This window comes from Pantoea jilinensis (assembly GCF_019104105.1).
Lineage (GTDB): Bacteria > Pseudomonadota > Gammaproteobacteria > Enterobacterales > Enterobacteriaceae > Pantoea > Pantoea eucalypti.
On sequence record NZ_CP077746.1, the window covers coordinates 115343 to 170533 of the forward strand.

Consider the following 55191-nt stretch of genomic DNA (forward strand, 5'->3'; position numbering starts at 1 on the left):
GAGTCTGGCGGGTCAGGGAATTCCCAGGCTGGAGCGGGTCATCTGGCGCGTGGCAGAGCGACATTATCCTCAGCCTCCCGAGGCGTCGCGTTATACGCCATTGAGTTGTTATACCTTCAGCGCTGAGTGCCAGAAGCAGTTACTGGCGAAATTACGCTGGCTCAGCCAGAAAACGGTGCTGAATATTCCTGGGGTTGAGCGCAGCACCTGGCTGCGCTTACTGGAAAGCGGCAGTATGACGCATCTGTTCGGCTGGCTGACGTTAACACCGGAACAGATTGCCGCCGCGACGGGTCTTTCTCCTGAACGTGCAGATCAGCTCTGGCACCGTTTTAATCTCACTCGTCAGCAACCGTTTCGTCGATGGGTGAAGGCCCTTGGCGTTTCATTGCCGCAAAAGGCCCTGAATGCGCTGCCCGATCAGCAGTGGGAGAGCGTAATGCGGCGGGATGTTATGGCCTGGCAAACTCTGCCGGGCGTTGGTGCGGGGCTGGCAACGCGCCTGGCTGAGCAGTTTCAGGATGCCCGTCTGCAGGCCCTCATCGCGTTCCTGCAACAGCAGGGGATTCCTGCGTCCTCAATGCTCGGGGTGGGGATAGTTGAAAATCGGCAAACCGAGACGGAAGCGCAGCGCCAGTAAACGGGCAAAAAAGCCAAACAGCAGAGTAATGATAATCACCGCTTCATGCGCCAGCGTGGTTTTCAGCAGCAGGATATACATCCAGCCCGAGGCGAAAGCGATACCGGCGTACAGCTCTTTCTGAAACACCAGCGGAATGCGATTACAGAACATGTCACGCAGTACGCCGCCAAAGACACCTGTAATCACTGCGCTTATCGCGGCAATAATCATGGCGTGTCCGGAATCAAGTGCAACCTGCGCGCCGATAATCGAAAAGACCACCAGACCTAATGCATCCAGCACCAGAAAAACTTTGCGCAGGTGGGTCATCAGGGGCGCCAGGAATGTGGTGACAACCGCCGCAGCCGCCACAATCATGATGTATTCGGGATTTTTCACCCAACCCAGCGGATAGTGACCCAACAGGATATCGCGCACCGAGCCACCACCGATTGCGGTCACTGACGCAATAATAATGACCCCGAACAGATCCATTTTGCGACGACCCGCCGCCAGCGCACCTGTCATGGCTTCAGCAGTAATACCAATAATGTAGAGAACGGTCAGTAACATAGCAGACTCCAGTAAGACGGCGGCAAGGCTACAGCATTGCTTAACAGGCGGCGACAGAGATTTCAGGCGGTCGGCGTCCGGGATTTGCGCAGTGTATACCAGTCCGGCCCGGCATCAGCATAGAAAGACTTTTCAGTGCAAAACCGGCGATGAATGCTGGTGAAGGTTAAGATGAGATAATGTGCAGAGGAGTTGCGCGGGCCTGGCTGGTGTTAACTGACTCAGAACCAGTAGGAGATTTACAACCCATAACGGCCAGAAATTTGCAGATCAGACATTGGTCTGTAAAGGAGATAGAAAGAACGGGATGCTGCATCTAAAGAAAAGAGTAAAAATATATCGACAGGATTAACAAAAAGAAAGGCGTGCTGGTTAACAGCACGCCAACGCATCGTTTCGGATGCTCAGAGCCCACCATACAGACTTATTTTATTATTTGTTTCTTGCACGAATTTTAGCAAAAGCATTCAGACTAAAGTGATATTCCGGCTGGAACCATGAGCGACCATAGTAGCAGTAAATCAGCATGCGAATGGAAGCCATCGCAAGGTAACCCCAGATCGCACATAATACAGAAGGTGTCAGCCAGACGGTAAATAAGGTGACTGCAAGTCCGGCTAATACTGAGGACGTTTCAGCAAAAGCAATGCGTGTATATTGCTTTTCACGCTGCAATACCGCGCGGTAATGCTGACCCTGAGGAATGATAATAAACACCACTGAAACCATCTGCAGCATGAGAGCCAGTTCGGGCTGATTAAACAGGCTGTTCAGCAGGTGACTGCCCGTAAATAACAGACCAAACACCGCGACACCCATCAACATATTACCCCAGTAAATGGTTGAGAGGTCATTGATTGAGAGCATACAGCGACGGATCAGTGTATTTGAGAAGCCGCGATCGGCCAGAGTATCAATAAACAGTAAGGCAATTATGGCAATCGCCAGCAGGTTAAGCTCATTCGCCTGCAGAATCTGCGCCAGCAACGAGAGTTGCAACACGCCAATGCCAATAATTTTGATTGAAGAGAGCAGAGACCATTTTGCGCTATTAAGACTGCTTTCACGTATTGCCATAATATACTCGTTAGAGTTCATCAACTCTGTGAGAATTAAATAATTGTGTAACGGCAAGAAGAGGTTGCTGTGACACCGTTAGTTAGTGCAATTTTTCCGGCCGAAGTCCTGAAATACCTCTCCAGGCTTGCCATGTTATTATTGATTTAATCAAATGATGCTCAGATAAAAAATAGATATCCCTGGTGAATTCCCTGTTTCGTGTCATGGCGGAATCCCCTGCAGCTAACAGAAATTCCGCCAGATCACGAATAAATCCTTTTGTATTTTTATATTCTCCTGCCAGCATCCTTGCGGCAATCTCAACGAATTCTTTTTCTGATAACAAAGGATAGGTTGAGCGGTCCATGACTTTTTCCTGCTTTATCATTATGGGTATTGCTGTGTGTGGAATGATTTATACATTGTTTTATTTAATTTAACACCATAAGAAAAGTCTGATTACACGACCGCAGAAATAAATGGTTTCACTTTATGCATGATAAATATTAAATCTTCAGGAGAGCAGTGATAAACAATTGTTGATGATTAATGTATGTCTCTAAGGCAGAAGGTCATCAGGGGAGACAGAGAAGCCTGAAATCCGGGAAGATCAGCTATGTGAAAGCGGGTTAAGCCAGGAATTTTCCTGGCGGAGATGCTTAAGCAGGGTTGGTGGTAAATGTGTATCGGGGATGAGTAATCAGATAAGCGCTTTATGCTTTAATGTCAGAAGTTTTTCTATTTTTTTTCGTTAGCGACCAGCGATAAGTACAGAGAAAAACGTACGCTAAGTCCTTGATTTACTGTGTCAGAAGCTGATTGAGTTTCTCCAGATCATTGCTAACCCATTCAATATCCTGCTTAAATCTCTCATCTGAAGTAAATGGCTGGCGATAAACCGTAACCATTACCTCGGCACCCTGTTCATTAGCGATCACGCGCATCGGCACATAGATCTCCTTTCCTGAGCCGTTATCAATCCAGTGATCCATTACGCCAAACGGATTGTGTGGTGAAAACCTGAGCTTCACATTGCCCAGGGGGCCTTTAGCACGCCAGCGATGTCCATCGGGTTCTAATGCACTGTGCGTTAACCCGGATGCCCATTTTGCGAAAAATTCCGGCTTCCAGATAGTTTCATAAAGATCTAACCAGTGACGTGGGATCGTCAGGCTCAGCGTGCGAGAGGAGAGCATGTAACCTCCAATGGATAAGCGAAAAAGGCATTAAAGCATGGGGCCAGACTTGTTAAAACGGTGTAACAGTAGAAGTGTGGTGTTGACAGGGTTTCGTACAAAAGGCAGACAACGGATGAGGCTGTCTGCCGCAGAATCAGATGAAGTTGCCACGCGCAGAAACGGCATGATCTTCGCTATGGCCACTGGCGTGGCGCAGAACAAAGCCATCCGACTGCGCCATCACTGCGCAACTGTGATTCGGGAAGATACGCAGCAGCGTGCCGACTTCAGGGCGGCGATCCTGAAACAGCAGAAAACCGTGCTCCTCGGATAACTTCGTCACTTCATAGGTATTGCCCGCTTCGTCTGCTGCAACACCAAAGCCGCTGGCATTGGTGCCGTGCGGCCCTTTATCCGAACTCAGCATTTTTGATCCGGCGTCAACAATGGCGAAATGATCGTTTACCGCCACAACGCGGGTAATGACGCTCATTGCCAGTTGATCGACGTGGCTTAACCCAAGGCGGCAGGCAGTAAGATCCAACAGTGCATAGTTACCGGGCCGGATTTCATTAATGCAGGGCGCAATCTCTGCTGCCAGCGCAGTTGGGGTTGACCCCACTGAGAGAGGGCAGTCGGTAAAACCCGCAGCCTGCAGTTTTGCCTGAACGCGCTGCATCAATGCCGTTTCCTGGCGGGCGACCTCCGCAATGGCTGCGGCATGACCCGCACCATAAGCGTGACCGGCATGTGACACTAATCCGGCAAAGCGTAATCCCTTGTCCTGTAATGCCTGGGCAATCAACACGGCGTCATCTGTATCGGGATTGACGCCAATGCGATGTAACCCAACATCCACTTTAATCGCCACCGCCAGCTCGCACCCTGGCTGATGCTGGCAGGCCTCAGCGATCGCCGCCACGCCCTGCAGGCTGTCCGCAATCAGGGTGAGTCTGACCTGATGAAGCACGGCGAGGCGCAGTAATTCAGCCACGCTTTGCGGATGTACAACCGGATAGGCTAACAACAGATCGCGTATACCACCCTGAATAAAACTGGTGCCTTCGCTGGGTTTTGAGACGGTGATCCCCTGCGCGCCAGACTCAATCTGTCGCCGGGCAATCCAGACGCTTTTATGCGTTTTGATATGCGGACGCAACGCGACGCCAGCCGCACGGGCTTTGCGCTGCATATGCTGCAGGTTGCATTCCAGGCGTGCTGCATCCACTTCAATGTAAGGTGTGAGGCGATCGTCAATCAGCGGACGCTGCCACTGCTGTGTGTCATTGATATCCATAAGGTGTCCGTTAATAACGAGATAAGAAGATTCATCATTCCCTAATAATCTCTCTGATACCAGCCTGCTTACCGCAGAACAGGCATGTTGAGCAGCAGAAACAAGAGCCATTGCTATAACGCGAGAGGCATGATGAGGAGAGGGGGATCGGGAAAGAGGAAAGGGAGGAACAAAAGGAGTGAACCCGGAGATTAAAACAAAAAAGCAGGCACGCGGCCTGCTTTATCAGTTTACTCAGATATAGAGTGACTGTTCACCCGGCGGACGGGTTTTGAATCGGCGATGTAGCCAGAGGTACTGTTCGGGTGCACGCAGGATCTGATTTTCGATCACTTTATTCATGTAAGCGGCAGCAGCAGCCTCATCGGTATGAGGATAATTTTCCAGCATCGGTTCGATGATTAAATGGTAGCCATCATTTCCTGGATTACGAATCAGCATAATCGGTACCATCGCTGGCTTCGCCAGACGCGACAGAACAAAAGTCCCGTTGGTAGTGGCAGCTTTTTCCACCGCAAACAGTGGCGCAAAGGTGCTGCCTTTAGGGCCGTAATCCTGGTCTGGTGCAAACCAGACCGATTCACCCTGTTTCAGAGCATGAACCATACCGCGCAGATCACGACGGTCAATCATCGCTTTATTAGAACGCATGCGGCCTTTGGTCTGCACATACTCCATCGCCTGATTATTGTGCGGGCGATACATCGCCATCATCGGCTGACAGAGTCCACTGATGCGTCCGCCCAGCTCCAGCGACATGAAATGTACGCCAATCAGCATCACACCGCGCTTTTCGTTCTGCGCAGCGTGAAGATTATCCATACCTGAAACGTTAAACAGGCGTTTTACTGCCCGGTCAGACCAGAACCAGGCAATACCGGTTTCAGCCAGGGCCATGCCTAGCGATGCGAAGTTACCAGCGATCATGTGTTCGATTTTTTCTTCACTGATACCCGGGAAGCAGAGTTCGATGTTACGACGGGTAATACGCTCGCGGCGCTGCAGGAAATGGCGAGAGATTTTGCCGGCACCGGCACCGAGACGCATGAGAACAGGATAAGGAAGCTGGACCAGCAGCCAGAGTACGCCAAGGCCAAACCAGGTAAACCAATAACGCGGATGCAGCAGCGAACTGCTAAATTTTCCGGTGTTTTTCATTAACAACCTTCATGGAAGTTGAGGGGGGTATCGCATAAAGAGCACTTCCATGAGTCTTAAAGCGGTACGGCTGTATTGAATTCGACCGATACTTTATCAAAAAGTGCCTTCAAAAAAAGGGAAACTCCGTGATTCACAGGATTGATCTGTTTCATGGAGACAGTGCGTCGGGAACGTAAAAAGAGTTAAATCCAGAAAAATTATTTTAAAATCAGCAATTTAAAAAGAAATCATCCTAAATGCAAAGCATGATTAAAGTGTGTTCCGGAAGTGTCTGGAAATGAACGTTTATCAATCTTTACGTGATAATGAAGCCGCAGGTGGGAGTCAAAAGCCACATAGGGAGGTGAAACCCGAAAGATAATGCCTGAAAAATGAACAAAGCGCCATTGCTGACGCTTTATAACTGACCTGCCGGGCGGGAAATTACTCGATATTCTGAATCTGCTCGCGCATCTGTTCAATCAGCACTTTCAGTTCGATCGCGGAAGTGGTGATCTCGGCGTTGATCGACTTTGATGCCAGCGTATTCGATTCCCGATTGAACTCCTGCATCATGAAATCGAGACGGCGGCCTACAGCCTCTTTCTTTTTCAGGATGTTGTAGGTCTCTTTAACGTGTGCATCCAGACGATCCAGCTCTTCGGATACATCAACACGCTGCGCCATCATCACCAGCTCCTGCTCAAGGCGATTGTTTTCCAGCTGGACTTCAGCATCTTCCAGTTTGGCGACCAGGCGTTCACGCTGCCATTTGATCACGTCAGGCATCTGCGCGCGCACTTTGCTGACTTCCTGCGAAACGCTTTCCAGACGCTGTTCAATCATCGCTTTCAGCGCGGTGCCTTCGCTTTCGCGCGCCGCAATGAAATCGTCCAGCGCGCCATCCAGTGCCTGTAACAATTGTGTGTTGATGGCATCCAGATCCTGCTCCTGCGCAGACATCACGCCCGGCCAGCGAAGAATATCCAGCGGATTAATCGCGCCTTCGTCGCTCTGCATTTTTACCCAGTTAGCAGCCTGCACCAGCTGTTTCGCCAGCGTTTCATTCAGCATCAGTTCGCCCTGAGCGCTGGGATCGGCATCATAACGCAGGTTGCACTCAATTTTACCGCGCGTCAGACGCTGGCGAATGCGCTCGCGGATAACCGGCTCCAGCCCACGAAACTGTTCAGGCAAACGGATGTAAGTTTCCAGATAACGCTGGTTAACAGAACGCAGCTCCCAGGCTGCGCTGCCCCATTCGCCTTTGGCTTCGCTGCGGGCATAAGCGGTCATACTGCGGATCATAAGCGGTACTCAATTTACGGAAAGATGGGTGAAGTATAGCGAGGCGAGCCACGCCATAACAGGCATAAGCGTCTTACAGGAAAATAACGAACTATTTCCGCTTTCAGCGGCAGCCACATATGATGACCACTGGTCACCTATGAGGATAACTGATTTATGTCCCGCGTTATTGCATTCCCTGTTGTAATGGCTCTGCTGCTGGTGGGTTGCCAGACGCGCCACGCGCCGCCGACTAAACCGCACCCCATCTGTGCGGGTGGCGACATGATGATGCAGACCACGTTGTGGTTCGGACTCAGCAAGCCAGATGGCGGCAGTGTGAGTTCACTCGACTGGATGAACTTCGTGGATAATGAAGTCACGCCACGTTTCAAAGCGGGATTGTCGGTCTATGACGCTAAAGGTCAATGGCTGGGCGAGAACGGTCAACTGGCAAGAGAGAACAGTAAAGCGTTGATGCTGATCCACGGTATCGATCCCGCGACCAATTATGATATTGAGGCGTTACGTACCCTCTATAAAAAACGGTTTGGTCAGGAGTCGGTTATGCGGGTAGATGCACCCGTCTGTGTCGGGTTCTAGGGCGAAAGCGGGCGGCGAAGCTGCCGCCCGCTAAATAGTCAGATAAACAGACCGGCAAAGGCCGCAGAGAGCAGGCTGACCAGTGTGGAGCCATAGACCAGCTTCCAGCCAAAGCGGGAAACCACATTTCCCTGTTTCTCGTTCAGGCCTTTTATTGCGCCCGCCACAATGCCGATCGAGGCAAAGTTAGCAAAAGAGACCAGGAACACCGACAGAATACCCAGCCCGCGCGCACTCATGCCCGCCGCGACTTTCTGCAGTTCAATCATCGCCACAAACTCATTCGCGACCAGCTTAGTCGCCATGATGCCTGCCGCCTGCAGGGCATCGGCTTTCGGAATCCCAATCAGCCAGGCCAGAGGATAGAACAGATAGCCGAGCAGCTGCTGGAAGCTGTAGCCAAACACCGCCGCAAACAGCGCGTTAACGGCAGCAATCAGAGCAATAAAGCCAATCAGCATCGCCAGAATAATCATCGCCACTTTGAAGCCTGCCAGGATGTACTCGCCCAGCATCTCGAAGAAGCTCTGCTCTTCATGCAGCTTTTCCAGCGCGATAGGCTGCTCATCCCGGCTTTCCATCGGGTTGATGATCGACAGGATAATAAAGGTGCTGAACATGTTAAGCAGCAGTGCAGCAACCACATACTTCGGTTCAATCATCGACATATAAGCACCGACAATCGACAGCGAAACGGTGGACATCGCGGTCGCTGCCATGGTGTAGAGCCGGCGCGGTGGGATATCACCCAGAATCCCTTTATAGGCGATAAAGTTTTCTGACTGACCGAGGATCAGTGTGCTGACGGCGTTGAATGACTCCAGCTTGCCCATGCCGTTAATCTTCGACAGCAGCGTTCCGAAAACACGAATCAGTAGCGGCAGGATGCGCCAGTGCTGCAATATGCCGATGAGTGCCGAAATAAAGACAATCGGACAGAGCACACCAAGGAAGATAAACGCCAGCCCCTGTTTGCTCATTCCGCCAAAAACGAACTCCGTGCCCTGCGCCGCAAACCCCAGCAACGTCTCAAAGAAACCGGCAAACGATCCGACCAGTGCCAGCCCTCCGGCGGAGTGAAGGAAGAACCAACCCAGCGCGGCTTCCACCACAATCAGTTGAATAATAAAGCGCAGACGAATCTGTTTACGGTCATGACTGACCAGCAGCGCAAGGGCGAAAATCACCACCAGCGCCAGCAGGAAATGAAGAATGGCGGCCATATGTCTTTTTTATCAGAGAGAAAGGAAAGCGCATTTAGCCACAGCTGGCCGGAAATTTCATCTGATGCCTGCTTCAGGCAGGCGCAAGAGACAGCGGGCAAGGAAGTCCGTATAATGCGCAGCCAATCATTAGCAAGCCGGAGAATACCCATGCGTCCAGCAGGCCGTAGCGCACAACAGGTGCGTCCAGTCACATTGACCCGCAATTACACCAAACACGCAGAGGGTTCCGTTCTGGTGGAATTCGGCGAAACGAAAGTGCTTTGCACTGCCTCCGTAGACGAAGGGGTTCCGCGTTTCCTTAAAGGCCAGGGCCAGGGTTGGGTCACAGCCGAATATGGCATGCTGCCGCGTTCGACCCACAGCCGTATGGCGCGTGAAGCCGCAAAAGGTAAACAGGGTGGCCGTACGCTGGAGATTCAGCGTCTGATTGCCCGTTCACTGCGCGCCGCGGTTGATCTTAAAGCGCTGGGTGAATTTACCATTACGCTCGATTGTGACGTAATCCAGGCCGATGGCGGCACCCGCACCGCATCAATCACTGGCGCCTGTGTGGCTCTGGCTGATGCGCTGAACAAGCTGGTAGCCAGCGGCAAACTGAAAGCAAACCCGATGAAGGGCATGGTCGCCGCGATTTCAGTGGGCATCGTCAAAGGCGAAGCCCTGTGCGATCTGGAGTATGTTGAAGACTCAGCCGCAGAAACTGACATGAATGTCGTGATGATGGAAGATGGCCGCATGATCGAGGTGCAGGGCACCGCCGAGGGCGAACCCTTCAGCCATGAAGAGCTGCTGACGCTACTGGCGCTGGCGCGCGGCGGAATTGAGGAACTGATTCAGGCGCAGAAAGCAGCGCTGGAAAATTGATGTAACAGGCGACCTCAGAGTCGCCTTTTCTTTATTTGAGGAGTGAGAGATGAAAGCCTGGCAGCGTCAGTTTATTGAATTCGCCCTGAACAAGCAGGTGCTGAAGTTCGGTGAGTTCACTTTGAAGTCCGGGCGTAAAAGCCCCTATTTCTTTAATGCCGGTCTGTTTAACAGCGGACGGGATTTAGCGCTGCTGGGACGCTTCTACGCGCAGGCGCTGGTGGATGGCGCTGTTGATTTCGATCTGCTGTTTGGTCCGGCCTATAAAGGCATTCCGATTGCTACCACCACGGCAGTGGCGCTGGCTGATCATCATGACCGCGATGTGCCTTACTGCTTTAACCGTAAAGAAGCCAAAGATCACGGTGAAGGTGGCCTGCTGGTAGGCAGTCCGCTGCAGGGCAAAGTGATGCTGGTGGACGACGTGATCACAGCGGGCACGGCGATTCGTGAGTCGATGGATATTATCGGCGCGCACAACGCCACCCTGGCAGGTGTGCTGGTTTCGCTAGATCGTCAGGAGCGTGGACGCGGAGAGATGTCGGCAATCCAGGAAGTGGAACGTGATTACGGCTGTAAAGTGACCGCGATTATTACCCTGGCAGACCTGATTTCCTGGCTGGAGGAGAAGCCTGAGATGGCCGATCACCTGGCTCAGGTCCGTGCTTATCAGAAAGCGTACGGGATTTAACAGAGGCGGGCGCAATGCCCGCCTTCTTTGACGCTTTACGTTAGCTGAGCAGCCATGAGTGGCCAGCGGGCCTCAAAGTCTGCGGTAGGACTGAAACGAAACTCAGAACGGACATACCGCGACAGCAAACCTTCACAGAAAGCCAGCAACTGACTTGCCAGCAATGCTTCATCAGCCTGAAAAGCCTCGCCCTCACGCATTTTCCGCTCACGCATGACCTGTCGCAGTTGCACTTCAATCCGCTCAAACAGTTGATTGATACGTCCCTGCAGTCGGTCCTGCTCAAACATCAGAGCATGGCCGGTCAGTATGCGCGTCAGTCCCGGATTACGCTCACCAAATCCCAGAATCAATTGCACGATCAGACGCAGACGCGTCATGGTCTCTTTTTCATCCTTGAGGATCAGATTGATGCGGGTAATCAGACTGTCTTCGATAAACTCAATCAGACTATCGAACATGCGTGTCTTGCTGGGGAAGTGACGATACAGCGCCGCTTCGGAAACACCCACTGTGGCTGCCAGTTTGGCTGTGGTGATACGCTGACTGCCATCGCCCGACTCCAGCATCTGCGCCAGCGCCTGCAAAATCTCTTCGCGACGATTCCGCTTCGCGACTTTTTTTTCTGCCATGACCTTAAAGACCCCTGAAATTCACCTAAATACAGGCAACACCTACGCATCTGCCACAGGAACGCGTCCTGCAGCGATGAGGAAAAATAACGGGCGTAAGTGAAAGTCGGTAATGCGGGTTACTGGCGACCGGAGTGGCCGAAGCCGCCTTCGCCGCGCTGGCTGGCGTCGAAATCTTCAACCAGATTAAATTCAGCCTGGACTACCGGTACAAACACCAGTTGTGCCATGCGATCGCCGGGCTGCAGCGAGAAACTTTCCTGACCACGATTCCACACCGATACCATCAGCTGTCCCTGATAGTCCGAATCAATCAGACCCACCAGGTTGCCCAGCACGATGCCATGCTTATGGCCAAGGCCCGAGCGCGGCAGGATTACAGCGGCCAGATCGGGATCAGCGATATGAATCGCCAGGCCGGTCGGAACCAGCGTCGTGGTGCCTGGTGCGATGTCGAGAACATCATCAATGCAGGCGCGTAAATCTAACCCAGCGGAACCTGAAGTGGCATAGGTCGGCAGTGGAAACGCTTTGCCGACGCGCGCATCCAGAATTTTAACGTCTATTTTTTTCATCATAACGGCTGACAATCTCGTCTATTAATTGTTGGCCAAGGAGAGACTTATCGCTGAGCGGTAAGCGTTTTTCTCCATCCTGCCAAAAAAGGTGAAGAGCATTGGTGTCGCTATTAAACCCCTGTCCGGCTTTAGCGACATCGTTAGCGCAGATCAGATCCAGATTCTTGCGCACCCGTTTTTGCCGGGCGTATTCTTCCACATTCTGTGTTTCAGCAGCAAATCCGACGACGAATGGCCGGTTTTCCTGAAGTGCGGCGACGCCGGCAACAATATCGGGATTCTTTACCAGGTTCAGCGTGACGTTATCATCGCCGCCCTGTTTCTTGATTTTATCGGCCGCAATATCGGCTGCCCGGTAGTCTGCCACGGCTGCGCTTGCAATGAAAATATGTTGTTTATCTATCTCACTCATCACAGCGGCCTGCATCTCCAGCGCGCTGGTAACATCAACGCGTCGCACACCCGCAGGTGCAGGCAGGCTGACCGGGCCGCTGACCAGCGTGACCTGAGCACCACGTCGGGCAGCCGCAGCGGCAATCGAAAAGCCCATTTTACCGGAGCTGTGATTCGTGATGTAGCGCACCGGATCCAGCGCCTCTCGGGTCGGGCCGGCGGTAATCATAATGTTGAGATGTTGCAGATCGTTGACGGGCGTGGCCCACTGAAGCGCATGGTCAACAATCGCCAGCGGGTCCAGCATCCGGCCCGGCCCGACGTCGCCACAGGCCTGGCTGCCGCTGTCCGGCCCCCAAATCAGCACCCCCCGCGCGTGGAGCGTCTGAAGGTTTTGCTGGGTCACCGCTGCGCGATACATCTGCTGATTCATGGCTGGCACGACCGCCACGGGTGAGGCCGTGGCCAACACGGCAGTGGTCACCAGATCGTTTGCCATGCCAGCAGTCACACGGGCAACCAGATCGGCAGTGGCCGGAGCCAGCACAATCAGGTCGGCCCATTTTGCCAGTTCAATATGACCCATCGCCGCTTCTGCAGCGGGATCAAGCAGATCGTCAAACACCGGATAGCCGGAGACGGCCTGCAGGCTGAGCGGAGTGATAAACGCTTTGGCACCTTCCGTCATCATCACGCGCACATCAGCGCCGCGATCGCGCAGGCGCCGCACCAGCTCAGGTGCTTTATACGCTGCGATACCGCCGCTCACGCCAAGAAGAATTTTTTTACCGGCTAATCCCATCATGATGTTGGCCTCACTAAGCTCTCTGCCGCTCGCGGCGGCGAATGCACGGACTTTATCACAAAAGCGTGGATGCGCCTTTTCACCGACTGCGTTTGCGAGCCGTCTCGTAGATTGCCGTTCCATTGATAGCCGCACTCTGCGGGATGAGCCATTCTGAGGCTCATCTCAGGGAGAGCGAAAATGAAAATCAAGGGACCACGGGAAAAACTCCAGAAACTGGGCGCAAACTCGCTCACCGATACCGAATTGCTGGCCATTTTTCTCCGCACCGGATCGCCAGGGCAGAACGTCCTTGAACTGGCCGGAGAGATGCTGGAGGGGTTTGGCTCGCTTTATCTGCTCATGACATCAGACAAAGCGGCATTCGGTGAAGTCAAAGGTATCGGCGATGCCAAGCTGGCGCAACTTCACGCGGTTGCCGAACTGGCGAAGCGATTTTTCGCCAGCAAACTGGTTCGCGAAAGCGCCATGGAGAACCCACAAATCACGCGCCAGTATCTGCAAAGTTTGCTGGCTCATCAGGAGCGTGAGATCTTTATGGCCCTGTTTCTGGATAACCAGCATCGGGTGCTACGGGCACAAAATATGTTCTCGGGTTCTATTAATAGTGTGGAAGTTCATCCTCGTGAGATCGTTCGGGAGGCGCTGAAACTCAACGCAGCTGCTCTGATACTGGCGCATAATCACCCGTCGGGCATGGCCGAACCGAGTCGCGCAGACCGCGAAGTGACCCACAAAGTCAGTGAGGCCTGCCAGCTATTCGATATACGCTTGCTCGATCATCTGGTGATTGGGCATGGCGAATATGTCTCCTTTGCCGAGCGGGGATGGCTCTGATAGCGGGAAATTTCGCGCCAGGTGGCGGCTTTTTGCCCGATCATTCGGGATCTTTATCTGTTCGGGACTTGAGCACTTGGGCTGAGCGGCGTATACTACGCCACCTTTGAGAATCTCGGGTTTGGCGGTTAGGCCAGCTTAGCGGGTTCCATGGAATTCGCCTGGCGGGCTGCAAGCCTGACGAGGCGGCCCAAACCTAATTTTTAAAGCTCGAGCTGATTTGATTTTTGGAGATATTGACATGTCACGAGTCTGCCAGGTAACTGGAAAGCGTCCGGTGACGGGTAACAACCGTTCCCACGCAATGAACGCGACGAAACGCCGTTTCCTTCCGAACCTGCACTCACACCGTTTTTGGGTTGAGAGCGAGAAGCGCTTCGTTACTCTGCGTGTATCTGTTAAAGGTATGCGTATTATTGATAAAAAGGGCATTGATACGGTGTTAGCCGATATGCGTGCCCGTGGTGAGAAGTACTAAGGTACTAAGGAACTGAATCATGGCTAAAGGTATTCGTGAGAAGATCAAGCTGGTTTCCTCTGCTGGTACAGGTCACTTCTATACCACCACGAAGAACAAACGTACTAAACCAGAGAAGCTGGAACTGAAAAAGTTCGATCCGGTTGTACGTCAGCATGTGCTCTACAAAGAAGCTAAAATTAAGTAATTTTAGTGTTCTGCTAAAAACCCGGCTCCGGCCGGGTTTTTTGTTTGTGTAAAACGCTGAGGAGAGGCTATGCCAGAGTTGCCAGAGGTTGAAACCAGCCGCCGCGGTATCGAACCGCATTTGGTCGGTGAAACCATCCTTCACGCCGTGGTGCGTAATTCACGTTTGCGCTGGCCCGTTTCGCAGGAGATCCTGGCGCTGAGCGATCAGCCGGTTCTCAGCGTGCAGCGCCGGGCGAAATATCTGCTGCTGGAGCTGCCGCATGGCTGGATTATTATCCACCTTGGCATGTCCGGCAGTCTGCGCGTGCTGTCAGAAGAGTTGCCAGCAGCGAAGCATGATCATGTTGATTTAGTGATGAGCAACGGCAAAGTGCTGCGCTACACCGACCCGCGCCGCTTTGGTGCCTGGCTCTGGAGCAGCGATCTGGCGGGCAGTAGTGTGCTGGCCCATCTCGGGCCGGAGCCACTCAGCGAGCAGTTTGATGGGGCTTACCTGTTTGATAAGTCACGCGGCAAGCGGACGCTCATTAAGCAGTGGCTGATGGATAACAAAGTGGTGGTGGGCGTGGGCAACATTTATGCCAGTGAGTCACTGTTTACCGCCGGGATCGTTCCCGATCGTGCTGCCGGAAGCCTGTCTCAGGCCGAATCAGAACTGCTGGTGAATACCATCAAAGCGGTGCTGCTTCGTTCGATTGAGCAGGGCGGAACCACGTTGCGTGACTTCTTACAGACAGACGGTAAGCCGGGCTACTTTGCACAGCAGTTGCAGGTCTATGGCCGGGCGGGTGAACCCTGTCGGGCATGCGGTACGCCGATTGTCAGCGGCAGGCATGGGCAACGCAGCACTTACTGGTGCCCGAACTGTCAGCATTAAGCCAGTTTAGCCAGCAATGCCTGATGCACTGGCGCGGGCAGGAAGGCGCTGACATCGCCTTTGTGACGCGCTACCTCTTTGACCAGTGAAGATGAGATAAACGAGAAGCCTTCAGACGGCATGAGGAAAACGCTCTCCAGTGTTGGCAGCAGGTGACGATTCATCTGCGCCAGCTGCATTTCATATTCAAAATCTGACACCGCTCGCAATCCACGAACCAGCACGTTCGCCTGCTGGTCACGGGCGAAATTCGCCATCAGGTCGCTGAACCCGACCACCTCAACGTTAGGCAGATGGGCCACCACTTCACCGGCCAGCGCCACGCGTTCATCCAGACTAAACATCGGTTTTTTGCTGGGGCTAGCGGCAACAGCCAGAATAACCTCGTCAAACATCTGTGCTGCCCGCGTCACGATGTCGACATGGCCAAGCGTCACAGGATCAAATGTACCGGGATAGATGGCTTTCGTGGTCATACTCGCCCTTTTGCCGAAGCGTGATTCAGCGCCCAGAGGGCTGAATATTTATTGAAGGTATATTGCGCGTTGACCACCGCCAGAATCCAGCCCTGCCTGCCGTCGAGAAAACCGGCACGCAGCAGCAGCGTTTTTACAAATGCGCCCAGCGTGTGGCTGAATACAGAAAAGAGGCCGCAGCGCTTACCGCGCTGATGGCGTTCTGTGGCCCAGGCTTCAGCATAGGCCAGTTGCTTGCGCTGAAAGGCGATTAAATCGCGGCAGGTCAGATGTTCCAGATCGCCAGGCAATGCCACTACCGGCGCGCCGTCACTCTGCAGGGATTCATGCACCAGATTGTCATTGTAGCGGAAGGTGCGGGGATAGAGGCGCATCACGCGATCGGGATACCAGCCACTGTGGCGCATAAAGCGACCGAGAAACAGGTTGCTGCGGCCCAGGCTATAAACCGTGCGGCTGGGTGGGGCAACCAGCACCTGCTCAATTGCAGCACGCAGTTCGGGTGAAACGCGCTCATCTGCATCGATCATCAAAATCATGTCGCCGGTAGCATAGCCCTGCGCGCGCTGGCGCTGGATACCATAACCCTGCCAGTCATCATTCTGATAGACCTGCGCAGCGGCCTGGGTGGCGATGTTGACGGTGTCATCCCTGCTGCCAGAGTCCAGCACGATAATTTCATCGGCCCAGCTGACCGAGGCCAGGCAATCAGGCAGCAGTTCCGCTTCATTTTTGGCGATCATCACTACGGAAAGACGTTGGCGTACTGACATTAGTGAGTCCGGGGTGGCAGATGCGGTTCGAGTAACTGTAGCAAACGCTGGAGCGCACCCTGATTCTGGTGCAACACGTCTACCGCATGGCGTCCGTAATAACGGCGGTAATCATCATCCTGCAAAAGATTAGTGACTTCTTTTTCCAGCGAAATCACGTCGGTGACCGTAATCAATCCCTGGCCTTCCTGCAGCTTGCTGCAGATATCTTTGAAGTTCCAGATATGGGGCCCCATCAGAACCGGAAGTGCATGGGCAGCAGGTTCGAGCGGATTGTGTCCGCCCCGTTCAACCAGGCTGCCACCGACCAGAGCCAGATCGGCAATGCCGTAGAGCAGCATCAGTTCGCCCATGGAGTCGCCGATGACCACCTGCGTTGAGCCGGAAGGGATCTCGCCGCTGCTGCGCAGGATAAAACTAAAGCCGCGTTCCTGCGTCAGTTCGCGGGCATCGTTGAAGCGCTCGGGATGGCGGGGAACCAGAATCAGCAGCAGATCCGGAAAGGTCTGCAGCAGGCGGCGATGAGCATCCAGCACAATGGCCTCTTCGCCTTCGTGTGTGCTGGTGGCTATCCACACCGGTCTGCGCGGCGCCCACTGACGACGAAGCGTCACCGCTCTGGCGGCCAGTTCTGGCGTGACGGAAATATCAAACTTCAGGCTGCCGGTAATGGCCAGTTGTGAACGTTTCAGGCCCAGGCTCAGGAAGCGGTCGCCATCTTCAGTGTTCTGCGCGGCGATTAGCGTAATGCTCTGCAACAGGCGTCGCATAAACTTACCCAGCTTGCGGTAGCCTTTGGCGGATCGGGCCGAGAGGCGGGCATTGGCGATCACCAGCGGAATATTACGCTGGTGCAGAATGCGGATAATGTTCGGCCATAGCTCGGTTTCCATGATGATCACCAGCCGTGGATTGACCGTATCAAGAAAACGATTAATTGAACCCGGCAGATCATAAGGCAGATAGACGTGATGTACATCTTTACCGAAAGCAGATTGCGCACGTTCAGAGCCGGTCGGCGTCATCGTGGTAACGGTAATCGGCAGAGTCGGGTAACGATGACGAAGTGCGCGCACCAGCGGGATCGCGGCAAGGGTTTCCCCCACAGAGACCGAGTGCAGCACAATGCCGTCAGGCTTCACTTTGCCGACACAATAGCCATAGCGTTCTGCCCAACGTTTGCGATAGGCAGGCGCTTTACGACCGCGCAGCCACAGGCGCAGCCAAATGAGTGGCTGAATTAAGTAGAGCAAGGCGGTGTAAATGGTCGTCATAGTTACCGTTACAGCAGGTTCGCGTCTAAAAACAGATTAAAATCAGATGACGGCATGTTATCAGAAACCCCGCATGCACTCATCCCACATTGTCAGTTGCTACCCAGTACCTGCTGATAAAGCGAAGTCAGTGACTGCGCCAGTCGTTGTGGGCCATAAGGTTCAATTTTACGCCGTGCTTCCTCACCCATTCGTGAATCCAGGGAAAGTGGCGGTATTGTATTAACAGCTTGATTTAACCCCTTGATATCCAATGCATCGCAGACGAAGCCTTCCTGACCAGCGGTAATAAATTCTGCGCCACCACAGCCGGTGCTGGTAATCACGGGCAAGCCGCAGGCCATCGCCTCGAGCACCACATTCGGGAACGGGTCGTAGAGGGTAGGCAGCAGAAGGCCATCCGCTGCGTGATAATAGGGTTGTACATCCTGCTGTACGCCGACAAAGCGCAGTCGGTCCAGACAGTTAAGCTGATTTGCCAGCTGCTGATAACGTTGCAGCTGCTTATCCTGACCCACCACAATCAGATAGCGATCGCTGGCGGCCAGTGCCTGTATGGCCGCTTTCAGCCCTTTACGCTCAAAGCCGGAGCCGACATAAATCAGTACGGTAGCGGCATCGGGCAGCCCCAGTTGCTGACGGGTCGCGCGACGAGCTGTTTCCGTGGCGGGCTGGAAACGGCTGGCGTCGATAGCGTTATGAATAACGTGGATTTTTCCGGCGTCGAGCGGGAAACAGCGCAGAATATCGCGCTTTACCATTTCTGAATTACAGATCACCGCTTTTAGCGTCGGAGAGGTAAACATTTCGGCTTCCGCCTGCAGCACATAGCGATGATAGGGACTAAGCGTTGCACTCAGCCGTTGCCATGATGTGACGATGCGGGCGCGCTGTTCCAGCCAGACGCGATGCACACCATCACCCGCGCGGAAAATGTCACAGCCTGCGATACGCTCATGGCTTTGCACAATATCGAACTTTTCCCGCTCCCAGCAGGCGCGGGCTGCACGGGCAAAACCGCGCTCACGGGATACCCGTCCCAGCTTTGAAGGATTACAGATATGTAGATGCCAGTCAGGATTGGGCGTGCCTTGCCAGCTGCGGGTAATGATATTGAGATCGAGCTGTTCGCTGCCCAGCGCTTCCAGCGCGCGTGAGATAAAGCGCTCAGCACCGCCATCCGGGCGATATTTCTGCCGGACAATCGCCAGCCGTAACTTACTCATTCAGGTAGCTCCTCGCTGCCGCGACCACATCCTTTACCGGAATGGCCGAGAGATAACGCTTGTCAGTTTTGGTGTCGATAGAATCGGGCGAGGGCAGCGGGCCATAATCGCCCGCCCAGATAACATGATTGTTGTCGCCCCATGGCCGCCAGTGCTGCAGCTTGGTCGGACCAAACAGCGCAATACAGGGGGTTTCAAGTGCAGCAGCCATGTGCATCGGTGCGGAGTCGACACCAATAAACAGCCGGGCGTGATCGATTAGCGCCGCCAGTTGCGGCAGCGTGAACTGACCCGCCAGCGAAACCACATCCTGCGATACACAGAGCGCCCTGATACGGTTAATCATCGCCAGCTCCTGCTTATCCGGCCCGGCGGTAAGCACCACTTTGCGGCCCGGCTGCGCCAGTTGATCAAGCGTGGCGGCAACGCTCTCCTCTTCCCAGCATTTAAAGCCCCAGCGTGAGGTCGGCTGCACCACAATATAGGGTGCGGTGACATGATGTTCCGCCAGTCTGGCCTGCACAATTTGCTGGTCAGCGTCGCTGTAGTGCATTGAGACGCGTGCGTTATCACTGCTAATGCCGAGAGGTGCCAGTGCAGACATATTCTGCTCAACGGTATGCAGTTTGCTGTGATTATGTGTCGGGACCAGCCGGTTATGACACCATCGCCACAGCACGTTATCACGTTTTTTATAGGCGAAACCGATGCGAACGGGTGCCGCAGAGAGCCGCGTCATCTGGGCTGCGCGCCACTGATCGGCCAGATTTATCACCAGATCATAATGGGCGGCACGCACGGCGCGAATTAATGCACGCTCATGGCCCAGCTTACGCCAGGTGCCCTCCTGCTTCCATTTGCGATCAATGACGTGCAAATGGCGGATAGCCGGATGCGCTTCCAGCATCGGACGCGTCTCTTTATAGAGCAACACGTCAATGCTGGCCTGCGGATAACGCTCATGAAGCGCATTGATGGCGGGCGTTGTGAGCAGCATGTCACCATGATGGCGCAGCTTAATCAGTAATATATTTTTTGGAGAGAAGTTTGCTGGAATCAGGCTGGCCATAAACAAGAGTTCTCAGAATTCAGTGAGCCGATTGTAGGGCAAACCCTTTTTAGGATAAAGCCAGCCTCAAAGGTTATTTATTACGCCAGCGATAGAGTCGTGCCAGCCATAACAGCAACTGATACCACTGCTTAATGCCTCTGGCATTACGTAACATGCGCAGGTGTGTCCGGGTTGTGAACAGGTCGGCAATGATCGCCTGGCGTGCGCGGGGGTCAGGCTCGCGTCTCACACTGTGACAAACGCTGAGCGCTTCATGGGTCACCTGATAGTGAAATGACGGGTAGATCTTCACGCGGTCACGATAACGATGGTTAAGCTCTTCCAGCAGTCGCGCAATCTTCAGGTAGTGACGCTGATATTCAACGTTGCGCTCGCCAGTGCGTTTGCGATTGCTGATGGAGGCGTCATGCATATAGTAGCGATAGAGTACGGCTTCGGTATACCGCACGCGTTTTGCCAGCAACATAAACTCGGTGGTCCAGGGAATATCCTGATGGTGCAAACCCGGTTCGAACTGCAACTGATGCTGCTCAATCAGTTCCCGGCGATAGATTCCCAGCCAGACCACATGCATATACCGATGGGTTTTCAGCGCGGTATTGAGCCAGTCGGCCCCACTCAGCACCGGTGTGCTGCGCAAACGATCCAGCGGAATCAGCGGTTTTACTCGCTGGCTATGTTTGAAAAACCACTCGGCGTTGCACTGTGCCGCATCCAGATTGTCCGCTTCCGCCAGCGTCACCAGCGTCTGATACATATCGGGCTGCATGGTGTCATCCGCATCAGGAAAGGTGACATATTTCCCGCGGGCTATCGCCAGCCCGGCGTTGCGGGCACGCGATACACCGCCATTTTCCTGATGAATCACACGAATATGAGCATGCTGCTGTGCATACTGGTCGGCACGCTCGCCAGAGCCGTCGGTGGAACCGTCATCGACAATTATGATTTCCAGCGCAGTCAGCGTCTGCGCCAGTAGCGCCTGCATGAACTCATCAAACATGCTGCCCGCGTTATACATCGGGGTAATGATACTCAGCAGAGGAGACGTACTCATGACAATATCTGCACCGGCGTTGTATTCACTGCGAAAGGGCGTTGCCTCGTCATAAATCATTTCCAAATCAGCAGAATGAAATCAGGGAATGCATGATTATAAAACGGTGTGGCTTCCCTGCTTTACGAAAAACCACGCCCGACAACAATAATGCGCTATATGCGCTTTTTTTACGCAATGAGACCTTAAAGGTAAACAGATTATTATGCCGGTGTTCATTTGGCTTTTTATAAATGGTCGTGGCAAACAGCAGGTGGGATAAATGACGGGAAAGTCAGGCGCTGAAATAACAGCGCCCGAATCAATCTGATAAACCTGAGTGCGCTACTGTTCGCTCTGCTTAAAGAACTTGAGACTGACATACTTCATCATCCAGCTGATGCTTTCAGCATACTGTTTCTGATGCCACTTAATGCGGGCGAATCGCTTCATCTCTTTGTAATGTTTTGGCGTATCAAGCGGTTGTACAGCCCAGGGTGAGCGCTGGTAATAGCCGTGGTAGCGCCGGGCAAGGTCGCTGCCTGCCCAGGCATGCCAGGGTTTGCATTTACCGGTGTAGTGAATCATTACCGTGTCAGTGGGCACAGTAGAGTGGTCCCAGACTTTATTGGCGATGATGTCGTAAATCTGATTATAGCGGTCCGGCAGGATCAGAATTTCATCCTGAAGCACGATATTCAGTGCATCCTGATCGGGAAAACCAAACTCTGCGCCCCGTTTTACCAGCACGTCGGTAATACGCGCGGTGGTCTGCCTTTCGAGCCAGCGGGGAATATTGATCAGCATGAAGCCGGAGTTGAAATAGTGATGATGCTTCAGCCCGAGCTTTGCGCACTGATTCTGTCGCGCTCGCGGCGTGTCGTTACAGGCCGCCAGCGTGTAGTCCGTGAGATCCAGGGTGAACAGGGGAGAGTAATCGCCCACCACCAGGGTATCTGCATCAATATAGATCACCCGATCGCTGTAGCTCGCCACTGTTTCAGGGATCAGGAAGCGGTAGTGAATACTTTTGGGATAACGTCCGACGGAAGGCAGCTGCTCAACCCAGGCACTGCTAAAAATATGCAGTGTGATCGCCAGACGGTGGCCCGCGGCCAGCGAGCGCAGTTTTTTCACATCCTCATCGCGAAGCGAGTCTGAGAAAACATGGGCATGGAAAGCCGTATCGGGATGATGGCTGAGAAGTGAAAACAACGTAATGCCCAGGCCGCGCGCGTAGGCATGGTTAATGCCAAACGCAACGTGAACCGGATTATCATCCGTGTCAGCAAGCGTGTTAACCAGCAGCTGACTTTGCTGAACGGCCTCAGTAAGAGGGGTAATTGCCATTACGCTTCACTATTCCAGATTATGAGTAATAAACGTTTGTATTCTAGTCAGTTTATCATCATCCAGCCCGAATAATTTTTCAGCCGGCTGATCAAACTTAAAACGTGTGGAAAAAACGAACGTTGATGCAGCAATATTATCCGGTCCGATGAACAACACGTTATTGACCGGACGCTGTTCCCTGACTTCACACGGTCCGTAAAGCATGATCACCGGGATCTGCTGCGCATCCGCAATATAGGCATTGCCAGAGTCAGAGCAGATGTAGAAATCCATTTGAGAAATGGCCCAGGGAACCTCTTCCAGCTTTAGCTCACCAATCAGACTGACAATATTCTCTTTTGGGCCGGTCAGGCTCAGTAACTCATCCAGCCATGGCTGCTCGGCTGGCGGGCCAAACACATAAAAGGTGCAGGGCAGGTCAGACAGCGACGTCATCAGCTGCTGCCAGATGCTGGCAGGAATCGTCTTGGCCTTGTTACCGGCAGAAATACTGATGCCTATTTTAATGCCACTGCGTGGATTCAGCAGCGCAGCGGGCGGCGCAGGCGGCTGCCAGAGTGGCGAGGTCGCATGTTTGGGAAAATCGGTATAGCGATAGTCGCGGTTAATCAGCTTCAGGTAACTATCGAGCGTTAAATCTGTCTTCGCGTGGTCGACAATGCCGCTGGCGCTGCGATAGAAGGTTTTATGGTAGGACTTACGCACATAGGTGCGCAGAAACTGCTTGTTCGGTGCGTTGCATAACGCGGCAAAGAACAGGTTTACGCTATTTGGCTGCACCAGATAAACGCTGTCATAGCGGTTCATCAGGGTGAACGCGAGCTTCAGTTTGGCAAAAAAGCTGCGTTTTGCGTCTTCAATCAGAAAATAGCGGCTGACTGTGTCATCGTGACGCGCCAGCGGCTCCACCGCTTTGCTGATCAACAGCTCAGACTGACCCAGCGCGCGCAGCATCGGGGTGATATTGATAAAATCACCGATCTTCGCCGTCTGGATGATTAAGCTGCGACCCGTTGGCCGGTAGAACAGCCGCATAATCGCCCGAAAAGGCAGCAGCAGCAGGTAGATCAACACATAGTTCATGGCGTGTTTTCCGTAATAACGGCCTGCAGTTTTTCTGCCACCGAGTCAGCGGTCAGCTCCGCCAGACGATGATTCGGGGCGCTCAGAGCCTGTTGGTTCTGCCCGTAACCGCCAATCAGGCCGGGATCGGTCGGGCCATACAGCGTCAGATTGGGACGATCCAGTGCCGCCGTCAGATGGCTCAATCCGGTATCTACCGAGACCACCGCCCGCGCGCCTGCCAGATGCTGGGCTATCGCGTCCAGCGTCAGCTTAGGCAGCACATCGACATGTCCGAATCCTTCTGCAAGCCGCAGTGCACGTTGATGCTCATGCTCAGCACCCCAGGGCAGTTTCACCCGCAGACCGCTCGGCTGCATCAGTTCAATCAGCTGTCGCCAGTGTGATTCCGGCCAGTGCTTGTTGTCACGGGTTGTAGCATGCAGAAAGACCAGGTAATGCTGTGCGTCAGCGGGCAGATGATGCAGGAAGTGCCCGGCAATTGCGTAGTCACCCTGGTGTTGCGGCTTTTCATAGCCCAGGCTTTTGGCGAAGAGTTCGCGCGTTCGCTCAACCGCGTGCTGCCGTTTACTCACCTCATGGCGGACGTCATACCACCAGCTGGCAAACGGCTCACGCGCGCTGCGGCTGTCCTGTCCATGCTTCACCCCTTTCGATAAACGGGTGACCAGTGCGGCACTCTTGATCAGCCCCTGCGCATCAATCACGACATCATACTCACGTGACTGTAACTCGCGCTTAAACTGCACGCGCTCTTCACGCTGCTGACTGCCAAACCAGTGTTTGCGCCAGCGGCGAATCGCGACCGGTAACACCTTATCGACGGCGGGATGCCAGCCAGGGATCTGCGCAAAATTCTCTTCCACCACCCAGTCGAAACGGATGCCGGGAATAGCATGCATTGCATCGGTCAGAGCAGGGAGCGAATGCAGAACATCGCCCATGGAAGAGGTTTTAACAATCAGGACGTGCATGGCACCTCCTGTGGCACGAGCAGTTCGCTCAGCGTCTGATGTACGCGCTCAGGCTGGATATCGATCAGGCTCTGGTGATAACCCTGTTCGGCATCGCCTTTGCGCACTTTGTGATAGCCAGTAATCAGGCGAATAATGCGCGCCTGACGTGCCAGCGGCGGCGTGAAGTCAGGGCTGCTGGGGCCATAGAGCGCGACGAGTGGACGATCCAGCGCCGCGGCAATATGCATCAGTCCGGAGTCGTTGCTGACCACAGCACGGCATTGCGCCAGCAGAATGACCGCCTGTTCCAGCTGGGTTTCGCCTGCCAGATTACGGCAATGGCCGCGCGCCGCTTCAGGCAGCGCAGCGATAATCTCTTCACCTGTCGGGCGATCTTTAGCAGAGCCGAACAGCACGATCTGGAAGCCGTCAGCAATCAACTGGCTCGCCAGCGTGGCGTAATGATAGTGTGGCCAGCGTTTGGCCGGACCAAATTCAGCGCCCGGACAAAAACCGATAATCGGACGGGACGCCGCAAGCTGAAACTGTGCAGCCGTTTCAATCTTTTCCTGCTCTTCAACCTGCAATTTCGGCCATAACAGCGGCTGTGGCAGTTGCGCCGCCGAGGCAACAGGCGTGTCGTAGCCCAGCGCAACGTAGCGCTCAACCATCAGCGGAAAGGCGGCTTTATCCAGCACCCGCAAATCGTTCAGCAGGCCATAACGCATTTCACCGCGCCAGCCGACGCGGCGTTTTATTCCGGCGAAGAAGGGGACCAGCGCCGACTTAAAGGAGTTAGGCAGCACATAAGCACGGTCGTAGTGACTGGCGCGCAGCACTTTTCCCAGACGGCGACGCTCACCAATTTCCAGTGCGCCATGCCCTAGCGGCATCGCCAGCGCCTGATTCACCTCCGGCATGCGTGAAAGCAACGGACGGCACCACGCAGGTGCCATCACGTCGATCACTGCATCCGGATGTTCGGCCTTGAGTGTGCGATAGAGACTTTGCGACATCATCATATCGCCGACCCATGACGGGCCGATTACCAGAATTTTCATCGCCGGAGCAGCTTCCTTTATGCGTTGCGGTTCAGCCAGACCATATAGTCAGCAACGCCCTGGGCCACTGTTTTAAATGGCTTGTCGTAACCCGCGGCGCGTAGCTTAGTGAGATCGGCCTGGGTATAAGCCTGATAACGTCCTTTGAGTTTTTCCGGGAACGGAATGTACTCAATCTGGCCTTTCTGATGGAATTTCAGGACCGCATCAGCCACTTCCTGGAAGGATTCGGCGCGGCCTGTGCCACAGTTGTAAATTCCGGAGACGCCATTTTCCCAGCACCACAGGTTCACTTCCGCCACATCATCAACGTGAATGAAGTCACGTTTAAAGCCGTCACTGCCTTCAAACAGTTTTGGATTTTCATCGTTGCTGATCTGCGTGTTCAGATGGAAAGCCACACTTGCCATGCTGCCTTTATGGCCTTCACGCGGTCCGTAGACGTTGAAATAGCGGAAGCCGCACACCGGCGAATTCGCTTCCGGCAGCATCTGGCGGACATAGTGGTCGAACAGCATTTTGGAGTAGCCATAGACATTCAGTGGCTGCTCATACTGGCGCTCTTCAATGAAATTCTCGTTGCGTCCGCCGTAGGTCGCTGCAGAAGAGGCGTAGAGGAACGGGATCTCGTGCTCAAGACAGAAGTGAAGCAACTCTTTAGAGTACTGATAGTTGTTTTCCATCATGTACTTGCCATCCCACTCAGTGGTGGAGGAGCAGGCACCCTGATGGAATACCGCTTCGATCGGGCCTAAATCATCGCCCGCCATTACGCTCATCAGGAACTCTTCTTTGTCCATGTAATCGACGATATCCAGGTCGACTAAATTGGCAAACTTGGTGCCATCCTTCAGATTATCCACCACCAGAATGTCGGTGTGACCGCGATCGTTCAGCGCTTTGACGATGTTGCTGCCAATCATTCCTGCGCCGCCAGTTACGATAATCATGTTGTTACCTTCAACGTTGTGGGGTGAAACAGGAGGTTTCACACACGAATACCTCACATCATAACATTTCATCAGGGTGCAGACAGCCAGATGACTCTGTAACGCTTTGTGTGTACATCCGCGCGGCGTGAACTATGCTGCAAAAATGACATTCTGTTGGGCGATTTATCGTGAAGAAGCGGCCTGTTCAGTAAGATATGCCAGATTTTTGCCATCTGAGGAGAGCAATGATGCCTGCGCAATTTTATCAACAACTTCGTCAGCAACTTGATGATGCACGTCAGGAAGGACTGTTTAAACAGGAGCGGATCATCACCTCTGCCCAGCAGACGGAGATCGCAGTGGGCAGCGATCCGGCAGTGATTAACTTCTGCGCCAATAACTATTTAGGTCTGGCGAACCATCCGGCGCTGATTCAGGCGGCGAAAGCGGGGATGGATTCGCATGGTTTTGGCATGGCGTCGGTGCGCTTTATCTGCGGCACCCAGGATAGTCATAAGCAGCTGGAAAAGCGGCTGGCAGATTTTCTGGGCATGGAGGATGCCATTCTTTACTCCTCCTGTTTCGATGCCAACGGTGGCCTGTTTGAAACCCTGCTTGATGCCCAGGATGCAATAATTTCTGACGCGTTGAATCACGCCTCCATTATTGATGGCGTCCGGCTGTGCAAAGCGCAGCGATATCGCTATGCCAATAATGACATGGTGCAGTTGCGCGCCTGTCTGCAGGAAGCGCGCGATAAAGGTGCCCGTCATATTTTGATCGCAACTGATGGCGTCTTCTCTATGGATGGGGTGATTGCGAATTTGCCCGCCATCTGCGATCTGGCAGATGAGTTCTCCGCGCTGGTGATGGTGGATGACTCCCATGCGGTGGGCTTTGTCGGGAATGCCGGACGCGGAACCCATGAATATTGCGACGTCATGGGTCGGGTCGACATCATTACCGGCACGCTGGGTAAAGCGCTGGGCGGCGCGTCCGGAGGCTACACTGCAGCAAAAGCTGAAGTAGTGGAGTGGCTGCGTCAGCGCTCCCGTCCTTATCTGTTCTCCAACTCACTTGCCCCGGCTATTGTAGCTGCCTCGCTGCGGGTGCTGGATCTGCTCAGCGAAGGCGATGGGCTGCGTCAGCGTCTGTGGGATAACGCCCGTTACTTCCGGGAGCAGATGACGGCCGCGGGCTTTACGCTGGCCGGTGCCGACCACGCCATTATTCCGGTGATGCTGGGAGAAGCCAGCGTCGCCCAGCAGTTTGCCCATCTGCTGCAGCAGGAAGGTATCTACGTGACCGGTTTCTTCTATCCTGTGGTACCAAAAGGTCAGGCACGCATTCGCACCCAAATCTCTGCGGCGCACACCCAGCAACAACTGGAGCGTGCGGTGGCGGCCTTTACCCGCATCGGCAAACAACTGGGCGTCATCGCCTGAGGAGTCCGTCATGAAAGCACTCGCCAAACTGAAGAAGGAAGAGGGCATCTGGATGGTGACCGATGCGCCGGTTCCTGAGCCCGGTCATAATGATCTGCTGATTAAAATTCGTAAAACCGCCATCTGCGGCACCGATGTCCATATCTATAACTGGGATGACTGGTCACGCAAAACCATCCCGGTACCGATGATTGTCGGTCATGAATATGTGGGTGAGGTGGTTGCGACAGGACAGGAAGTGAAAGGCTTTACGATTGGCGATCGGGTCTCAGGTGAGGGGCATATCACCTGTGGGCACTGCCGCAACTGCCGCGCTGGACGCACGCATCTATGCCGGAATACGATGGGCGTGGGCGTTAACCGCCAGGGGTGCTTCGCGGAATATCTGGTCATTCCGGCCTTCAATGCGTTCAAAATACCCGACAATATTTCTGATGAGCTGGCGGCAATCTTCGACCCCTTCGGCAACGCCGTACATACCGCACTGTCGTTTGATCTGGTCGGCGAGGATGTGCTGATCTCCGGCGCAGGCCCAATTGGCATTATGGCTGCAGCGGTCTGTCGCCATGTCGGCGCACGTAACGTTGTGATCACGGACATCAATGAGTACCGCCTGGAGCTGGCGCGGAAAATGGGTGTCACGCGTGCGGTCAATGTGGCGAATGAGAACTTGCGGGATGTGATGCATTCGCTGGGTATGACGGAAGGGTTTGATGTCGGGCTCGAAATGTCCGGTGCACCGCCTGCGTTTCGTAGCCTGCTGGAGGTGATGAACCACGGCGGGCGGATTGCACTGCTGGGCATTCCGCCGGGGGAGATGGCGATCGACTGGAATCAGGTGATCTTCAAAGGGCTTTTTATCAAGGGAATTTATGGCCGCGAAATGTTTGAAACCTGGTACAAGATGGCAGCACTGATCCAGTCCGGCCTCGATTTAACGCCTGTAATCACCCATCGTTTTGGCATTGACGATTTCCAGCAGGGCTTTGATGAGATGCGTTCAGGACGTTCGGGAAAGGTGATACTGAACTGGAATTAAAACAACGGCCGCCGGGGCGGCCGCCTGATTAGCCTTGCTTTTTCTCTTCATCGGTCAGGTAGCGGACTTTACGCGTATAGTCCTGGCCTTTAAAGTTCAGCGGCTGTTGCGGATCGGTCAGATATTTTTGCCATTCCGACAACGGGAATCCGCCGTGAGCGCCAACCACTTCAGGTGGGATCACCGCCGACTGTCCGCCAATTTTCTTCGAGACTGGCCAGTTAGCCCATTCCCCCAGATTGACGGTTTTAATATCCAGCATGTCCAGTAACACCGCCAGCGGGAGCTGATCGGTAGGCGGCTGGCTGTCGTTCATTAAATTCCAGGTATCATTAAACAGCGTCAGCCACAGCGGTGAAATACGCTGCCAGACTTCTCGCGTAGCAGCCAGGTAAGCGCCGTTAACGTGGTCTGTCAGATAGGGCCTGATACTGTGCGGATAATAGGCGGGAATCGCTTCATCCGGCGCTCCCTCCAGCTTGGCAATCATTTTCCCCTGACGAAAACTGGAGTAAAGATGGCCTGGACCCATCATGATTTCAGGCATCTTAAGCAGATTGAGGTCGGAATCGATCATCAGAATGCCGTCGCCTTTTGCCTGCAGGGGCGCCTGCAATTTGATTAAACGGCTGCGATAGATCTGTTTGTAACGGTAGCTCTCTTCCCGGTGTGGGACATCCAGCGTTGCCACGCGGGTTTTTACGGGCAGGCTGCCAAAGGCGTGAGTGGGCTGATCGCTGACTATCACAATCTCTTCTGCTTCTGTCGCAAAGCGCGCCGCAAAATCAGCACTGAGCAGGGCTTCTTCAATATAGTCCGCGCCAGTGCAGGGAATCACGACAGACGTGACCGGCACAGTGCCCTGAACCGCTCTATTCGAATAAGGCAGGTTATGGCGCGCTCTGATATGACGGTAACGGGGATTCAAAAAATTAAGCATGAGGTTTCTTTTTGGCGACGCTTTGCAAAATATTCTCGACGCCGCTGATATAGGTTTCAATAGCGTACTGTTCACGTACGCGTTTCGCTGCCGCATTGGTCAGGCGCTGACGTAACTCCGCATCCTGCCACAGCGCAGTCAGATGCTGTGTCAGTTGCACCACGTTGCCATAATCAAACAGCAACCCGGTTTCATCATGACTGATCAATTCGGCAGTGCCGACTACGCGGGAGCCCACGACGGTGGTATTTACCAGCATCGCCTCCAGCACAACCCGTGGCAAGCCTTCACTGCGTGAGGCAAGAATAAAGGTATCAAAGGCTGTAAGGTAATCCATCGCATTGTTCTGGAAGCCCGTAAAGACCACGTGATGCTGGATGTTCTCTGCGGTAGCCAGTTGCAACAGATGCTGAAGCTCCGGGCCCGCTCCGACAATCATCATTCGCCAGTCTGCATCGGGGTTGGCGCGTTTAAAACGGCCCAGAGCCTGCAGAATGTGGTGATTAGATTTACGTAATATCAGGGAGCCGATCGTGCCAAACACAAAGGTCGACGGAGAGAGTTTAAAACGCTGGCGTACGTCAAGACGGCTGGGCAGAGGCTGGTGGATATCGATAGCATTACTGACGGTAAAACAGCGCTCCGCTTCCACGCCATGGCGGCGTAAGGTGTCACTAACACCCTGTGACACGGCAATGACCGCCTGACAATCCTGATTAACCATGTTAACCAGCCGCGGTTCCAGAACCGGATCGATACGGCAGTGCTGAACCACCGCGACCGGCAGGCTGCGCGCCGCCAGATAACCTTCCACATTGGTGCTGGGCTGGTTATTCATGTAGAGCGTGTCAAATTTCCCCAGTTGCAGCAATGAATTGATTTTGATGGCATTAGGCATAATGCGCCAGTGTGTATCAACTTTATCAATGGTGCGTTTCCTGAGTTTTTTATTGAAAAACAGCAGCGCCCGTGCGGCTTCTTTTATAAATTTGGCCCAGCGTGGTTGCCTGATTTGCGGAATAAAAAAGACCGGAATAGCCAGCGCATTCAGCGTGGCTTCGATGGTTTCGTCGTTGCCACGGCTGTAGTTGTGATAGAAGCAGCAGGTAATATCGAACTTTTGACGATCGATACGTTTCAACAGCTCCAGCATGCTGTTGGTGCCGCCGCCCCACTCTCTGCCGTTGTCCAGCAGCAGGATTTTTTGTTTATTAATCGTCATCCCTACACTGTTCCCGCAAAGCCCGTTATTGCCCGACCCAGGATTATAGTAATTTCTGTGCATAAATGAACGCTAAGCTCAGCACTTAGCATTCATGGCAAATTCAGAACAGATTTTTCAGCGTCTTAAACAGCGGACTGTTATTCACACTTTCGGCAATGACCGTCAAGGCTCTGGTCGCCGGAACCGGCGTCAGCGGCTGCTTCGGTTTACATATGTCGGCAGGCCGGAAGCGTGGCGTCACCGGTTTTGTCGGTGCCACAGGCGTCCGTGCGTTGTTGTGAAGAGATTCGTTCAATAGCTCGCTGGGGCCAACCAGCGTAATGTCGGCTGGCAGCGTGGGTAACATCTGCTGCAGCACCCGTACGGTGTTAGGGTGAGGATGCCCAATGGCAATGGCGTACCCATCGCGCTGCGCCAGCTTTACCGCCCGACTGAACTGCTGGCGGATGGCGTTGATATCCTGGCTGTCATCAAGGAAGACCCGGCGTTTTAACACTTTGACCTGGGTACCCTGAGCGGCAGGAATAGCCTGACTATTGGCGATGGTCATGCTATCAAGAAAGTAGAGATTATAGTGGTTCAGCGCCTGCATCACCTTCTGCATACCGGGCAGGCTTGAGGTCATCCTGCTGCCCATATGATTGTTCAGACCCACGGCATAAGGCACGTTGTTAACCGCATTGCGCATGATGCGGGCGACCTCTTCGCTGCTCATCTCCGGCGTTAAGGTATCTTTTTCCAGCGGCTGTTTGCTCAGCGGCGCCATGGGCAGATGGATCAACACTTCGTGACCCCCCTGATGCGCTTTAATTGCCATTTCACGGGCATGGGGTGCGTTGGGTAATACCGCTACTGAAATAGCCTGGGGCATCTGCAGGACCTTGTTCTCTTCTGCAGGGCGATAGCCAACATCATCAATGACAATGGACAGTTTGCCCGCCTGCGCAGCGGAGCAGAACAGCAGGGCGCTCATCAGAACGGGGAGTTTTCGACGTTGCAGCAAAACTTATTTTCCTAACCACGGGAGTGGATTGACGGCCTGTCCCTGACGTCGGATTTCAAAATAGAGCGATGGGGTACCGCGGCCACCACTGGTGCCCACCAGTGCAATAGGCTGTCCTGCCTTCACCTGCGTACCCACGCTCACCAGCGCACTTTGGTTGTAGCCATACAGACTCATATCACCTTTACCGTGTTCCAGCACCACCACCAGACCGTAGCCCTGTAACCAGTCGGCCATCAGCACACGGCCATCGGCGATAGCTTTCACCTCGGTACCTTCCCGCGCATCAATTACCAGGCCTTTCCAGCGAAGTTCACCCTGTAGTTGTTCACCAAAGCGATGTTCAATGCGTCCGCGAACCGGCCACAACGCCTGACCGCCCGCACGACCGAGCCCACCAGTACGCGCCACCAGTTCGCGTTCGCTCTGGGTCGGCTGATAGCTGGAGCCTTTGGCTTTCGCCTGCGCCTGACGCTGACGCACTTTTTCAGCCTCACGCGCTTCGCGGGCTGCACGCTCGCGCGCCTCACGTTCCGCCCGGGCGATTTTATCCTGCAGACGGCTTTCATTCTGGCGCATCTCGACCAGATCGGCCTGATCTTTTTCCAGCGCGCTTTCCAGCGACGTCAGGGTTTTTTTACGTGCTTCGCTCGCCTGTTGCAGCTTCTGCTGCTGGCCCTGCTGCTGTGCCAGTAAGTCTTTCTGCTGCTGTTGCTTTTGCTCAAGTGTGACGCGTTGCTGATTTAAGTCCTGACGCGTCTTTTGCAGCGATTCAATGCTTTTCTGGCGGGCAGCATTCATATAACCAAAATAGGCCAGAATACGCTCACTGCGCTGGCTCTCTTCACCGCCCATCAAAAGCTGTACTCCGTTGTGCTTACCCTGACGAAACGCCGCATCAAGCTGCTCGGATAACAGGCTTTCCTGTTGGGTTTGCTGTTTTTCAAGACGGGCGATGGAGGTGGTGAGCTGTTTGATCTCACTATTCAGGGCGCTGAGGCTATTGCGGGTGTCACGCAGCTGACGGCTTGCCTGCGCGATGATTTTTTCCTGGCTTTGCAGCTGATCCAGTAATTTGCTGCGTTGCACCTTCTGCGCTTTGACGCTTTTCTCTTTCTCAGCAATGTTTTGCTGGATGGACTGCAGCTGAGATTTGCTGTCTTCTGCACTTTGGGCTGCGGCAGGCAATAACAGTGCCCCCGCACAAAGCAGGCTAAGGGAGAGGCTGGACAGGTGTATGAACAACGGCAGGTTATCGCCGTTGCGACGGGTCCTTGTGTGCGAAACGGTTGTTTTTCCCTTCATAGGCCAATGATTATTCCACGATGAACCGCCGCTTACCAGTGCTCCCCACTGGCATTTGCTTTTCCAGTTATGTCTACTTTCGCAATGACATACATTAAGCCTTACGCCATTTTTGCTATTCAGCCACTTTTTTTGGAAAATGGCGCACAAATCGATACTCTGGCCGCATAGCATCTGTACATGCGAAGTGGCGCAGGTATACTCAGAACCCTTGTTTTAGCTTATTAGCCCGGTCTGGAGTCGTTACCCCTCATGCAAGAAATTATGCAGTTTGCAAGCAATCACCCCATCCTGAGTCTGGCATGGGTCGTTTTACTCGTTCTGGTGATTGTGACTACCGTTAAAGGAATGTTCTCTAAGGTAAAAACGATCAGCCGCGGTGAAGCAACCCGCCTGATTAACAAAGAGGACGCGGTAGTGGTAGACGTGCGTTCGCGCGACGATTTCCGCAGAGGGCATATTTCAGGCGCTGTAAATGTGGCAGCCGCTGAGATTAAAAAAGGCAACATCGACGAACTGGCAAAGCACAAAGCGCAGCCCATAATTGTGGTATGTGCAACCGGACAAAGCGCGGGTGATTCTGCTGCGCACCTGAGCGCTGCAGGCTTTGAGCAGGTTTCAGTGCTGAAAGACGGTATCAGTGGCTGGAGTGGTGAAAATCTGCCATTAGTCCGCGGTAAATAATCATACAGAGGTGTTGATCATGGCAAATGTTGAAATGTATACCAAGGCCACTTGTCCTTACTGCCATCGGGCGAAGGCGCTGTTAACGCAAAAAGGCGTATCGTTTCAGGAGATCCCTATTGATGGGGACATGGCGAAACGCGAAGAGATGATCAAGCGTAGCGGCCGTACCACCGTGCCTCAGATTTTTATTGATGCGCAGCACATTGGCGGCTGCGATGACTTATTCGCACTCGATAATCGCGAAGGTTTAGATCCCTTACTGCAGGCGTAATTTTACGCCGGACAATCTCATACATAGGATTTGGTCACATGTCAGAACATAACTCGAACGAAATGCAATTCCAGATTCAGCGCGTCTTCACCAAAGACATCTCTTTTGAAGCGCCTAATGCCCCGCAGGTTTTCCAGAAAGAGTGGGAACCGGACGTTAAACTGGATCTGGACACTGCATCTTCTCAGCTGGCTGACGAAGTTTACGAAGTGGTACTTCGTGTGACTGTAACCGCGACTGTGGGCGAAGAGACGGCTTTCCTGTGTGAAGTTCAGCAGGCCGGTATCTTCACCATCAGCGGTATCGAAGGAACGCAGATGGCACATTGCCTGGGTGCATACTGCCCGAACATTCTGTTCCCGTACGCTCGCGAATGCATTACCAGCCTGGTATCCCGTGGTACCTTCCCGCAGCTGAACCTGGCACCGGTTAACTTTGATGCGCTGTTCATGAACTATCTGCAGCAGCAGCAAGGTGAAGAAGGTGCTGAACCACATCAGGATGCCTGATGGAAACTCACGCTTCGATTAGCGTCATCGGTGCCGGTTCTTACGGCACCGCTTTGGCGATTACGCTGGCCCGTAACGGCCATCCGGTGCTGTTGTGGGGACATAACCCGACGCATCTGGCTCAACTTCAGAATGACCGCTGTAACACCGCTTTCCTGCCTGATGTCCCGTTTCCCGACAATCTTTCCCTTGAATCTGATCTGACCAAAGCTATTGCTGCCAGCCGCGACTTATTGATCGTGGTGCCGAGTCATGTCTTTGGCGATGTGCTGCAGCAGATCAAGCCTCATCTGCGACCAGACTCACGCATTGTCTGGGCGACTAAAGGGCTGGAAAAAGAGACGGGTCGTCTGCTGCAGGATGTGGCGCGTGAAATTGTCGGCGATACTATTCCGCTGGCCGTCATCTCCGGACCCACTTTTGCGAAAGAACTGGCAGCCGGATTACCGACCGCCATCGCGCTGGCCGCAACGGATGCGCAGTTTGCAGACGACCTGCAGCAGAAACTGCACTGCGGTAAGAGCTTCCGTGTTTATAACAACCCTGACTTTATTGGCGTACAGCTCGGCGGCGCAGTAAAAAACGTGATTGCTATCGGAGCCGGAATCTCCGACGGAATAGGTTTTGGCGCGAATGCGCGTACCGCACTGATCACCCGCGGTCTGACTGAAATGAGCCGGTTAGGTGCAGCGCTGGGTGCCGATCCCACGACGTTTATGGGCATGGCCGGTCTGGGCGATCTGGTACTGACCTGTACTGATAATCAGTCGCGTAACCGCCGTTTTGGCATGATGCTGGGCCAGGGCGAGGATGTAGATAGCGCACAACGCATTATCGGACAAGTTGTAGAAGGCTATAGAAACACCAAAGAAGTCAAGGCATTGGCTGCGCGGCTGGGTGTGGAAATGCCGATTACCGAGCAGATTTATCAGGTGCTGTATTGCGAAAAACCGGCGAGAGATGCAGCATTGAGCTTGCTGGGACGCACAAGGAAGGACGAAAACAGCACTGGCTAACGCAGGACGCGTAGCATCATTACCTGCAGCGCCCATTCAGGCGCTTTTTTTATCGGGAGAAAGCAGCAATGTCGTCTGATGAGTTAGAACTGGTCTGGAACAATATCAAAGCAGAAGCGCGTGCCCTGGCTGATTGTGAGCCGATGCTTGCCAGCTTCTTCCACGCGACATTGCTAAAACATGAAAATCTCGGTAGCGCACTGAGTTATATGCTGGCCAACAAGCTGGCTAACCCGATTATGCCCGCCATCGCCATTCGTGAAATCGTTGAAGAAGCCTATCGTGAAGATCCGTCGATGATTATGTCAGCGGCTTACGATATTCAGGCTGTGCGTCAGCGCGACCCGGCAGTGGATAAATACTCTACGCCGCTGCTCTACCTTAAAGGTTTTCACGCCTTACAGGCCTACCGCATTGGCCACTGGCTGTGGAATGAAGGCCGACGCGCACTGGCGGTTTACCTGCAGAACGAAATCTCTGTCTCCTTTGCCGTCGATATTCACCCCGCCGCCCATATTGGCCACGGCATTATGCTCGACCATGCCACAGGCATAGTGATTGGTGAAACCGCCGTGGTGGAAAATGATGTTTCGATTCTGCAATCGGTGACGCTGGGCGGTACCGGCAAAACCAGTGGAGACCGTCATCCGAAAATCCGTGAAGGGGTGATGATTGGTGCCGGCGCGAAAGTCCTTGGCAATATTGAAGTCGGCAAGGGAGCAAAAATCGGTGCCGGTTCCGTGGTGTTACAGCCCGTGCCGCCGCACACCACTGCCGCAGGCGTTCCCGCGCGTATCGTCGGTAAGCCAGGCAGTGAGAAGCCGTCGATGGATATGGATCAGCACTTCAATGGCAGCCTGGCCGGTTTTCAGTTTGGCGACGGCATCTAGTCTTTGATCAGCGCGCCCGCGTAATCAAGCTGGCGCCACGCTTCATAAACCACAACCGATACAGCATTCGACAAATTCATACTCCGGCTTTCTGCTCTCATCGGGATGCGGATTTTTTGCTGCGCCGGTAACGCGGCCAGGATCTCAGCAGGTAGTCCACGGCTCTCCGGCCCAAACAGCAGATAATCGCCCGCCTGATAGGCGACGGCGCTGTGTGCAGGCGTCCCTTTGGTCGTCAGTGCAAACAGACGCTCAGGCGACTCAGTGGCGATAAACGCCTGATAGTCAGCATGGAATTTGATGGCGGTGAATTCGTGATAATCCAGCCCGGCGCGACGTAAGCGCTTGTCATCCCAGGCAAAGCCGAGCGGCTGAATCAAATGAAGCTGAAAGCCCGTATTGGCGCAAAGGCGGATGATATTGCCGGTATTCGGCGGAATTTCTGGTTCAAACAAGACAATGTTAAGCATAAGGCCCCCGATGACAGGGGCCGAAGCATAACAAATTATTGACGGCCGGAGGAGTAGAGCGGCAACCAGAGGGTCAGACGCAAACCGCCTAATGGACTGTCATCGGCTTTAACCCAGCCGCGATGTTGCTGCACGGCCGTTTCGACAATTGCCAGGCCAAGACCGGTGCCGCCTGATTCGCGATCGCGCGCTTCATCGGTTCGATAGAAAGGACGGAAAATCTGTTCACGATCTTCCGGACTCACGCCAGGACCATCATCATCGACGTGGACCGTGATACCGGAAATATCAACGGAGAAGCTGACGCTGATGTGCGTGTGTGAATAGCGCAGCGCATTGCGCACAATATTTTCCAGCGCACTCTCCAGCGCATGAGGGTTCCCATAAAGCGGCCACGGGCCTGGCGGATAGGGGATATCCATCTTCTTGCCCATCTGCTCAGCTTCGAAACGGGCATCTTCCAGCACCCCATTCCACAATTGATTTGCCTTCATTGCTTCGCTGACCAGCGCATTTTTATGCTGGGTGCGGGAGAGCACCAACAGATCGTTAATCATGCCATCGAGACGCTGTGCTTCCATCTCAATGCGGCCCAGCTCTTTACCTTCACCCTGACGCCGACGCAGCAGGGCGGTAGCCAGTTGCAGGCGGGTCAGTGGGGTGCGAAGTTCATGACTGATATCCGATAACAGACGTTGCTGACCGGTCATCATCCGTTCCAGCGCACTGACCATCTGGTTAAAGCTGGAACCCGCAGCCAGAAACTCCTGCGGACCCGACTCCAGTTCCGGATGCTGACGTAGATTCCCGCTTGCGACTTCGTCAGCAGCATATTTCAGCTTACGTGCCGGACGTGCCAGGCTCCAGGCCAGCCACAGCAGCAGCGGTGAGCTGATGAGCATGGTGACGATAAGCAGCAGCAACGGACGGTCAAACAGCAGATTGACGAAGTCGAGCTGAGAGCTATTGGCGGGACGGATCATGTAAAGCTGGTAGTTATCTTCGCCATCGCGAACGGCAAAAGGCCCTACCAGCTCAACGCGACCATATTTCTTCTTCTGAGGATGATCGGCATTGTCAGACTGGCCGATAAAATTGCGGATAACCTGCATTTCATTATGTTGCGCGCCAATCACCCGACCTTCACTGGTTACTAACAGCAGCCGCTGACCCGGCGGTGCCCATTTTTCCACGGCACGAAACAGACGACGCCACCACATCAGATCGTTAGGGGGATCCTGTGACAGCTCTGCTTCAACGTGTTGCTCAATCATGATGCCCTGCCGCTGTTCACTTTCCAGCAGCGAGGTCATCTGTCGTGAATCGAGCTTGGGAACCATCAACACCAGCATCAACACCAGCGCCAGCGTCAACCAGAAGATGGCGAAGATACGGGTGGTCAGACTTCCAATCATGATGCGGAAACCATCAGGTAGCCACGGCCACGTAAGGTTTTAAACCAGGGATGACCATCACGGCGCTCAGGCAGCTTGCGACGCAGATTCGAGATATGCATATCAATGGCACGGTCAAAAGGTGTCAGGCGTTTGCCCAGCACTTCCTGGCTCAGATGTTCACGCGACACGACCTGGCCCAGGTGCTGCGCCAGCAGATAGAGCAGGGTGAATTCTGTGCCGGTCAAATCCAGCGTAACGTCATCAAAACTGGCCTCCTGACGGCCGGGATTGAGTCTCAGACAGTCCACTTCCAGTGTGGGCGAGCTGTTGTCGTGTTGCTGCTGTTCACTCCAGTTAGAACGCCGCAAAATAGCGCGGATACGCGCCACCAGCTCGCGATCGTTAAACGGCTTAGGCAGATAGTCATCTGCGCCCAGTTCGAGGCCCAGAACACGATCCAGCTCGCTGCCGCGCGCCGTTAGCATGATGACGGGGGTTTGATGTTGCTGACGCAGTTCTTTCAGAGTGTCGATACCGTTTTTCTTCGGCATCATGACATCCAGTAAAAGCAAATCAATCGAGTTATCGATCAGGTTCAGCGCTTGTTCACCATCACTGGCGACGACCACTTCAAACCCTTCCATTTCTAACAGTTCTTTCAAAAGCGAAGTTAATTCGCGGTCGTCATCTACCAACAGGATTTTATTCATTTTTGTAGCCCTCCGCAGGCAAAATACCGTGTTCCTGGCGCACCTATCCATCGCTTTACGTAGTTTTACACCCCCTGACGGATGTTTGCAGCTGTCGCCGTACACTGGCTCTCGTTGAATCGCAAAACGGAACGAACTGGAGTATACGATGCGCAAATTAACCGCCGTCGTCCTTGCCTCAGCGATGGCTCTGAGTGTCGCCAGCGCAGATGCTAAAGATGCGACGACGATTGACGAGATGCATCATGGCGGATTGCCGACAGGCAGTATGACGCAAAATCCGCAAAGCCACATGTTCGACGGCATCGAGCTGACTGAAGAACAGCGTCAGCAGATGCGAGACCTTATGCAACAGGCAAGACATGATCGCCCGGTCGTTCATATTGACGATATCGCTGCATTACACGAATTAGTGACTGCAGACCAGTTTAACGAAGCGGCCATTCGCCAAAAAGCGGAAGTCATCGCCAGAGTTCAGGTTGAACAACAGGTCGAGATGGCGCGCGTACAGAATCAAATGTTTCAACTGCTAACGCCGGCCCAGCAGTCCGCGTTACAGAAAAATTACCAGCGGCGACTTAACGAGCTGCGACAGTTTTCGAATTTGCAGTCAGCTTCATCGCTGCAGGCAGTGAGTAGTACCAGCAGTAACCAGTAATATAGTATCCCTGTTTTCCTTGCCATAGACACATCCCTGTCTTCCCCCACCATGATGGTGGGGGTTTTTTTTATCTTTTTTTCACTTTTTTTATTTTGACAGGAATCATCACCGCACAACAAAACCCCCGTTTTATTAGCGCTTGTCGGGAATTTGTTGGGAAGAATCGCTGATTTCTTAATATCTGGAACACGCTGTAAATTTAAGCGAGCCGGTGAGCATTTTTTCATCATGAAAATATCATAACTTACTGAAACTAAATGAATTGCAGACAAGTCATTAACATTTTAATCATATTTTTCAGTGAGATACATTCCCCGCGTTACGCTTGCTGGTTCAGTCACACCTTCTACACTAAATCCTGTCACTGCAGGGAAGTTAAGTGTCTTTGCGAAGTCTCAGGGAGCAACAACCACATTATGTAGTCCTGATAAATCTATTAACGGAGTAAGTTATGGCAGAGCATCGTGGTGGTTCAGGTAATTTCGCAGATAATCCGCAAAAAGCGTCTGAAGCTGGCAAAAAAGGCGGACAGAACAGCGGCGGCGGAAATTTCAAAAACGATCGTGAAAAAGCATCTGAAGCCGGGAAAAAAGGCGGCAAAAAGTAGTCGCCGACACGTTCCTGGAATTAGCCCGCGGCTGAAAGTAGCCAGGCAATGATGTGTATAACACTTCGCCCCGTCCTTCCCAGGCCGGGGCTTGTTTTTTGTACCTGCTTATTCCTGTCGCGATTTCAAAACAGCCTTCTTCATCGAATGACCTCCTAAGCACAGCCCGCCTCCCGGTGTTAAACTTCAGCCATTCATCTATTTAAGTGTGCATCTTCACTGATGCTGCATAGGGAATCTGGCATGCAACACTCTTATGGCCGACTGGTAAAGCGTGCTGCGCTCGCGGCCACCATTCTTGCGTCTGTGCTGTTACTCGTGAAAATTTTTGCCTGGTGGTACACCGGTTCAGTGAGTTTGCTGGCTTCACTGGTGGACTCGCTGGTGGATATCGCTGCATCGCTAACCAACCTGCTGGTGGTGCGCTATGCGCTGCAGCCTGCTGATGAAAATCACACGTTCGGGCACGGCAAAGCGGAGTCGCTGGCGGCGCTGGCACAAAGTATGTTTATCTCCGGCTCGGCACTGTTTCTGTTTCTGACCGGCCTGCAGCATCTTGCCTCCCCCAGCGAGATGCGGGCGCCGGGTGTTGGTATTGTAGTAACCATTGTGGCACTGAGCTCAACGCTGGTACTGGTTGCCTTTCAGCGCTGGGTAGTGCGTAAAACCCGCAGTCAGGCCATTCGGGCTGACATGCTGCACTATCAATCCGACGTCATCATGAATGGCGCCATACTGATTGCGCTGGTGCTGAGCAGCTATGGCGTTGTACGGGCGGATGCCCTGTTTGCGCTGGGGATTGGTGTTTTCATTCTTTATAGCGCATTGCGGATGGGCTACGAAGCCGTACAGTCATTGCTGGATCGCGCATTGCCGGAAAATGAACGGCAGCAAATCCTGACGCTTGCGACAAACTGGCCGCAGGTGCAGGGCGTACATGATCTGCGAACCCGGCAGTCCGGCCCGACCAAATTTATTCAGCTTCATCTGGAACTGGAAGATCAGCTGCCACTGGTTCAGGCGCATCGGGTTGCCGACCAGGTTGAGAAAGCATTACGCAAAGAATTTCCCGGGTCTGACGTAATTATCCATCAGGATCCCTGTTCTGTGGTACCGTCTGAGACCAGGGACTCTTTAGGTTTTTAACGTAAATGAATCAAATCGATACGGAAGGGATGACGTAGCGCTAACTTTGCTGCAAAAAATAGTGAAAAGTTGTCTGACCTGAATCAATTCAGCAGCAAGCCTTTGATATACTATCTGCCATCACATGTCGCGCTAATCGTGAAATGATCTTCTGCAGCGATCGACAGGCAGGATTAACCCTTAGTTTTGAACAATCCAGAGGTTGTCATGATCAAAAAAATTGGTGTATTAACCAGCGGCGGTGACGCCCCAGGCATGAACGCAGCTATTCGTGGAGTGGTACGTTCCGCGCTGAGTGAAGGACTGGAAGTTTTTGGGATCTATGATGGCTATCTGGGATTGTACGAAGATCGCATGATCAATCTTGATCGCTACAGCGTCTCCGACATGATTAACCGCGGCGGCACTTTCCTGGGCTCAGCGCGTTTCCCCGAGTTCCGTAATGAAGATGTGCGCCAGGTTGCCATTGAGAACATGAAAAAGCGCGGCATTGATGCACTGGTGGTGATTGGTGGTGACGGATCTTACATGGGTGCTAAGCGCCTGACTGAAATGGGCTTCCCCTGCATTGGTTTGCCAGGCACCATCGATAACGATGTGGCCGGAACGGATTACACCATCGGTTATTTCACTGCACTGGAAACCGTGGTTGAAGCGATTGACCGTCTTCGCGACACCTCTTCCTCGCATCAGCGTATCTCGATTGTTGAAGTGATGGGCCGCTACTGTGGCGATCTGACCCTGGCGGCGGCGATTGCTGGTGGCTGCGAGTTCATCGTCCTGCCAGAATTCCCGTACACCCGCGAAGAGCTGGTAGCGGAAATCAAAGCAGGCATCGCCAAAGGTAAAAAGCACGCTATCGTGGCGATTACTGAGCACATCTGCGATATCGACGACCTGGCGCGTTTCATTGAAACAGAAACCAAACGTGAAACCCGTTCGACCGTTCTGGGCCATATTCAGCGTGGCGGTGCACCTTGTGCGTATGACCGTATCCTGGCGTCACGCATGGGCGCTTACTCCATTGAACTGCTGATGCAGGGTTACGGTGGCCGTTGCGTGGGTATTCAGAATGAGAAGATGGTGCATCACGACATCGTCGACGCGATTGAAAACATGAAACGTCCGTTCAAGCGCGACTGGCTCGACACGGCGAAAAAACTCTACTGATTCTTCTGCGGGGGTGTGCTGCACAGCATGCCCCGGCATATCCCCGCTATATTCCCCCCGGTTATAACAGCTTATTTTTAATTCTTTTAGCTCTGTAATGGTTTATGTCACGCTTAGCCCATAACGACATTGGGAGAGTGCGTAATGAACAAGTGGAGTATCGGCGTTACCCTGTTGCTGGCCTCAACCAGCGTTCTGGCGAAAGACATTCAGCTGTTAAACGTTTCCTACGATCCAACCCGTGAGCTGTACGAACAGTACAACAAAGCGTTCAGTGCGCACTACAAACAGGAAACCGGCGATAATGTCGTGGTCCGTCAGTCGCACGGTGGCTCCGGCAAGCAGGCAACTTCAGTGATTAACGGCATCCGTGCGGATGTGGTTACGCTGGCGTTGCAATCGGATGTCGATGCTATTGCAGAACGCGGTCGTATTGATAAGAACTGGATTCAGCGTCTGCCAGACAACTCCGCGCCTTACACCTCCACCATTGTCTTCCTGGTCCGCAAAGATAATCCCAAGGGCATTCACGACTGGAGCGACCTGACTAAACCCGGTGTGTCTGTGATTACCCCTAACCCGAAAACCTCTGGCGGCGCACGCTGGAACTATCTGGCGGCCTGGGGCTGGGCGCTGGATCATAACAACGGCGATCAGGCCAAAGCGCTGGCGTACGTCAGAGCGCTGTTTAAAAACGTTGAGGTGCAGGATTCCGGTGCACGAGGCGCAACTAACACCTTCGTTGAACGCGGGATTGGTGATGTGCTGATTGCCTGGGAAAACGAAGCTTATCTGGCGGTTAACAAATTGGGTAAAGACAAGTTCGAGATTGTCACCCCGAGCGAATCGATTCTGGCTGAACCCACCGTGTCCGTGGTCGATAAAGTGGTAGATGAAAAGGGAACGCGCAAAGTCGCAGACGCCTATCTGAAATACCTCTACTCGCCAGAAGGTCAGACTATCGCTGCGCAGAACTACTATCGTCCGCGTGATGCTGAAATCGCGAAGAAATTTGCCAGCCAGTTTGCGCCGGTGAAGCTGTTTACCATCAAGGACAAATTTGGTGGCTGGGCACAGGCTCAGAAAGCGCACTTCGCCGATGGCGGCAGCTATGACCAGGTCATGAAACCGTAATACGTTGCGGTCAGCGCTCCCTGCGCTGACCGCTCACCCGCAACAATCCCACCTTTCTTTTTTCTCTGCCCGGCTGCTGACTGATCTGCCCGAATTCCCCGTGACATTTTTTTCCCGCCAGGCGAGGATGCAGGCTGCTAAACCATTCAGGAAGCGTTGTTATGCCGACACATCGTCGTGCAACCAGTCTGGTTGCGGTTCTGCTGGTGCTGGTCATTGCGGGGATACTGGTTGCCGCAATGCATTTCAAAAAGAACAGTGATGCGCTGTGGCAGATTGTCAGCGAGAAATGTGTGCCTCATCAGCAGAGCAGCGGAGACCCGGCGCCCTGTCAGCGTGTCGATCAGCAGCATCGCTATGCCATGCTGAAAGATATGCATGGTCCATTGCAGTATCTGCTGATCCCGCTCGACAAAATCACCGGCATCGAAAGCCCACGGTTACTGCAACCCGCTACGCCCAACTACTTTGCCCTTGCCTGGCATGAACGCTCTCTGCTTGCAGAGCGACGCGGCTCTCCCATTGATGATCGGGTTCTTTCACTGGCGATCAATTCACAGTATGGCCGTACGCAGAATCAACTCCATATTCATCTCTCCTGTCTGCGACCCGATGTGCGTCAGCAGCTGGATCGGCTGACGCCGCAGCTTAGCGGTCAGTGGCAGGACATTACGCTGCGTAAGCACCGCTACTGGCTGCGAGCTCTGACGGCAGATGAACTGACTCAGCAGAGTGTCTTTATCCGGCTGGTCGATGAGCGGCCAGAGGCGCGCACAGAGATGGGGAAATATGGTCTGGCACTGGCGGAATTAAGCGATGGGCGACTGGTGCTGATGGCGATAGAGCGGAACTGGCTGCTGCTGAACAGGGGTTCGGCGGAGGAAGTGCAGGATCACACCTGTGAGCTGATTGCGCCCATAAAAAAGGCGGCTTAAGCGCCGCCCTTGACCGGAATGCTAATGCTTAGGCGCTTTTTGCCGCCGCCGCTGCTTTAACGATTACCGCGAAAGCATCTGCTTTCAGTGACGCACCGCCAACCAGCGCGCCATCGATATCAGGCTGGGTGAACAGCTCAGCAGCATTCTTGTCGTTCACTGAGCCGCCATACTGAATGATGACCTGTTCTGCGATAGCCGCATCTTTCTTCGCAATATGATCACGAATGAATTTGTGCACGGCCTGTGCCTGAGCAGGGGTCGCAGATTTGCCGGTACCGATGGCCCAGACGGGCTCATACGCGATAACCGCATCTTTAAACGCTTCGGCGCCCTGCGTTTCCAGAACGGCATCCAGCTGACGAGCGCAGACTTCTTCAGTTTTACCCGCTTCGTTTTCCGCTTCGGTTTCACCAATGCACAGCACAGGAACCAGGCCCACTGACTTCAGCACCGCATATTTCTTCGCGATGAACTCGTCGCTCTCTTTGTGATAAGTGCGGCGTTCTGAGTGACCGATGATGATATATTTCGCGCCGATATCTTTCAGCATCTCTGCGGAAACTTCACCGGTAAACGCGCCAGACAGGTTAACGTCCACGTTCTGCGCACCCAGTGCGATGTGGCTACCGGAGATGGCATGTTTTGCCTGCTCGAGATAGAGCGCTGGCGGTGCAATGGCCACGCCACAACCGTCAACGCCAGAGAGTTCCTTGCGCAGACCCGCGATCAGTTCAGCAGTGAGTTGCTTGCTGCCATTCAACTTCCAGTTACCCATAACCAGTGGATGTCGCATTCTATCCTCCGCATAACGCGATACATGAAAAATCGCTGCCAGCTGGCAGCGTTGTCTGCGAAACAGTATAGAGATCAAATGTAGCGATGGCTTTGCTTTTCGTCATTTTCAGCGACATCTTCAGGGGGGAGCGAGCGCAAGTTTTACCGGCTCGACAGCGAAGGTTAGCCCCTTGTCGCCGTTATCAGCGACCACAAAGCGAAGCGCGCCATCGACCTGCGCAAAGTAAGGCAAATCCTTGCCCTCCTTCAGTAAGCTCTCCAGCTTTTTGCGTCCCTCGTCTGCACCTAATCCCGGTACAAAGAAGCGCAGCATAGCGGTCATGTAGGCCATGGCTTTTTGCTCAGAGGCGTTCTGATCCGGGCCAGGCAGTGGCAGCCAGGTGATCTGCAGCGTCTTGATTTTGCCGGTACCGGGCTCCAGCGCGGTAGACGCATAGAGCGTCTCGTTAATTTTGCTGGCAGCACGCGTCAGGTTACTTTTGTCGCCCCGATTATCAATGGCGCGATATTCCGGCAGCATCAGCGTCGCATTAGCCAGATTATACTTTTCGCGAAACTGGCCGATAGTCATATCAAAGGTGGGAGCACCCGCCAGCAGGTAGGGCGCGGTGGGTAATGCATCGGGCCGTTCCTGCGGTGGCGGATCGGCGGCAAAGACCGGAACCGTCAGCGCAAACGATAACAGCAGTGCGCCAGGCAAATTCTTCATTTTGTCGATCCTAACCCGTAAACTCAGGCGCAAATTAAAACGGTTTTTATCCGCGAGGTCAAAAGCGCGGCGGTTCTTTTCTCTCTGGATGATAATGCATGACGTTACAACAATGGTGTTTTTCCTGGCGTGGCAGGCTGGGACGACGTGATTTCTGGATCTGGCAGGCAGTCTGGTTGCTGACAACGACACTGTTATTTACCCTGGCAGCAAACGACTGGGTTGATACCCAGATGGCGGCTTTCGGCGTGGTCTGCCTGCTGTGGCCCGCCAGCGCGGTCATTGTAAAACGTCTGCACGATCGTAATCGTCCCGGCTACTGGGGATTTCTGGTGATAGTGGCCTGGCTGCTGGTGGCGGGAAACTGGAGCATGCTGGGCGGCATTCTGCCCTGGCTGCTGGGTCGCGCCATTCCCTTTGTGTTATTCGCTGGCCTGCTGCTCGAACTCGGCGTTTTTCGCGGCACCCCCGGCGCTAACCGGTTTGGTACCGCGACGCAGCCGGTGCGATACCGGCAACTCGCTCACCAGTAATGTTCGCTGGTGATATGGCCCGGCTTGCGCTTCAGGTGCTTACGCATCTCGCGCGTCTCTTTCAGTAACTGCTGGGTGTCGCGCACCATCTGAGGGTTGCCGCACAGCATCACATGGCTGCTGTCGGCATCCAGTGTTAATCCGGTGGCACGCTCCAGCTCGCCATTTTCGATCAGCGCCGGAACCCGGCCCGTCAGCGAACCGGGGATCGTTTCGCGGCTCACCACCGTCTGGATGTGCAGCTTGCCCTGATAACGCTGTTGCAGCTGCTGCATCAGTGGCAGAAAGCTCAGGTCGTCCGCATAGCGTGCGGCATGGACCAGCACGATGTTTTCAAAGCGATCCAGTCCTTCGCCCTGCTGAAGCATAGAAAGGTAAGGGCCAATAGCGGTGCCGGTTGCCAGCATCCATAATGTTCTGCACGCCGGAACTTCATCAAGGACAAAGAATCCTGCGGCTTCTTTCGTGACCATCACCTGATCGCCAGGCTGAAGGGCCTGCAGATGCGGACTCAGCTTGCCATCGGGCACGGTAACCAGGTAAAACTCCAGCAGGTCATCCTTTGGCGCATTGACGAAAGAGTAAGCGCGCTGCACCCGCTCGCCGTCAATTTCCAGAGCCAGTTTGGCAAATTGCCCCGCGATAAAGGGATCGATGGGCGCTGTTACCCGCAGACTGAACAGCGCATCCGTCCAGTTTTTCACTTCCTTTACTTCAGCATTGACCCACTCAGCCATAATCACTCCCTGGTTGTTGATTATTCCGGCAGGTTTCTATTTTCGCGGCTGCCCGATGAGATTGCCAGCTTGTGGCCGGGCAAAGGCTCTAATCGACAAACTGTTGCTTTGTCTTTACAGGCTGGTGCATAAACTTGACAGGCGCAAGCCGGGACCTTTCGGCCTGCCTCTCGCTTTGTCATCTAATCCTGATATTTTGCCCGCCATAACAAGATGACTGGCGGGTGAACCGCTGTTTTAACCTCCTTTCACAGAAAGAAATTTTGCATAATCATGATTAGTAAACTGGAAAATCGCCCGCTGCTGGTGATGCTCATTGTGCTGGTGGCTGTCGGGCAGATGGCGCAGACCATCTACGTCCCGGCGATGTCGGTGATGGCGGACGCGCTGAATGTGCGGGATGGCGCGCTGCAGCGTGTGATGGCGGCCTATCTGATGACCTATGGCGGATCCCAGCTGATCTACGGCCCGCTGTCAGACAGTGTCGGTCGGCGTCCGGTGATCCTTGCAGGCATGATGATCTTTATGATCGGCGCAATCACGGCATTGATGGCGACCTCACTCGATATGCTGGTGCTCGGCAGCGCGATTCAGGGACTGGGAACCGGCGTAGCTGGCGTAATGGCCCGCACCATTCCGCGTGATCTCTATGAGGGGCACGCACTGCGCCGTGCCAACAGCCTGCTTAATATGGGCATTCTGGTCAGCCCGTTGCTGGCACCGGTGATTGGTGCACTATTGACCCAGCTCTTTGGCTGGCACGCCTGTTTCGCCTTTCTACTGCTGCTCTGTCTGGCGGTTACTTTGTCTATGGCGCGCTGGCTGCCGGAAACCCGGCCACAGAGTGCTGAAGTGACCCCGTTCTTCAAACGCTATGCCCGGCTGCTCAGCGACGCAAATTTCGTTCGCTACATTGTCCTGCTGATTGGTGCGCTGGCGGGCATTGCGGTATTTGAGTCGAGCTGTGGCGTGCTGCTCGGCGGCGTGCTCGGCCTGCACAGCCTGACCGTCAGTATCCTGTTCATTCTGCCGATTCCGGCGGCGTTCTTCGGTGCCTGGTTCGCGGGACGCGAGCAGGGTTCATGGCACAGTCTGATGTGGTGGGGCGTGAATAGCTGTCTGCTGGCGGGCATCCTGATGTGGATCCCGGCATGGTTTGGCGTAATGAATATCTGGACGCTGCTGGTTCCGGCCGCGCTGTTCTTCTTTGGGGCTGGCATGCTGTTCCCGCTGGCGACTTCAGGGGCAATGGAGCCGTATGCCTGGCTGGCGGGCAGCGCGGGTGCACTGATTGGCGGAATGCAGAATCTGGGATCGGGTCTTGTCGCGTGGCTTTCAGCCATGATGCCGCAGCGCGATCAGTTCAGCCTTGGCATGCTGATGTTCTTTACGGCACTGGTGATGCTGCTCTGCTGGTTGCCGCTCTCACGTCAGCCGGAGCGCGGCAACCAGCCGGTTACAGGATAAACGGATGGAGCGCCGGATCCTTACGGTCAAGATAATGAATCGACTGGATGCGGCGAATAGTGCGAGATTTACCGCGAATCAGCAGGGTTTCGCTGGTGGCGACATTGCCCTGACGCGTAATGCCTTTCAGTAGTTCGCCACTGGTAATGCCGGTGGCGGCAAACACTACGTTGTCATTGCGCGCCATCTCACCTAGCGTCAGCTTCTTACCCGCTTCAATCCCCATCTCCGCACAGCGCTGCAGCTCCTGCTCGCCGAGGCGACGGTTTTCAGCACTATCGCCTTTGACGTGATGACGCGCCAGCAGCCGACCCTGCATATCACCGTCCAGCGCACGGATCACCGCTGCTGAAACGACGCCTTCCGGTGCGCCGCCGATGCCATACATCACATCGACTTCGCTGTCTGGCATGCAGGTCAGAATTGAGGCGGCAACGTCACCATCCGGGAAGGTAAATACCCGCACGCCCAGCTGCTGTAACTCGCTAATCACCACATCATGACGTGGCTTAGCCAGGATGGATACGGTCAGCTGTGACAACGGCTTGTTCATCGCTATTGCGATATTACGCAGGTTAGTTTCAAGCGGCAGGTCGAGGTCGATCGCGCCCTGTGCTGCAGGACCCACAATCAGTTTTTCCATATACATGTCTGGAGCGTGCAGAAAGCTGCCTTTATCGCCCACGGCCATCACAGCCAGCGCATTCGCCTGGCCCAGTGCCGTCATGCGGGTACCCTCAATCGGATCGACGGCAATATCAACGGCATCGCCGTGACCGGTACCGACTTTTTCACCGATATAGAGCATCGGGGCTTCGTCGATTTCGCCCTCACCGATCACAATCTGACCGTCAATTTCAATGGAGTTCAGGACATGACGCATGGCATGGACAGCCGCACCGTCAGCCGCATTTTTGTCACCGCGTCCTAACCAGTGATAGCCTGCCAGGGCGGCAGCTTCGGTTACGCGGGAAAATTCAATGGCAAGTTCTCGTTTCATGGCATCTACCTGACAAAAAACCGGCAGGCAGTGTAACACAGCGGGGGAGTGGGGCGGGGAAAAGGCCCGCGACGGCAATGTCGCGGGCGTTGATATTACTCCTGTTCTTCCCACGCCTGTGCGCGGGCAACCGCTTTTTTCCAGCCAGCATAACGGAAGTTACGCTCGGTGGTTTCCAGGCTTGGACGGAACTCACGCTCAATAACGGCTTTAGAGCGCACTTCATCCAGATCCTGCCAGAAGCCAACAGCCAGACCCGCCAGATACGCAGAACCCAGCGCGGTCACTTCACGCACTTCCGGACGCTCAACACGGGTGCCGAGGATGTCAGCCTGGAACTGCATCAGGAAGTTGTTGGACACCGCACCGCCGTCTACACGCAGCGCCTGCAGGCGGGTATTGGCATCATTCTGCATCGCTTCCAGAACGTCACGTGTCTGATAAGCGATCGACTCCAGCGTCGCGCGGATGATGTGGTTAGAGTTTGCGCCACGGGTCAGACCGAAGATCGCGCCACGGGCATACGGGTCCCAGTAAGGTGCGCCCAGGCCGGTGAAAGCAGGCACCATGTAAACGCCGTTGGTATCTTTCACTTTCATCGCGAAGTATTCAGAGTCAGCCGCTTCACTGATCAGCTTCATCTCATCACGCAGCCACTGAATAGAGGCACCACCGATAAACACGGCACCTTCCAGCGCATAGTTCACTTCACCGCGCGGGCCACAGGCGATGGTGGTCAGCAGGCCGTGGGTTGAGGTCACCGCTTCAGTACCGGTGTTCATCAGCATGAAGCAGCCGGTGCCGTAGGTATTTTTCGCCATGCCAGGCTGTACACACAACTGGCCATACAGCGCGGCCTGCTGGTCACCGGCAATACCGGCGATAGGAATACGTGTACCGCCTTTACCACCAATGTTGGTCTGACCGTAAACTTCAGAAGAGGACTTCACTTCTGGCAGCATTTCACGCGGGATATCCAGGATATCCAGCATGCGCTGATCCCACTCCAGCTTGTGAATGTTGAACATCATAGTACGGGAGGCGTTGGTGTAGTCGGTGATGTGCACGCGTCCCTGAGTCATTTTCCAGACCAGCCAGGTATCGACGGTACCGAACAGCAGCTCGCCACGTTTTGCACGCTCACGCGCACCTTCAACGTGATCCAGAATCCACTTCACTTTCGTACCGGAGAAGTAAGGGTTAATCACCAGACCCGTGGTGTGCTGGATGTACTCTTCCAGACCCTCTTTCTTCAGTTTGTGACAATAGTCAGCGGTGCGGGGATCCTGCCAGACGATGGCGTTGTAGATCGGCTTACCGGTCTCTTTTTCCCAGACGATAGCGGTTTCGCGCTGGTTGGTGATACCGATTGCCGCAATCTCATCAGAGCGGATATCGGCATGTGCCAGCACTTCAACCAGCGTAGAGCTTTGTGAAGCCCAGATATCCATCGGGTCATGTTCAACCCAGCCCGCTTTCGGGTAGATCTGGGTGAATTCGCGCTGCGATACCGCGACGATGTTGGAGTCGTGGTCGAGAATGACGGCGCGTGAACTGGTTGTACCCTGATCGAGTGCGACAATGTATTTTTTATCTGTGGTAGTCATAAATTCATTCCTGATGATAAAAAGTGAAACTTACGCTTTACGCTGCTGAGCGCGTGCAACCGGTTTGTCTGCTGGAACACTCGGTTCCTGTGCGGCACCTGGCAGGTAGCGGCCAATCAGTGTGCGGTAACCTACTGCACCCAGGCAGGCACCCACCAGCGGGCCAAAAATTGGTACCAGGAAGTAAGGGATATCTTTACCACCCGTGAAGGCAACGTTACCCCAGCCAGCGAAGAAGGCGAACAGCTTAGGTCCGAAATCACGTGCCGGGTTAAGCGCAAAGCCGGTCAGCGGACCCATTGAGCCACCAATGACTGCGACCAGCAGACCGATCAACAGCGGCGCCATCGGTCCACGTGGGACACCGTTGCCATCGTCGGTCAGCGCCATAATCACCGCCATAAGCACTGCGGTAATAACCATTTCAACCAGGAACGCCTGGCCTACGCTGATGTGCGGATTAGGATAGGTTGAGAAGATACCCGCCAGGTCCAGACTCTGAACCGTACCGCGTACCATCTGATGACTCTGTTCGTAATCGAAAAACAGGCTGTAGTAGAGACCATAAACCAGCGCGGCCGCGCAGAATGCCCCGGCGATTTGCGCCAGAATATACGGCACCACTTTACGGCCTTCAAAGTTGGCGAACAGGCAGAGTGCAACGGTAACGGCAGGGTTCAGATGCGCGCCAGATACCCCAGCGGTAAGATAGACAGCCATTGAGACGGCTAAGCCCCAGATGATGCAGATTTCCCACTGACCGAAGGCGGCACCGGCAAGTTTCAGCGCAGCTACACAGCCTGCGCCAAAGAAAATAATCAAGCCTGTCCCCAGAAATTCGGCAATACACTGACCTTTGAGCGTGTTAGTTGTCTGACTCATAATAGTGGTTCCTGAAGCGAGGTTAAATTTTATCAGTTTTTGTTCTCAGTCCGTGAGGCACCCAGCTTTAATGTAGGGCTGATGTGAATTTATCGTTAACGAACATAAACGAGAAATAGCGAAATCATTTTTTGTGTACTGCGTCATAAAAATGCGCGTTTTCGCGTATTCCGGCTTTCCTTAGCCCATATTCGCGCCTGATGACAGAGAGGGTGGACACGTGCTGGAAAGCAGACGCAGTAAGCGCAGCGCAAATTCAGGGATTGGCTGAAAAGTGTTACAGACTGCGCTCGCAGCGGCCGCGTTGCTGGACTTGAGGGGTGAGGCTACATACAATCGGGACAACGTTGCTGGCTTAAGCTGGCATCATCAACGCCTTGCAGGAATTTAGGAGAGGTCAGAAAGATGTCATTTGAAGTATTTGAGAAACTTGAAGCGAAAGTACAGCAGGCGATTGATACCATCACGCTGTTGCAGATGGAAATCGAAGAGCTGAAAGAGCAGAACAACTCACTGCGTAACGATGCGCAACAAGTCGCGGGTAACCACGATGCGCTGATGCGCGAAAATCAGCATCTGAAAGAAGAGCAACACGTGTGGCAGGAACGTCTGCGTGCATTGCTGGGAAAAATGGAAGAGGTTTGAAGCCTCAGCTGATGTGAAAAACGGGTGCTCTGGCACCCGTTTTCATGTCTGGCCTATTCGAGGTCCAGCGCATCCTCTGACAGAATGATACCGGTGTTGTCGGCATAGAGATGGTCACCAGAGAAGAAGGTGACGCCGCCGAAGTTGACGCGCACATCGCTTTCGCCAATCCCTTCACCCGCAGCGCCGGCCGGAATCGCGGCAATGGCCTGAATGCCAATCTCCAGCTCTTCCAGCTCATCAACCTGACGTACCGAACCGTAAACCACCAGGCCTTCCCATTCGTTAGTTGCCGCCAGGCGTGCCAGTTGGGCATCGACCAGCGCACGGCGCACTGAGCCGCCGCCATCAATCACCAGTACGCGACCACGGCCATTCTCTTCCAGCAGATCGTAGAGTAAGCCGTTGTCTTCAAAGCATTTCACTGTGGTAATCTGACCACCGAATGAAGTGCGCCCACCAAAGTTTGAAAAAAGCGGTTCAACAACATTCACTTCTTCATGGTAGATATCGCAGAGTTCAGATGTATCGTATTTCATAAGGGTTTCGTCTGTTTGCCACAGGAAGGGTAAGTATATCGCTATATGCAGATTGTTGGCAAAATCATCAGTATGAAAAAAGCATCGTTCGATCAAGAACATGCATAAAAAAGCCCAGCCGGGTGGGCTGGGCTTCGGAAAAGCGCTGAATCAGTGAATCAGAGAATGAAGCGGCTAAGGTCTTCGTCAGCCACCAGTTCATCCAGGTGTTTAGCCACATAGTCAGCATCAATGGTAAAGGATTCACCGTGACGATCGCTGGCGTCATACGAGATATCTTCCATCAGACGCTCCAGCACGGTATGCAGGCGGCGCGCACCGATGTTCTCGGTGGTTTCGTTAACCTGCCATGCGGCTTCAGCGATCCGGCGAATACCCTCTTCGGTGAACTCAATGTTCACGCCTTCGGTATTCATCAGTGCTTTGTACTGCACGGTAATCGAGGCATTCGGTTCGGTCAGGATGCGCTGGAAATCATTGACTGTCAGCGCCTGTAGCTCAACACGAATCGGCAGACGACCCTGAAGTTCCGGAATCAGATCGGAAGGGCTGGCAACCTGAAACGCGCCTGAGGCGATAAACAGGATATGGTCGGTTTTGACCATGCCGTGCTTGGTGGAGACGGTGCAGCCTTCAACCAGCGGCAGCAGGTCGCGCTGAACGCCTTCGCGAGAGACATCGGGTCCGCCCGCATTCTGGCCGCCGCGCTTACAGATTTTATCGATCTCATCGATGAACACGATACCGTGCTGCTCGACCGCTTCAATCGCATCCTGCTTAAGCTCTTCCGGGTTAACCAGTTTTGCCGCTTCTTCTTCGATCAGGAGCTTCATCGCTTCTTTGATCTTCAGCTTGCGGGCTTTCTGCTTCTGGCCGCCGAGGTTCTGGAACATCGACTGCAGCTGGCTGGTCATCTCTTCCATGCCCGGAGGCGCCATGATTTCGACGCCTGGGCTGCTGGCCGCCAGATCGATTTCAATCTCTTTATCATCCAACTGGCCTTCGCGCAGCTTCTTGCGGAATGACTGACGCGCTGCAGAGGGTTCAGCACTCTGCTCAGCCTGACCCCAGTTGTTTTTCGCGGGTGGAATCAGCACATCAAGAATGCGCTCTTCTGCCATCTCTTCGGCACGGTATTTATTC

At 53.9% G+C, this 55191-nt stretch carries 61 protein-coding genes (2 of these 61 only partly in view); 24 read left to right on the forward strand and 37 right to left on the reverse strand.

Going from position 1 to position 55191, the window contains the following annotated elements:
- Positions 1–640, forward strand: partial view of an NAD-dependent DNA ligase LigB gene (gene ligB, locus KTJ90_RS00505; protein ID WP_499025780.1) — the final stretch only. Its footprint begins 1112 nt before the window's first position; 640 of the gene's 1752 nt are visible here — the last part of the coding sequence; the start codon falls outside the window, past its left edge; its stop codon occupies positions 638–640.
- Here the strand turns inward: ligB and KTJ90_RS00510 are convergent.
- The 7 genes from KTJ90_RS00510 to KTJ90_RS00540 form a co-directional block, all read right to left on the reverse strand.
- Positions 578–1195, reverse strand: a complete 618-nt coding sequence (locus KTJ90_RS00510; protein WP_008926964.1) for a trimeric intracellular cation channel family protein — start codon at positions 1193–1195, stop codon at positions 578–580. The two genes, ligB and KTJ90_RS00510, sit on opposite strands and share 63 nt — an antisense overlap.
- Positions 1196–1627: 432 nt before the next feature.
- Positions 1628–2272, reverse strand: a complete 645-nt coding sequence (locus KTJ90_RS00515; protein WP_003851343.1) for an oligosaccharide flippase family protein — start codon at positions 2270–2272, stop codon at positions 1628–1630.
- 82 nt (positions 2273–2354) lie between these two features.
- Positions 2355–2621: a hypothetical protein gene (locus tag KTJ90_RS00520; protein WP_499025781.1), complete on the reverse strand. Its 267-nt coding sequence runs from the start codon at positions 2619–2621 to the stop codon at positions 2355–2357.
- Positions 2622–3054: 433 nt separating this feature from the next.
- Positions 3055–3450: a hypothetical protein gene (locus KTJ90_RS00525; protein WP_039660561.1), complete on the reverse strand. Its 396-nt coding sequence runs from the start codon at positions 3448–3450 to the stop codon at positions 3055–3057.
- Between the two features lie 136 nt (positions 3451–3586).
- Positions 3587–4729, reverse strand: coding sequence for an alanine racemase (locus tag KTJ90_RS00530; RefSeq protein WP_499025783.1), 1143 nt, complete (start codon positions 4727–4729; stop codon positions 3587–3589).
- A gap of 234 nt (positions 4730–4963) precedes the next feature.
- Positions 4964–5887, reverse strand: coding sequence for a kdo(2)-lipid IV(A) palmitoleoyltransferase (gene lpxP, locus KTJ90_RS00535; protein WP_003851339.1), 924 nt, complete (start codon positions 5885–5887; stop codon positions 4964–4966).
- 426 nt (positions 5888–6313) lie between these two features.
- Entirely contained in the window at positions 6314–7177 is an 864-nt protein-coding gene (locus tag KTJ90_RS00540; protein ID WP_442844242.1) for a YicC/YloC family endoribonuclease, read from the reverse strand.
- A gap of 156 nt (positions 7178–7333) precedes the next feature.
- On the opposite strand from KTJ90_RS00540, the gene KTJ90_RS00545 reads away from it, so the two are divergent.
- Positions 7334–7759: a DUF3574 domain-containing protein gene (locus KTJ90_RS00545; protein ID WP_442844241.1), complete on the forward strand. Its 426-nt coding sequence runs from the start codon at positions 7334–7336 to the stop codon at positions 7757–7759.
- 38 nt (positions 7760–7797) lie between these two features.
- Here the strand turns inward: KTJ90_RS00545 and KTJ90_RS00550 are convergent, their stop codons facing one another.
- Positions 7798–8982, reverse strand: coding sequence for a NupC/NupG family nucleoside CNT transporter (locus KTJ90_RS00550; RefSeq protein WP_003851335.1), 1185 nt, complete (start codon positions 8980–8982; stop codon positions 7798–7800).
- Positions 8983–9132: 150 nt separating this feature from the next.
- On the opposite strand from KTJ90_RS00550, the gene rph reads away from it, so the two are divergent.
- Both rph and pyrE read left to right on the forward strand, forming a co-directional pair.
- Positions 9133–9849: a ribonuclease PH gene (gene rph, locus KTJ90_RS00555; RefSeq protein ID WP_003851334.1), complete on the forward strand. Its 717-nt coding sequence runs from the start codon at positions 9133–9135 to the stop codon at positions 9847–9849.
- A gap of 49 nt (positions 9850–9898) precedes the next feature.
- Positions 9899–10540 (forward strand): orotate phosphoribosyltransferase, encoded by a 642-nt coding sequence (pyrE, locus tag KTJ90_RS00560; RefSeq protein WP_003851333.1) that lies wholly within the window; start codon positions 9899–9901, stop codon positions 10538–10540.
- 35 nt (positions 10541–10575) lie between these two features.
- Here pyrE and slmA read toward each other — a convergent pair whose 3' ends face one another.
- From slmA to coaBC, 3 genes are all read right to left on the reverse strand, one after another.
- Complete coding sequence (gene slmA, locus KTJ90_RS00565; RefSeq protein WP_039660564.1) at positions 10576–11172, reverse strand: nucleoid occlusion factor SlmA; 597 nt, start codon at positions 11170–11172, stop codon at positions 10576–10578.
- Positions 11173–11291: 119 nt separating this feature from the next.
- Positions 11292–11750 (reverse strand): dUTP diphosphatase, encoded by a 459-nt coding sequence (gene dut, locus KTJ90_RS00570; protein ID WP_003851329.1) that lies wholly within the window; start codon positions 11748–11750, stop codon positions 11292–11294.
- On the reverse strand, positions 11728–12948 hold the full coding sequence (gene coaBC / locus KTJ90_RS00575; RefSeq protein WP_499025785.1) for a bifunctional phosphopantothenoylcysteine decarboxylase/phosphopantothenate synthase: 1221 nt from the start codon (positions 12946–12948) through the stop codon (positions 11728–11730). Before coaBC ends, dut begins: the two co-directional genes overlap by 23 nt.
- A 180-nt stretch (positions 12949–13128) precedes the next feature.
- Between coaBC and radC the strand changes: the two genes are divergently transcribed.
- The 4 genes from radC (at position 13129) to mutM (ending at position 15329) form a co-directional block, all read left to right on the forward strand.
- Positions 13129–13785, forward strand: coding sequence for a RadC family protein (gene radC, locus KTJ90_RS00580; RefSeq protein ID WP_003851323.1), 657 nt, complete (start codon positions 13129–13131; stop codon positions 13783–13785).
- Positions 13786–14026: 241 nt separating this feature from the next.
- Positions 14027–14263: a 50S ribosomal protein L28 gene (rpmB, locus tag KTJ90_RS00585; RefSeq protein ID WP_006121249.1), complete on the forward strand. Its 237-nt coding sequence runs from the start codon at positions 14027–14029 to the stop codon at positions 14261–14263.
- 19 nt (positions 14264–14282) lie between these two features.
- The gene (rpmG, locus tag KTJ90_RS00590) at positions 14283–14450 is read left to right on the forward strand and encodes a 50S ribosomal protein L33 (RefSeq protein ID WP_003024094.1); all 168 of its coding nucleotides are present in this window, start codon (positions 14283–14285) and stop codon (positions 14448–14450) included.
- A gap of 69 nt (positions 14451–14519) precedes the next feature.
- Positions 14520–15329 (forward strand): bifunctional DNA-formamidopyrimidine glycosylase/DNA-(apurinic or apyrimidinic site) lyase, encoded by an 810-nt coding sequence (mutM, locus tag KTJ90_RS00595; protein ID WP_003851319.1) that lies wholly within the window; start codon positions 14520–14522, stop codon positions 15327–15329.
- On the opposite strand, the gene coaD is transcribed toward mutM, so the two are convergent.
- The 11 genes from coaD to rfaD all read right to left on the reverse strand — a co-directional run bounded on the left by coaD (position 15326) and on the right by rfaD (position 26589).
- Positions 15326–15805, reverse strand: coding sequence for a pantetheine-phosphate adenylyltransferase (gene coaD / locus KTJ90_RS00600; RefSeq protein WP_003851317.1), 480 nt, complete (start codon positions 15803–15805; stop codon positions 15326–15328). The two genes, mutM and coaD, sit on opposite strands and share 4 nt — an antisense overlap.
- A complete protein-coding gene (locus tag KTJ90_RS00605) occupies positions 15802–16578 on the reverse strand; it encodes a glycosyltransferase family 2 protein (protein WP_499025788.1) in 777 nt (258 codons plus the stop codon). The genes coaD and KTJ90_RS00605 overlap by 4 nt, the downstream gene beginning before the upstream one ends.
- Entirely contained in the window at positions 16578–17852 is a 1275-nt protein-coding gene (waaA, locus tag KTJ90_RS00610) for a lipid IV(A) 3-deoxy-D-manno-octulosonic acid transferase (RefSeq protein WP_003851314.1), read from the reverse strand. Before waaA ends, KTJ90_RS00605 begins: the two co-directional genes overlap by 1 nt.
- A 92-nt stretch (positions 17853–17944) precedes the next feature.
- Complete coding sequence (locus KTJ90_RS00615; RefSeq protein ID WP_499025790.1) at positions 17945–19078, reverse strand: glycosyltransferase family 4 protein; 1134 nt, start codon at positions 19076–19078, stop codon at positions 17945–17947.
- The gene (gene rfaQ, locus KTJ90_RS00620) at positions 19071–20147 is read right to left on the reverse strand and encodes a putative lipopolysaccharide heptosyltransferase III (protein ID WP_008926952.1); all 1077 of its coding nucleotides are present in this window, start codon (positions 20145–20147) and stop codon (positions 19071–19073) included. Before rfaQ ends, KTJ90_RS00615 begins: the two co-directional genes overlap by 8 nt.
- Positions 20148–20220: 73 nt before the next feature.
- Positions 20221–21267 carry a glycosyltransferase gene (locus KTJ90_RS00625; protein ID WP_003851308.1) on the reverse strand — a complete coding sequence of 349 codons (1047 nt, stop codon included), beginning with the start codon at positions 21265–21267 and terminating at the stop codon, positions 20221–20223.
- Between the two features lie 264 nt (positions 21268–21531).
- Positions 21532–22536 carry a glycosyltransferase family 8 protein gene (locus KTJ90_RS00630; RefSeq protein WP_499025793.1) on the reverse strand — a complete coding sequence of 335 codons (1005 nt, stop codon included), beginning with the start codon at positions 22534–22536 and terminating at the stop codon, positions 21532–21534.
- Between the two features lie 9 nt (positions 22537–22545).
- Positions 22546–23622, reverse strand: a complete 1077-nt coding sequence (locus KTJ90_RS00635) for a glycosyltransferase family 9 protein (protein ID WP_039660574.1) — start codon at positions 23620–23622, stop codon at positions 22546–22548.
- A complete protein-coding gene (gene rfaC / locus KTJ90_RS00640; protein ID WP_499025795.1) occupies positions 23619–24596 on the reverse strand; it encodes a lipopolysaccharide heptosyltransferase I in 978 nt (325 codons plus the stop codon). Before rfaC ends, KTJ90_RS00635 begins: the two co-directional genes overlap by 4 nt.
- Positions 24584–25639 (reverse strand): ADP-heptose--LPS heptosyltransferase RfaF, encoded by a 1056-nt coding sequence (gene rfaF, locus KTJ90_RS00645; protein WP_499025796.1) that lies wholly within the window; start codon positions 25637–25639, stop codon positions 24584–24586. Before rfaF ends, rfaC begins: the two co-directional genes overlap by 13 nt.
- Positions 25640–25656: 17 nt before the next feature.
- Complete coding sequence (gene rfaD, locus KTJ90_RS00650) at positions 25657–26589, reverse strand: ADP-glyceromanno-heptose 6-epimerase (RefSeq protein ID WP_499025798.1); 933 nt, start codon at positions 26587–26589, stop codon at positions 25657–25659.
- Positions 26590–26819: 230 nt separating this feature from the next.
- Between rfaD and KTJ90_RS00655 the strand changes: the two genes are divergently transcribed.
- Both KTJ90_RS00655 and tdh read left to right on the forward strand, forming a co-directional pair.
- Positions 26820–28016 (forward strand): glycine C-acetyltransferase, encoded by a 1197-nt coding sequence (locus KTJ90_RS00655; protein WP_008926948.1) that lies wholly within the window; start codon positions 26820–26822, stop codon positions 28014–28016.
- A gap of 10 nt (positions 28017–28026) precedes the next feature.
- Positions 28027–29055, forward strand: coding sequence for an L-threonine 3-dehydrogenase (tdh, locus tag KTJ90_RS00660; protein ID WP_105100104.1), 1029 nt, complete (start codon positions 28027–28029; stop codon positions 29053–29055).
- A 28-nt stretch (positions 29056–29083) separates the two neighbouring features.
- Here the strand turns inward: tdh and KTJ90_RS00665 are convergent, their stop codons facing one another.
- From KTJ90_RS00665 to envC, 4 genes are all read right to left on the reverse strand, one after another.
- Entirely contained in the window at positions 29084–29995 is a 912-nt protein-coding gene (locus KTJ90_RS00665) for a hypothetical protein (protein WP_105100105.1), read from the reverse strand.
- Complete coding sequence (locus KTJ90_RS00670; RefSeq protein WP_039660583.1) at positions 29988–31217, reverse strand: glycosyltransferase; 1230 nt, start codon at positions 31215–31217, stop codon at positions 29988–29990. Before KTJ90_RS00670 ends, KTJ90_RS00665 begins: the two co-directional genes overlap by 8 nt.
- A gap of 103 nt (positions 31218–31320) precedes the next feature.
- Positions 31321–32223 (reverse strand): divergent polysaccharide deacetylase family protein, encoded by a 903-nt coding sequence (locus tag KTJ90_RS00675; protein ID WP_499025800.1) that lies wholly within the window; start codon positions 32221–32223, stop codon positions 31321–31323.
- 3 nt (positions 32224–32226) lie between these two features.
- A complete protein-coding gene (envC, locus tag KTJ90_RS00680) occupies positions 32227–33528 on the reverse strand; it encodes a murein hydrolase activator EnvC (protein WP_003851287.1) in 1302 nt (433 codons plus the stop codon).
- Positions 33529–33780: 252 nt separating this feature from the next.
- Between envC and KTJ90_RS00685 the strand changes: the two genes are divergently transcribed.
- From KTJ90_RS00685 to cysE, 5 genes are all read left to right on the forward strand, one after another.
- Positions 33781–34212, forward strand: a complete 432-nt coding sequence (locus KTJ90_RS00685; RefSeq protein ID WP_003851285.1) for a rhodanese-like domain-containing protein — start codon at positions 33781–33783, stop codon at positions 34210–34212.
- 19 nt (positions 34213–34231) lie between these two features.
- Entirely contained in the window at positions 34232–34486 is a 255-nt protein-coding gene (gene grxC / locus KTJ90_RS00690; RefSeq protein WP_008926942.1) for a glutaredoxin 3, read from the forward strand.
- Between the two features lie 38 nt (positions 34487–34524).
- On the forward strand, positions 34525–34995 hold the full coding sequence (gene secB / locus KTJ90_RS00695) for a protein-export chaperone SecB (RefSeq protein ID WP_003851281.1): 471 nt from the start codon (positions 34525–34527) through the stop codon (positions 34993–34995).
- Complete coding sequence (gene gpsA / locus KTJ90_RS00700) at positions 34995–36011, forward strand: NAD(P)H-dependent glycerol-3-phosphate dehydrogenase (RefSeq protein ID WP_003851280.1); 1017 nt, start codon at positions 34995–34997, stop codon at positions 36009–36011. Before secB ends, gpsA begins: the two co-directional genes overlap by 1 nt.
- Before the next feature lie 68 nt (positions 36012–36079).
- Positions 36080–36901, forward strand: coding sequence for a serine O-acetyltransferase (cysE, locus tag KTJ90_RS00705; RefSeq protein ID WP_003851279.1), 822 nt, complete (start codon positions 36080–36082; stop codon positions 36899–36901).
- Here the strand turns inward: cysE and trmL are convergent.
- From trmL to cpxR, 3 genes are read right to left on the reverse strand one after another with little or no spacing between them, the layout of a single operon-like run.
- On the reverse strand, positions 36898–37371 hold the full coding sequence (gene trmL, locus KTJ90_RS00710) for a tRNA (uridine(34)/cytosine(34)/5-carboxymethylaminomethyluridine(34)-2'-O)-methyltransferase TrmL (RefSeq protein WP_003851277.1): 474 nt from the start codon (positions 37369–37371) through the stop codon (positions 36898–36900). The genes cysE and trmL overlap by 4 nt on opposite strands.
- Before the next feature lie 35 nt (positions 37372–37406).
- On the reverse strand, positions 37407–38786 hold the full coding sequence (gene cpxA, locus KTJ90_RS00715) for an envelope stress sensor histidine kinase CpxA (RefSeq protein ID WP_003851276.1): 1380 nt from the start codon (positions 38784–38786) through the stop codon (positions 37407–37409).
- A complete protein-coding gene (gene cpxR / locus KTJ90_RS00720; RefSeq protein ID WP_003851274.1) occupies positions 38783–39478 on the reverse strand; it encodes an envelope stress response regulator transcription factor CpxR in 696 nt (231 codons plus the stop codon). The genes cpxA and cpxR overlap by 4 nt, the downstream gene beginning before the upstream one ends.
- A 148-nt stretch (positions 39479–39626) precedes the next feature.
- On the opposite strand from cpxR, the gene cpxP reads away from it, so the two are divergent.
- The 6 genes from cpxP (at position 39627) to KTJ90_RS00750 (ending at position 45131) form a co-directional block, all read left to right on the forward strand.
- The gene (gene cpxP / locus KTJ90_RS00725; RefSeq protein ID WP_003851271.1) at positions 39627–40136 is read left to right on the forward strand and encodes a cell-envelope stress modulator CpxP; all 510 of its coding nucleotides are present in this window, start codon (positions 39627–39629) and stop codon (positions 40134–40136) included.
- Between the two features lie 454 nt (positions 40137–40590).
- The gene (locus KTJ90_RS00730; protein WP_003851267.1) at positions 40591–40746 is read left to right on the forward strand and encodes a con-10 family general stress protein; all 156 of its coding nucleotides are present in this window, start codon (positions 40591–40593) and stop codon (positions 40744–40746) included.
- 243 nt (positions 40747–40989) lie between these two features.
- On the forward strand, positions 40990–41892 hold the full coding sequence (gene fieF / locus KTJ90_RS00735) for a CDF family cation-efflux transporter FieF (RefSeq protein ID WP_003851265.1): 903 nt from the start codon (positions 40990–40992) through the stop codon (positions 41890–41892).
- Between the two features lie 207 nt (positions 41893–42099).
- Entirely contained in the window at positions 42100–43062 is a 963-nt protein-coding gene (gene pfkA / locus KTJ90_RS00740; RefSeq protein ID WP_003851263.1) for a 6-phosphofructokinase, read from the forward strand.
- Between the two features lie 144 nt (positions 43063–43206).
- Positions 43207–44196: a sulfate ABC transporter substrate-binding protein gene (locus KTJ90_RS00745; RefSeq protein ID WP_110410912.1), complete on the forward strand. Its 990-nt coding sequence runs from the start codon at positions 43207–43209 to the stop codon at positions 44194–44196.
- Between the two features lie 161 nt (positions 44197–44357).
- Positions 44358–45131, forward strand: coding sequence for a CDP-diacylglycerol pyrophosphatase (locus KTJ90_RS00750; RefSeq protein ID WP_499025807.1), 774 nt, complete (start codon positions 44358–44360; stop codon positions 45129–45131).
- Positions 45132–45159: 28 nt separating this feature from the next.
- On the opposite strand, the gene tpiA is transcribed toward KTJ90_RS00750, so the two are convergent.
- The gene (gene tpiA, locus KTJ90_RS00755) at positions 45160–45927 is read right to left on the reverse strand and encodes a triose-phosphate isomerase (protein WP_003851259.1); all 768 of its coding nucleotides are present in this window, start codon (positions 45925–45927) and stop codon (positions 45160–45162) included.
- 120 nt (positions 45928–46047) lie between these two features.
- Positions 46048–46638, reverse strand: a complete 591-nt coding sequence (locus KTJ90_RS00760; RefSeq protein WP_003851254.1) for a DUF1454 family protein — start codon at positions 46636–46638, stop codon at positions 46048–46050.
- A gap of 98 nt (positions 46639–46736) precedes the next feature.
- Here KTJ90_RS00760 and KTJ90_RS00765 point away from each other — a divergent pair, with 98 nt between their 5' ends.
- Complete coding sequence (locus KTJ90_RS00765; protein ID WP_003851252.1) at positions 46737–47171, forward strand: DUF805 domain-containing protein; 435 nt, start codon at positions 46737–46739, stop codon at positions 47169–47171.
- On the opposite strand, the gene fpr is transcribed toward KTJ90_RS00765, so the two are convergent.
- Positions 47162–47908, reverse strand: a complete 747-nt coding sequence (fpr, locus tag KTJ90_RS00770) for a ferredoxin--NADP(+) reductase (protein WP_003851251.1) — start codon at positions 47906–47908, stop codon at positions 47162–47164. The two genes, KTJ90_RS00765 and fpr, sit on opposite strands and share 10 nt — an antisense overlap.
- Before the next feature lie 273 nt (positions 47909–48181).
- Here fpr and emrD point away from each other — a divergent pair, with 273 nt between their 5' ends.
- Complete coding sequence (gene emrD / locus KTJ90_RS00775) at positions 48182–49375, forward strand: multidrug resistance protein D (RefSeq protein WP_499025810.1); 1194 nt, start codon at positions 48182–48184, stop codon at positions 49373–49375.
- Here emrD and glpX read toward each other — a convergent pair.
- From glpX to KTJ90_RS00790, 3 genes are all read right to left on the reverse strand, one after another.
- Positions 49365–50375 carry a class II fructose-bisphosphatase gene (gene glpX, locus KTJ90_RS00780; RefSeq protein WP_003851247.1) on the reverse strand — a complete coding sequence of 337 codons (1011 nt, stop codon included), beginning with the start codon at positions 50373–50375 and terminating at the stop codon, positions 49365–49367. The two genes, emrD and glpX, sit on opposite strands and share 11 nt — an antisense overlap.
- 95 nt (positions 50376–50470) lie before the next feature.
- Positions 50471–51982: a glycerol kinase GlpK gene (gene glpK, locus KTJ90_RS00785; RefSeq protein ID WP_003851245.1), complete on the reverse strand. Its 1512-nt coding sequence runs from the start codon at positions 51980–51982 to the stop codon at positions 50471–50473.
- A gap of 30 nt (positions 51983–52012) precedes the next feature.
- Positions 52013–52864, reverse strand: a complete 852-nt coding sequence (locus KTJ90_RS00790) for an MIP/aquaporin family protein (protein WP_003851244.1) — start codon at positions 52862–52864, stop codon at positions 52013–52015.
- Positions 52865–53269: 405 nt separating this feature from the next.
- On the opposite strand from KTJ90_RS00790, the gene zapB reads away from it, so the two are divergent.
- Positions 53270–53509 (forward strand): cell division protein ZapB, encoded by a 240-nt coding sequence (gene zapB / locus KTJ90_RS00795; protein WP_003851242.1) that lies wholly within the window; start codon positions 53270–53272, stop codon positions 53507–53509.
- Positions 53510–53562: 53 nt separating this feature from the next.
- Here zapB and rraA read toward each other — a convergent pair whose 3' ends face one another.
- The gene (rraA, locus tag KTJ90_RS00800) at positions 53563–54048 is read right to left on the reverse strand and encodes a ribonuclease E activity regulator RraA (RefSeq protein WP_003851240.1); all 486 of its coding nucleotides are present in this window, start codon (positions 54046–54048) and stop codon (positions 53563–53565) included.
- Between the two features lie 158 nt (positions 54049–54206).
- Positions 54207–55191, reverse strand: the 3' portion of a protein-coding gene (gene hslU / locus KTJ90_RS00805; RefSeq protein ID WP_003851236.1) for an ATP-dependent protease ATPase subunit HslU. The gene runs 353 nt beyond the window's last position; 985 of the gene's 1338 nt are visible here — the last part of the coding sequence; its start codon lies beyond the right edge, outside the window; the stop codon is at positions 54207–54209.

Excerpts from the sequence above, each read along its gene's own strand:
- KTJ90_RS00745 (WP_110410912.1), top strand. The coding sequence starts at position 43,207 with ATGAACAAGTGGAGTATCGGCGTTACCCTGTTGCTGGCCTCAACCAGC.
- glpK (WP_003851245.1), bottom strand. The coding sequence starts at position 51,982 with ATGACTACCACAGATAAAAAATACATTGTCGCACTCGATCAGGGTACA.
- rfaQ (WP_008926952.1), bottom strand. The coding sequence starts at position 20,147 with ATGGCCAGCCTGATTCCAGCAAACTTCTCTCCAAAAAATATATTACTG.
- dut (WP_003851329.1), bottom strand. The coding sequence starts at position 11,750 with ATGATGAAAAAAATAGACGTTAAAATTCTGGATGCGCGCGTCGGCAAA.
- rfaF (WP_499025796.1), bottom strand. The coding sequence starts at position 25,639 with ATGAAAATTCTGGTAATCGGCCCGTCATGGGTCGGCGATATGATGATG.
- cysE (WP_003851279.1), top strand. The coding sequence starts at position 36,080 with ATGTCGTCTGATGAGTTAGAACTGGTCTGGAACAATATCAAAGCAGAA.
- glpX (WP_003851247.1), bottom strand. The coding sequence starts at position 50,375 with ATGAAACGAGAACTTGCCATTGAATTTTCCCGCGTAACCGAAGCTGCC.
- KTJ90_RS00790 (WP_003851244.1), bottom strand. The coding sequence starts at position 52,864 with ATGAGTCAGACAACTAACACGCTCAAAGGTCAGTGTATTGCCGAATTT.
- fieF (WP_003851265.1), top strand. The coding sequence starts at position 40,990 with ATGCAACACTCTTATGGCCGACTGGTAAAGCGTGCTGCGCTCGCGGCC.
- KTJ90_RS00615 (WP_499025790.1), bottom strand. The coding sequence starts at position 19,078 with ATGAGTAAGTTACGGCTGGCGATTGTCCGGCAGAAATATCGCCCGGAT.
- KTJ90_RS00655 (WP_008926948.1), top strand. The coding sequence starts at position 26,820 with ATGCCTGCGCAATTTTATCAACAACTTCGTCAGCAACTTGATGATGCA.
- rph (WP_003851334.1), top strand. The coding sequence starts at position 9,133 with ATGCGTCCAGCAGGCCGTAGCGCACAACAGGTGCGTCCAGTCACATTG.
- KTJ90_RS00625 (WP_003851308.1), bottom strand. The coding sequence starts at position 21,267 with ATGATTTATGACGAGGCAACGCCCTTTCGCAGTGAATACAACGCCGGT.
- tpiA (WP_003851259.1), bottom strand. The coding sequence starts at position 45,927 with ATGCGACATCCACTGGTTATGGGTAACTGGAAGTTGAATGGCAGCAAG.
- coaBC (WP_499025785.1), bottom strand. The coding sequence starts at position 12,948 with ATGATGGGATTAGCCGGTAAAAAAATTCTTCTTGGCGTGAGCGGCGGT.
- waaA (WP_003851314.1), bottom strand. The coding sequence starts at position 17,852 with ATGACGACCATTTACACCGCCTTGCTCTACTTAATTCAGCCACTCATT.
- KTJ90_RS00520 (WP_499025781.1), bottom strand. The coding sequence starts at position 2,621 with ATGGACCGCTCAACCTATCCTTTGTTATCAGAAAAAGAATTCGTTGAG.
- rraA (WP_003851240.1), bottom strand. The coding sequence starts at position 54,048 with ATGAAATACGATACATCTGAACTCTGCGATATCTACCATGAAGAAGTG.
- KTJ90_RS00515 (WP_003851343.1), bottom strand. The coding sequence starts at position 2,272 with ATGGCAATACGTGAAAGCAGTCTTAATAGCGCAAAATGGTCTCTGCTC.
- rfaC (WP_499025795.1), bottom strand. The coding sequence starts at position 24,596 with ATGCACGTCCTGATTGTTAAAACCTCTTCCATGGGCGATGTTCTGCAT.
- secB (WP_003851281.1), top strand. The coding sequence starts at position 34,525 with ATGTCAGAACATAACTCGAACGAAATGCAATTCCAGATTCAGCGCGTC.
- slmA (WP_039660564.1), bottom strand. The coding sequence starts at position 11,172 with ATGGCAGAAAAAAAAGTCGCGAAGCGGAATCGTCGCGAAGAGATTTTG.
- KTJ90_RS00670 (WP_039660583.1), bottom strand. The coding sequence starts at position 31,217 with ATGACGATTAATAAACAAAAAATCCTGCTGCTGGACAACGGCAGAGAG.
- radC (WP_003851323.1), top strand. The coding sequence starts at position 13,129 with ATGAAAATCAAGGGACCACGGGAAAAACTCCAGAAACTGGGCGCAAAC.
- gpsA (WP_003851280.1), top strand. The coding sequence starts at position 34,995 with ATGGAAACTCACGCTTCGATTAGCGTCATCGGTGCCGGTTCTTACGGC.
- KTJ90_RS00530 (WP_499025783.1), bottom strand. The coding sequence starts at position 4,729 with ATGGATATCAATGACACACAGCAGTGGCAGCGTCCGCTGATTGACGAT.
- pyrE (WP_003851333.1), top strand. The coding sequence starts at position 9,899 with ATGAAAGCCTGGCAGCGTCAGTTTATTGAATTCGCCCTGAACAAGCAG.
- coaD (WP_003851317.1), bottom strand. The coding sequence starts at position 15,805 with ATGACCACGAAAGCCATCTATCCCGGTACATTTGATCCTGTGACGCTT.
- fpr (WP_003851251.1), bottom strand. The coding sequence starts at position 47,908 with ATGGCTGAGTGGGTCAATGCTGAAGTAAAGGAAGTGAAAAACTGGACG.
- cpxR (WP_003851274.1), bottom strand. The coding sequence starts at position 39,478 with ATGAATAAAATCCTGTTGGTAGATGACGACCGCGAATTAACTTCGCTT.
- mutM (WP_003851319.1), top strand. The coding sequence starts at position 14,520 with ATGCCAGAGTTGCCAGAGGTTGAAACCAGCCGCCGCGGTATCGAACCG.
- KTJ90_RS00630 (WP_499025793.1), bottom strand. The coding sequence starts at position 22,536 with ATGGCAATTACCCCTCTTACTGAGGCCGTTCAGCAAAGTCAGCTGCTG.
- cpxP (WP_003851271.1), top strand. The coding sequence starts at position 39,627 with ATGCGCAAATTAACCGCCGTCGTCCTTGCCTCAGCGATGGCTCTGAGT.
- KTJ90_RS00550 (WP_003851335.1), bottom strand. The coding sequence starts at position 8,982 with ATGGCCGCCATTCTTCATTTCCTGCTGGCGCTGGTGGTGATTTTCGCC.
- envC (WP_003851287.1), bottom strand. The coding sequence starts at position 33,528 with ATGAAGGGAAAAACAACCGTTTCGCACACAAGGACCCGTCGCAACGGC.
- rfaD (WP_499025798.1), bottom strand. The coding sequence starts at position 26,589 with ATGATTATCGTAACTGGCGGCGCAGGAATGATTGGCAGCAACATCGTC.
- emrD (WP_499025810.1), top strand. The coding sequence starts at position 48,182 with ATGATTAGTAAACTGGAAAATCGCCCGCTGCTGGTGATGCTCATTGTG.
- KTJ90_RS00765 (WP_003851252.1), top strand. The coding sequence starts at position 46,737 with ATGACGTTACAACAATGGTGTTTTTCCTGGCGTGGCAGGCTGGGACGA.
- cpxA (WP_003851276.1), bottom strand. The coding sequence starts at position 38,786 with ATGATTGGAAGTCTGACCACCCGTATCTTCGCCATCTTCTGGTTGACG.
- lpxP (WP_003851339.1), bottom strand. The coding sequence starts at position 5,887 with ATGAAAAACACCGGAAAATTTAGCAGTTCGCTGCTGCATCCGCGTTAT.
- KTJ90_RS00760 (WP_003851254.1), bottom strand. The coding sequence starts at position 46,638 with ATGAAGAATTTGCCTGGCGCACTGCTGTTATCGTTTGCGCTGACGGTT.
- KTJ90_RS00730 (WP_003851267.1), top strand. The coding sequence starts at position 40,591 with ATGGCAGAGCATCGTGGTGGTTCAGGTAATTTCGCAGATAATCCGCAA.
- rpmG (WP_003024094.1), top strand. The coding sequence starts at position 14,283 with ATGGCTAAAGGTATTCGTGAGAAGATCAAGCTGGTTTCCTCTGCTGGT.
- KTJ90_RS00605 (WP_499025788.1), bottom strand. The coding sequence starts at position 16,578 with ATGTCAGTACGCCAACGTCTTTCCGTAGTGATGATCGCCAAAAATGAA.
- grxC (WP_008926942.1), top strand. The coding sequence starts at position 34,232 with ATGGCAAATGTTGAAATGTATACCAAGGCCACTTGTCCTTACTGCCAT.
- KTJ90_RS00510 (WP_008926964.1), bottom strand. The coding sequence starts at position 1,195 with ATGTTACTGACCGTTCTCTACATTATTGGTATTACTGCTGAAGCCATG.
- rpmB (WP_006121249.1), top strand. The coding sequence starts at position 14,027 with ATGTCACGAGTCTGCCAGGTAACTGGAAAGCGTCCGGTGACGGGTAAC.
- KTJ90_RS00525 (WP_039660561.1), bottom strand. The coding sequence starts at position 3,450 with ATGCTCTCCTCTCGCACGCTGAGCCTGACGATCCCACGTCACTGGTTA.
- pfkA (WP_003851263.1), top strand. The coding sequence starts at position 42,100 with ATGATCAAAAAAATTGGTGTATTAACCAGCGGCGGTGACGCCCCAGGC.
- zapB (WP_003851242.1), top strand. The coding sequence starts at position 53,270 with ATGTCATTTGAAGTATTTGAGAAACTTGAAGCGAAAGTACAGCAGGCG.
- trmL (WP_003851277.1), bottom strand. The coding sequence starts at position 37,371 with ATGCTTAACATTGTCTTGTTTGAACCAGAAATTCCGCCGAATACCGGC.
- KTJ90_RS00545 (WP_442844241.1), top strand. The coding sequence starts at position 7,334 with ATGTCCCGCGTTATTGCATTCCCTGTTGTAATGGCTCTGCTGCTGGTG.
- KTJ90_RS00540 (WP_442844242.1), bottom strand. The coding sequence starts at position 7,177 with ATGATCCGCAGTATGACCGCTTATGCCCGCAGCGAAGCCAAAGGCGAA.
- KTJ90_RS00685 (WP_003851285.1), top strand. The coding sequence starts at position 33,781 with ATGCAAGAAATTATGCAGTTTGCAAGCAATCACCCCATCCTGAGTCTG.
- KTJ90_RS00665 (WP_105100105.1), bottom strand. The coding sequence starts at position 29,995 with ATGCTTAATTTTTTGAATCCCCGTTACCGTCATATCAGAGCGCGCCAT.
- tdh (WP_105100104.1), top strand. The coding sequence starts at position 28,027 with ATGAAAGCACTCGCCAAACTGAAGAAGGAAGAGGGCATCTGGATGGTG.
- KTJ90_RS00750 (WP_499025807.1), top strand. The coding sequence starts at position 44,358 with ATGCCGACACATCGTCGTGCAACCAGTCTGGTTGCGGTTCTGCTGGTG.
- KTJ90_RS00635 (WP_039660574.1), bottom strand. The coding sequence starts at position 23,622 with ATGAACTATGTGTTGATCTACCTGCTGCTGCTGCCTTTTCGGGCGATT.